This window comes from Pseudomonas sp. 273 (assembly GCF_029201425.1).
In the GTDB taxonomy this organism is placed as follows: domain Bacteria; phylum Pseudomonadota; class Gammaproteobacteria; order Pseudomonadales; family Pseudomonadaceae; genus Pseudomonas; species Pseudomonas delhiensis.
Window position 1 is genome coordinate 7,222,383 of the sequence record NZ_CP116775.1, and the last position, 57,454, is coordinate 7,279,836.

Below are 57,454 nucleotides of genomic sequence, written 5' to 3' on the forward strand. Positions count from 1 at the left end.
GCGGGTGGAGAAGATCGAGGACTCCGGCCGCGAGGCCCGCGTCACCCTGGTCGGCGACGACGGCCGGCAGCAGGTGCTGAACGTGGCCGGCGACAGCCTGCAGTTCTCCGAGAACGACGACGTCGACGAAGGCGACGTGGTCGGCGTGCAGCGCCACTGGGCCGCCGGCCCGCTGGCCTGGGGCCTGTGGACCACGCTGTGGATCTCCTTCGTGTCCGGCGCGATCGGCCTTGCCATCGGCCTGTTCACCGGCCTCTGCCGGCTGTCGAAGAACCCCACGCTGCACGACCTGTCGACGCTCTATGTCGAGCTGGTGCGCGGGACGCCGCTGCTGGTGCAGATCTTCATCTTCTACTTCTTCATCGGCACCGTGCTCAACCTGTCCCGCGAGTTCGCCGGGGTGGCGGCGCTGGCGCTGTTCACCGGCGCCTACGTGGCCGAGATCGTCCGCGCCGGCGTGCAGTCCATCGCCCGCGGGCAGAACGAGGCGGCGCGTTCCCTGGGCCTGAACGCGGCGCAGTCGATGCGCCACGTGATCCTGCCGCAGGCCTTCAAGCGCGTGCTGCCACCGCTGGCCGGGCAGTTCATCAGCCTGGTCAAGGACACCTCGCTGGTCTCGGTGATCGCCATCACCGAACTGACCAAGAGCGGCCGCGAGGCCATCACCACCTCGTTCTCCACCTTCGAGATCTGGTTCTGCGTGGCCGCGCTCTACCTCGTCATCAACCTGCCGCTGTCGCACCTGGCCGGGCGGCTGGAACGGAGGCTCGGGCAAAGTGATTGAAGTCCGCAACCTGACCAAGGTGTTCGACACCCGCGGCCACGTGGTGCGCGCGGTGGACGACGTGACCACCCGCGTGGACAAGGGCGAGGTGGTGGTGGTGATCGGGCCCTCGGGCTCGGGCAAGTCCACCTTCCTGCGCTGCCTCAACGGCCTGGAGGAGTTCGACTCCGGCTCGGTGAGCATCGACGGCCTCGACCTGGCCGACCCGAAGACCGACATCAACGCCTACCGCCGCGAGGTCGGCATGGTGTTCCAGCACTTCAACCTGTTCCCGCACATGACGGTGCTGGAGAACCTGTGCCTGGCGCAGAAGGTGGTGCGCAAGCGCGGCAAGGCCGAGCGCGAGGCGAAGGCCCGGGCGCTGCTGGAGAAGGTCGGCATCGGCCAGAAGGCCAACGAGTACCCCTCGCGCCTGTCCGGCGGCCAGCAGCAGCGCGTGGCCATCGCCCGTGCGCTGTGCATGGACCCCAAGGTGATGCTGTTCGACGAGCCGACCTCGGCGCTGGACCCGGAGATGGTCGGCGAGGTGCTGGACGTGATGAAGGCCCTGGCGGTGGAAGGCATGACCATGGTCTGCGTCACCCACGAGATGGGCTTCGCCCGCGAAGTGGCCGACCGCGTGCTGTTCTTCGACCACGGCAAGCTGCTGGAGGACGCGCCGCCCGCGCAGTTCTTCGAACAGCCGGCCGACCCGCGGGCGCAGAGCTTTTTGCGGCAGGTGCTTTGAGCGTTTGGTGAATGAAGAAGCCGCCCCTTGGGGCGGCTTTTTTATTGCCTGCAGGAGCGAGCTTGCTCGCGAACCGTGTTTCCCTTTGGCCACTGAGTGTCGGTTGAACGCCGCTCCCTCTCCCTAACCCTCTCCCTGAAGGGAGAGGGGACTGTTCGGCGTGAAGTGGTTCTTCAGTACTCGCCGGAAACAGCGGGCTTGCAGGATGACGCTGGACTTTTAAGCAACGCCAGACGGCTCCCTCTCCCTTCAGGGAGAGGGCTGGGGAGAGGGCGCTCTTCGCGAATGCCTGCCGCGAACCAATTCGCGAGCAAGCTCGCTCCTACAGGTCCTGCGCACGGGCAAGTTCCGTAGGATGGGTGGAGCGAAGCGATACCCATCACCATGACCGCATGGGTTTCGCTCAAGCTCAACCCATCCTACGAAAGCATCCCGGCGCCACCTTTCCCGCCCACAAGAAAAAACCGCCCCAAGGGGCGGTTTCTTCAACGGCTGGCTATCAGCGGTTGCGCGTCAGCAGAGCCGGGCGTTCGCCCTTGTCGCGGCGCGGTTCCAGTTCTTCCAGCTGCTCGGCGGTGGGGAAGCGGTCGCCGCGGACCAGGTCGCGCTTGTTGATCACCACCGGCTGGCGGGTCGGCTTGGCGGCGCCGTACTCGCTCGGCTCGCGCAGCGGTGCATCGCTCATCAGCGAAGGTTGGCCCTTGCCGCCGCGCTTGCGGGCGGCGCGCTGCTTGCCCTGGGCGTTGCCACCCTGGCCGCCACGGGCCTGGCCGTTGGCGTTCTTGCCGCGGCCGGCCTGGCCACCCTGGCCGGTGCCTTTCTGGCCCTGCTTGCCCTGCTGCTTCTGGCCTTGGCCCTGACCTTGACCCTGGCCCTGGCCGCGGGCGCGCTGGCCTTGCGGGGCCTGCTGGCCCTGGCCCTGGCCGCCACGGCGGCGCTGGCCACGGACCACGTCCTTGTCCGGGAAGGGACTGACGTAGTCGGCGCGGTTGCCGAAGTTGTCGTAGTCGTCGTCGAGGAACTCCTCGGGGTCGCGGTCCGTGCCCTGGGCCTGCGGCTTGGGTTGCCTGGCTGGCTTGGGCTGGCTGTCGCCGCGCGGGGCCTGCTGGCCCTGCTGCTCGCCCTGGGCCTGGACGTCGCCCTTCTTCTTGCCGCGGCCGCCACGGCGGCGGCGCTTGCCAGCGGACTTCTCGCCCGGCTCGGCGCCGTCTTCGGCCTGGGCGGCCTCGGCGGCAGGTTGCGCCTGCTGCGGCTCCCTGTCCTTGGGCTTGCGCTCGCGCTTGGCCTTGTCCTTGCGCGGCTGGCGCTGGGGCTGTTCCCTGGGTTCGGGCAGGGCCACTTCCGGCAGCGTCGCCTCGGGGTCGAAGCCCTGGGTGTCGCCGGCGGGAATCTGCTGCCTGGTCAGGCGCTCGATGGCCTTGAGCAGCTTCTCTTCCTCGGGGGCCACCAGCGAGATGGCCTCGCCGCTGCGCCCGGCACGGCCGGTGCGGCCGATACGGTGGACGTAGTCTTCCTCGACGTTGGGCAGCTCGTAGTTGACCACGTGGGGCAACTGGTCGATGTCCAGGCCGCGGGCGGCGATGTCGGTGGCCACCAGGATGCGCACGTCGTTGGCCTTGAAGTCGGCCAGGGCCTTGGTGCGCGCGTTCTGGCTCTTGTTGCCGTGGATCGCGGCGGCCGGTAGGCCGTGCTTGCTCAGGTATTCGGCGAGGCGGTTGGCGCCGTGCTTGGTGCGGGTGAACACCAGCACCTGCTCCCAGGCGCCGAGGGTCACCAGGTGGGCCAGCAGGGCGCGCTTCTGCGCCGAGGGGATGCGGAACACGCGCTGCTCGATGCGCTCGACGGTGGTGTTCGGCGGGGTGACCTCGATGCGCTCGGGGTTGTGCAGCAGCTTGTTGGCGAGGTCGGTGATGTCTTTCGAGAAGGTCGCCGAGAACAGCAGGTTCTGGCGCTTGGGCGGCAGCTTGGCGAGGACCTTCTTGACGTCGTGGATGAAGCCCATGTCGAGCATGCGGTCGGCTTCGTCGAGGACCAGGATCTCCACGTGGGAGAGGTCGACGCTGCCCTGGCCGATGAGGTCGAGCAGGCGGCCGGGGCAGGCCACCAGCACGTCGACGCCCTTGGCCATGGCCTGGACCTGCGGGTTCATGCCGACGCCGCCGAAGATGCAGGCGCTCTTGAGCGGCAGGTCGCGGGCATACACCTTGAAGCTGTCGTGCACCTGGGCGGCCAGCTCGCGGGTCGGCGTCAGCACCAGCACGCGCGCCTGGCGCGGGCCGTGGCGGTGTTCGCGGTCGGGGTGGCCTTCGGGGAACAGGCGCTCGAGCACCGGAAGGGCGAAGCCACCGGTCTTGCCGGTGCCGGTCTGGGCCGCGACCATCAGGTCGCGACCTTGCAATACGGCGGGAATCGCCCGCTCCTGGACAGGGGTGGGCTGGCTGTAGCCCGCCGCCTCTACTGCGCGGGCCAGCGCCTCGGAGAGACCGAGGGAGGAAAAGGACATGCGGGGTATTCCTATATGGGCCGGCGGCTGGCCGGCGAAAGTGAAGTCACCAAGTTCTTCGAACTCCTCTGTGCCCTCGTCCCCTGGCGGGGATGAGGGGCGGCGCGGGGCGCTGCGTATGCACCCAGGGCCGAGCTACTGGCAGGGGCCCTCGCGGGCTCCTCCGGGGGCCGACGGCGAAGGCCGCCGGCCTGGGTTTGCGCCCGGCCCCGGAAGGCGAGAGGCGCTGCCAGCGCTGGCCTGCCGTTCAGAGCAGGTCCTGCTGGCGTAGGTGCCGGCGTATCGCCTCGAGCCTTGGGCCGAGGAGATGACGCAACACCTTGTGGTTCAGCCATTCACCGAGCTGCTCTTCCACCGGCTGGTCGGGATGGCGCTCGATGACGTTGGTCGCGGCCTTTTCCCACCAGACGGGGCCGCAGGCCCGGTCGAACTCGTTGTCGTAGTCATGGCACCCGTAGAACAGCTCCAGGCTGAACTGGCGCATCGGGGCCGGCAACGGCAGTGTTCTCAGCTTGTACAGCAGGCGCGCGGCCCGTGGTGGACGCGGCAGGCGGTCGGTCACCAGTTGGGTGTCGTCGAGAGCCGGGGTGCTGAGAAGGGACGTTCGGTGCTTGTGCAGCCAGGCCTGGACTTTCGCCCGGAACAACTGCTTGCGGCTCCAGTAATGGTGGATGAGGTCGGTACAACCGACAGGTTCCAGTTGTCTGTAGGCCGCAATCGCCAGAACGAACTCTTCAAGATTATAGGCTGCGCGGGCAATTGGGTAGAGGTCATCCATCAATTCCAACGAACGGTCGAGTACGCCGGCGTCTTCGCGGGCCAGCCCGATCACCCCGGAATTGATCAGCGGCGTCCGTTCGCCGGCCAGCCCGCGGGCCTTCAGGGGCTCGATCAACTGCCGGTAGACGGGGGCCGGCGAGTCGCCCAGCAGGTGGCTGACGGCGTTGCACAGCAGGGCGCCGCGCCGCACGCGGGCGAACAGCCGGGCGGGCGATGCGTGGAAGAAGGTGTCGGTATCGATCAGTACGGCGGCGGGCTTTTCGTCGAGCACTTGGCGCAGGGCCACGTGCTTGGCGCGGAAGTGGTAGTGGTGCGGCCCATACCAGCTGGCCAGGGTGCGCTCGTCGAGGCGGCGCACCCGCACCGGCAGCCCGGCATAGGGGGTGCCATCGTCGGTGATGACCTGGATGTCCAGGCACAGCTGCGGCGTTGCCCGTGCACGGGCGATGGCGCTGGCGATGCTGAACAGGGCTTCCTGGTGGTAGGTCTGGCGACCGTACACCAGGTAGATCAGGGACGGGGCATGTGCCATGCCGTGTGGAACCTCTAGCGTCCTGGCCGGTGAACCGCCGCCCGCTGCGGGCGGCGGAGCGCCGCTGCGCTAGCGGGGCAGCTTCAGGTTTTTCCACAGTGCCAGGCTGGGGTCGGCCTGGTTCAGCGTATAGAAATGCAGACCAGGGGCGCCGCCGTCCAGCAGGCGTTCGCACATTTCGGTGATCACCTGCTCGCCGAAGGACTGGATGCTGGCGATGTCGTCGCCATAGGCTTCCAGCTGCTTGCGGATCCAGCGGGGAATCTCGGCGCCACAGGCATCCGAGAAACGCGCCAGCTTGGAGTAGTTGGTGATCGGCATGATGCCCGGGACGATCGGGATGTCGACGCCCAACTTCTGTGCACGCTCGACGAAGTGGAAATAGCTGTCGGCGTTGAAGAAATACTGCGTGATTGCACTGTCGGCCCCGGCCTTGACCTTGCGTACGAAATTGGCCAGATCGTGCTCGGAATTGCGAGCCTGCGGATGAACTTCCGGGTAGGCAGCGACTTCGATGTGGAAGTGGTCGCCGCTCTCGGCGCGGATGAACTCCACCAGCTCGTTGGCGTAGCGCAGCTCGCCGCTGGCCATGCCCATGCCCGAGGGCAGGTCGCCGCGCAGGGCGACGATGCGCTGGATGCCGGCGTCCTTGTAGTGGGCCAGCAGGGCGCGCAGCTCGGCCTTGGTGTCGCCGACGCAGGACAGGTGCGGCGCGGTGGGGATGCCCACCTCGCCGTCCAGCTGCAGGACGGTGACCAGGGTACGGTCGCGGGTGGAGCCACCGGCGCCGTAGGTGCAGGAGAAGAAGTCCGGCTTGTAGCCGGCCAGCTGGCGCGCGGTGGCCAGCAGTTTTTCATGCCCGGCTTCGGTCTTGGCGGGGAAGAACTCGAAGCTGAAGCGGCGTTCTTGAGAAGACATAGGAGAATCCTTCGGGCTGCAGGCTACAGGCCGCAGGCTGCAGGCGGGATGTGCCTGCGACCTGCAGCCTGAAGCCTGCCGCCTGTGGCCTTAGTAGCGATAGGTATCCGGCTTGAACGGACCTTCGACGGTCACGCCGATGTACTCGGCCTGTTTCGGCGTCAGCTGGGTGACCACGCCGCCGAAGCCCTTGACCATCTCCAGGGCGACTTCCTCGTCGAGTTTCTTCGGCAGCACCTCGACGCTCAGGCGCTTGGCCTTTTCGCTGGCCGGCAGGTCGGCGAACTTGCGCTCGAACAGGTGGATCTGCGCCAGCACCTGGTTGGCGAAGGAGCCGTCCATGATCCGCGACGGGTGGCCGGTGGCGTTGCCCAGGTTCACCAGGCGGCCTTCGGCGAGCAGGATCAGGTAGTCGTCGTTGTGCGGGTCGAAGCCGTCCTTGCCGGTGCGGTGGATCTTGTGCACCTGCGGCTTGACCTCTTCCCAGGCCCAGGTCTTGCGCATGAAGGCGGTATCGATCTCGTTGTCGAAGTGGCCGATGTTGCAGACCACGGCGCGCTTCTTCAGGGCCTTGAGCATGCCGGCGTCGCAGACGTTGACGTTGCCGGTGGTGGTGACGATCAGGTCGATCTTGCCCAGCAGGGCGGCGTCGACGCTGGCCTCTGTGCCGTCGTTCACGCCGTTCTTGTACGGGGAAACCACTTCGAAGCCGTCCATGCAGGCCTGCATGGCGCAGATCGGGTCGACTTCCGCGACCTTGACGATCATGCCTTCCTGGCGCAGCGACTGGGCCGAGCCCTTGCCCACGTCGCCGTAGCCGATCACCAGCGCCTGCTTGCCCGACAGCAGGTGGTCGGTGCCGCGCTTGATGGCGTCGTTGAGGCTGTGGCGGCAGCCGTACTTGTTGTCGTTCTTGCTCTTGGTCACCGAGTCGTTGACGTTGATCGCCGGGACTTTCAGGGTGCCGGCCTTGAGCATGTCGAGCAGGCGGTGCACGCCGGTGGTGGTTTCTTCGGTGATGCCGTGGATCTTCTCCAGCATCTGCGGGTATTTCTTGTGCAGGATTTCGGTCAGGTCACCGCCGTCGTCCAGCACCATGTTGGCGTCCCACGGCTGACCGTCCTTGAGGATGGTCTGCTCGATGCACCATTCGTATTCCTGCTCGGTCTCGCCCTTCCAGGCGAATACCGGGATGCCGGCGGCGGCGATGGCGGCGGCGGCCTGGTCCTGGGTGGAGAAGATGTTGCAGGAGGACCAGCGCACTTCGGCGCCCAGGGCGACCAGGGTCTCGATGAGCACGCCGGTCTGGATGGTCATGTGGATGCAGCCGAGGATCCTGGCGCCTTTCAGCGGCTGGCTGGCGGCGTACTTGCGGCGCAGGCCCATCAGTGCCGGCATCTCGGACTCGGCGATGATCAGCTCGCGGCGGCCCCAGGCGGCCAGGGAAATGTCGGCGACCTTGTAGTCGGTGAAACCGGCAGGCGTCATGACAGCGCTCATGCGTAACTCTCCATTCGTTGTCTGCGAATGGGCGCCGTTGATGCGTTAACGGCCGGCGGACGCCGACCGGGACGCGCCCCGTCCGAGCCTGACAGGCTGAACCCGGTGCGGGTCCGGCCTGCTGCAGCGCCCCTCGGAACGGGTGGCGGGAACGGCCGGAGCGGAGCCGGCCGGTGAAGCCTGCGGATTATAGCGATGCCGGGCGGCAAGCCAAAGGTTTTCCGTCGTCCGCCGGGCCCGCCCGCGCCGCGCCAGGGGCCGTGAATACCCTGGCGCGGCGGCGCGCGGGTTCAGATCACGCCCTGCTCGCGCAGCTTGCCGATGGCGGCGGCGTCCAGGCCGAGCACGTCCTCGAGTATCTGCTCGGTGTGCTGGCCGAGGGTCGGCGGGGCGTTGCGGTACTCGACGGGGGTCTGCGACAGGCGGATCGGGCTGGCCACCTGCGGCACGGTCCCGGCCAGCGGGTGCGGCAGGTCCACGCGCAGGCCGCGGGCGATCACCTGCGGGTCGGCGAACACCTGGGCCAGGTCGTTGATCGGCCCGCAGGGCACGCCGGCCTGCTCCAGCGCGGCGATCCACTGCGCGGTGGTGCGCATCACCGTGGCCTGGCGGATCAGCGGGATGAGCACGTCGCGGTGGGCGACGCGGGCCTTGTTGCTGGCGAAACGTTCGTCGTCGGCCCATTCCGGGTGCCCGGCCAGTTCGCAGAACTTGCGGAACTGCCCGTCGTTGCCGACGGTGAGGATCATGTCGCCGTCGGCGGTGGGGAAGTCCTGGTAGGGCACGATGTTCGGGTGGGCATTGCCCAGCCGGCGCGGCGGGATGCCGGTGGTCAGGTAGTTCAGCGTCTGGTTGGCCAGGCAGGCCACCTGCACGTCGAGCAGGGCCATGTCGATGTGCTGGCCGATGCCGCTGACGTCGCGGTGGGCGAGGGCGGCGAGGATCGCGGTGGAGGAGTACAGGCCGGTGAGGATGTCGGTCAGCGCCACGCCGACCTTCACCGGGCCTGCGCCTTCCTCGGCGTCGGAGCGCCCGGTGATGCTCATCAGCCCGCCCAGGCCCTGGATCATGAAGTCGTAGCCGGCGCGCTTGGCGTAGGGGCCGGTCTGGCCGAAGCCGGTGATGGAGCAGTAGATCAGCCGGGGGTTGAGCTGCTTCAGCGACGCGTAGTCCAGGCCATAGGCCTTGAGGCCGCCGACCTTGAAGTTCTCCAGCACGATGTCGGCCTTGGCCGCCAGCTCGCGCACCAGGCGCTGGCCCTCGGGCTGGGTGAAGTCGATGGTGAGGGATTTCTTGTTGCGGTTGGCCGACAGGTAGTAGGCCGCCTCGCTGGTGTCGCGGCCCTCGGCGTCCTTGAGGAACGGCGGGCCCCAGGCGCGGGTGTCGTCGCCGCTGCCGGGCCGTTCGATCTTGATCACTTCGGCGCCGAGGTCGGCGAGTATCTGCCCGGCCCAGGGGCCGGCCAGGACGCGGGAAAGGTCGAGAACGCGGATATGGGACAGAGCAGACATACGTCAGCCTCAAGCGGTAAGCCACAAGCTGCAAGCAAAGCGGCTTTCGCTTATGGCTTGCAGCTTGCGGCTTGTAGCTGCCTTAGAAGAAGGCCTGGATTCCGGTCTGGGCGCGGCCGAGGATCAGCGCGTGGACGTCGTGGGTACCCTCGTAGGTGTTCACCACTTCCAGGTTGACCAGGTGGCGGGCCACGCCGAACTCGTCGGAGATGCCGTTGCCGCCGAGCATGTCGCGGGCCATGCGGGCGATGTCCAGGGCCTTGCCGCAGCTGTTGCGCTTCATGATCGAGGTGATTTCCACCGCGGCGGTGCCTTCGTCCTTCATCCGGCCCAGGCGCAGGCAGCCCTGCAGGGCGAGGGTGATCTCGGTCTGCATGTCGGCCAGCTTCTTCTGGATCAGCTGGTTGGCGGCCAGCGGGCGGCCGAACTGCTTGCGGTCCAGGGTGTACTGGCGGGCGGTGTGCCAGCAGGCCTCGGCGGCGCCCAGGGCGCCCCAGGAGATGCCGTAGCGCGCCGAGTTCAGGCAGGTGAACGGGCCGCGCAGGCCGCGCACCTCGGGGAAGGCGTTCTCTTCGGGGACGAACACGTTGTCCATCACGATCTCGCCGGTGATCGAGGCGCGCAGGCCGACCTTGCCGTGGATGGCCGGGGCGGACAGGCCTTCCCAGCCTTTCTCCAGGACGAAGCCGCGGATCTGGCCTTCGTCATCCTTGGCCCAGACCACGAAGACGTCGGCGATCGGGCTGTTGGTGATCCACATCTTGGCGCCGGACAGGCGGTAGCCGCCGTCGACCTTCCTGGCGCGGGTGATCATCGAGCCCGGGTCGGAGCCGTGGTTCGGCTCGGTCAGGCCGAAGCAGCCGATCCACTCGCCGCTGGCCAGCTTGGGCAGGTATTTCTGGCGGGTGGCCTCGTTGCCGAACTCGTAGATCGGCACCATGACCAGGGACGACTGCACGCTCATCATCGAGCGGTAGCCGGAGTCGACGCGCTCGACCTCGCGGGCGATCAGGCCGTAGCACACGTAGTTCAGACCGCTGCCACCGTACTCGGCGGGGATGGTCGCGCCGAGCAGGCCGGTCTCGCCCATCTCGCGGAAGATCGCCGGGTCGGTCTGCTCGTGGCGGAAGGCCTCCAGCACGCGCGGGGCCAGCTTGTCCTGGGCGAACTGCTGGGCGCTGTCGCGCACCATGCGCTCTTCTTCGGTGAGTTGCTGATCCAGCAGCAGCGGGTCTTCCCAGTTGAAGCTTGCTTTGGTGGCCATCGGGTTACCTCGGGGCAGTGACAGGGTGTCCAACCAGTTTAGGCGGACGCAGTGCGGTCGATCCTAGTCAGCCGCCGACCGGTGCGGCAACCGACTAATTCGCACGCTGTTGTGCTATTTTCTCACTCCGTGATTGCCAGGGCCCCATGAAACGAATGTTTGAATGGCCTGTTTCCCAGGCTTCGCGGATCACGAGATTCCCAAGAGGCATTCGATGCGGCGCAAGATCCCCACCACCGCGGCGCTGGTCAGCTTCGAGTCGGCGGCGCGCCATGAAAGCTTCACCAAGGCCGCCGAGGAACTGTCGCTGACGCAGAGCGCCATCTGCCGGCAGATCGCCGGGCTCGAGGCGTTCCTCGGCGTCGAGCTGTTCCGCCGTTCGCGGCGCGGCGTCAAGCTCACCGAGGCGGGGCTGGGCTACAGCCGGCGCATCGCCGCGCGGCTCGACGCGGTGGAGCGCGACACCCTGGCGGTGATGGGCCAGCAGGGCGGCGGCAGCATCGAGCTGGCCGTGGTGCCGACCTTCGCCACCCAGTGGCTGCTGCCGCGGCTGAAGGCCTTCAAGGGCCTGTACCCGGAGGTCACGGTCAACCTGACCAACCGCACCCGGCCCTTCCTCTTCGCCGACACCGACTTCGACTGCGCGCTGTACTTCGGCGACGGCGCCTGGTCCGGCACCGTGAAGCACTTCCTCATGCGCGAGAACCCGGTGCCGGTGTGCAGCCCCGAGCTGCTCGAAGGCCGCGCCAGCCTCGGCGCCGAAGAAATCGCCGCGCTGCCGCTGATGCAGCAGACCACCCGGCCCTACGCCTGGCGCCAGTGGTTCGGCTCCCTGGGCATGAGCGTCGCCCACGACATGAGCGGCACCCGCTACGAGCTGTTCTCCATGCTCGCCCAGGCGGCCATGCTGGGCATGGGCGTGGCGCTGATCCCGCCCATGCTGATCCAGCGCGAGCTGGCCGAGGGCCGGCTGATCGTGGCGATGCAACATGCCTATTTGAGCGAAAACGCCTATTACCTGATGATCCCCGAGCGCAAGGTGGAGTCCGCCATCGTCCGGGCCTTCCGCGACTGGCTGGTGGAACAGGCGCGCATCTACCGCGAAGAGGCCGGCCTGGGCTGACCCGGGCCGGGCGAGAAGCGGCGATCCGCGCGATAATCGCGCAGCCGGCGGGGCTCGACCCGTCATCTTGCCTACGAAGGCATCGCGCTCACGAGGCGCAACCAGCAAGGAGTCACCATGAATTTCCACACCCGCAAATGGGTCAAACCCGAAGACCTCAACCCCAACGGCTCGCTGTTCGGCGGCAGCCTGCTGAAGTGGATAGACGAGGAGGCGGCCATCTACGCCATCGTCCAGCTGGGCAACCAGCGCGTGGTCACCAAGTTCATCTCCGAGATCAACTTCGTCAGCTCGGCGCGCACCGGCGACATCATCGAGATGGGCATCACCGCCACCGACTTCGGCCGCACCTCGATCACCCTGACCTGCCACGTGCGCAACAAGATCACCCGCAAGAGCATCCTCACCATCGACAAGATGGTCTTCGTCAACATGGGCCCGGACGGCCTGCCGGCGCCCCACGGCAAGACCGAGATCACCTACATCAAGGACCAGTTCAAGGACGACGACATCGACGAGGCCTGAACCGGACCCCGGCCTGGCGCCTGCCTCCGGGCCCGCAGCGACGCCGGAGGCTTTGCATCCGCGCGGTTTCGTGTGAGCCTGTGCCCGCCCACGGCGGGTGCGGGCCAACGCGCTCCCCTGCCGTACCACCACAGAAGAAGACCGGGGAGACACCATGCAAGCGCCCATCGCATCCACGCTGCGCCGCCTCGTCGCGGCCACCTGCTGCGCCGTCCTGCTGGGCGGCGCCGCCCAGGCCGCCGAGCCCAAGGCCGACCTCAAGCCCGAGGCCGGCACCTTCAAGATGGGCATGCAGCCCTGGCTGGGCTACGGCCAGTGGTACGTCGCCGAACAGGCCGGGGCCTTCAAGGCCAACGGCCTGGACCAGGTCGAACTGGTCAACTTCACCGAAGACAAGGACATGAACGCCGCCCTGGCCAGCGGCCAGATCGACGGCGGCAACCTCGCCACCCACACCGCCATGGCCATGGTCGCCGCCGGCCTGCCGGTGAAGATCGTCCTGCTGCTGGACCAGAGCACCAGCGCCGACGCGCTCATCGTCGACCCCTCGATCAAGACGCTGAAGGACCTCAAGGGCAAGCAGGTCGCCTTCGAGGAGGGCACCACCAGCGACATCCTCCTGCACAGCGCGCTGCGCAAGGCCGGCCTGAGCCTCGCCGACGTGCAGCCGGTGCCGATGCCGGCGGCCAACGCCGGTTCCGCGCTGATCGCAGGCCAAGTGCCGGCGGCGGTGACCTACGAGCCCTACCTGAGCGCGGCCAGGCAGCAGAACCCGAAAGTGAACCTGCTGTACAAGGGCTCCGACGACCCGGGCATCATCAGCGACGTGTTCGTGGTCCGCGACGAGGTGCTCAAGCAGCGTCCCGGCCAGGTGCTGGCCCTGCTCAAGAGCTGGGAGGCCGGCCTGAAGCACTACCAGGCCCACACCGCCGAAGGCCGCGCGGCCATCGCCAAGGGCGTCGGCGCCGAGCCGGCGGAGCTGCAGAGCGCCTTCGACGGCGTGCGCTTCTATTCCCTGGGCGAGAACAAGGCCGAGCTCAAGGGCGCCTTCGTCAAGGAGTCCTTCGGGCACATCCAGAAGGCCGCCACCGAGGCCGGCATCATCGAGCAGCCGGTGACCCCGGAGCAGGCCGTCGACGCGCGCTTCGCCGAGGCGCTCTGACGCACCCCGCGCGCCGGCCGCAGGGCCGGCGCGCGCTACCCCCGTTACCCCGAGCCTTGCATGAACGCCCGTAAACCTTCCCCGCTGTTCGTCATCGGCAAGCCGCTGGCGCGCCGCCACCTGCTGCTGATCGGCGGCGGCGTGTTCGTCCTGCTGGCCCTGGCCTGGTGGGCGGCCGGCGCCAGCGGCGCGGTGCCGAAGATCTTCCTGCCGGCCCCCGGCGACGTCTGGGCGCGCATGCTCAGGCTGGCCGCCGATGGCACCCTGTGGGCCGACCTGAAGGTCAGCGTCTACCGCATCCTGGTGGCCTTCGCGATTTCCTCGGCGATGTCCATCGTCATCGGCGTGTTCGCCGGCTGCTACGGCTTCTGGAAGGCCGCCACCGAGCCGCTGGTGGACTTCGTGCGCTACATGCCGGTGGTGGCCTTCGTGCCGCTGAGCATCCTCTGGGCCGGCACCAGCGACTTGCAGAAATTCCTCATCATCTGGATCGGCACCTTCTTCCAGCAGGTGCTGATGGTGATGGACGCCATCAAGCGCGTGCCGCCGGACTTCGTCGGCCTCGGCCGGACCCTGGGCATGCCGGACCGGCGCATCCTCCTGAAGATCGTCCTGCCCAGCGCCCTGCCGGGCATCTGGGACGCCCTGCGGATCAGCCTGGGCTGGGCCTGGACCTGGCTGGTGCTGGCCGAGCTGGTGGCCGCCACCTCGGGCCTGGGCTACCGCATCGTGGTGTCGCAGCGCTTCTTCCAGACCGACACCATCATCGGCTACATCCTGCTGCTCGGCCTGCTGGGGCTGGTCACCGACCAGGCCATGCGCGCCGCCGAGCGCGTCCTGTTCCGCTACAACCGGAGGCGCGGCTGATGGCGACCCTGGAGATTTCCGGCCTGAACAAGAGCTTCCAGGTTGGCAAGCAGCGCCGCGAGGTGCTGCGCAACATCGACCTGACCCTGGCGGACAACGAGTTCGTCTCCATCGTCGGCACCTCCGGCTGCGGCAAGAGCACCCTGCTGTCCATCGCCGCAGGGCTCGAGGACTTCGACAGCGGCAGCGTCAAGGTCGACGGCGTACCCATCGCCGGCCCCGGCCTGGACCGCGGCGTGGTGTTCCAGGCCTACACCCTGCTGCCCTGGCTGACCGCGCGGCAGAACGTGGAGTTCGCCCTCAAGGCCGCCGGCCGCTCGCGCGCCGAGTGCCGCGAGATCGCCGCCGAGCACCTGCAGCTGGTGAAGCTGGAGAAGTTCGCCGACGCCTACCCCACGGAGCTTTCCGGCGGCATGAAGCAGCGCGTGGCGATCGCCCGGGCGCTGTCCTACCGGCCGAAGATCCTGCTGATGGACGAGCCCTTCGGCGCGCTGGACGCCATGACCCGCCACCAGATGCAGGAGCTGCTCACGCGCATCTGGGAGACGCACCGGCTGACGGTGATGTTCGTCACCCACGACGTCGAGGAGGCGGTCTACCTGTCCGACCGCATCGTGGTCATGGGCCTGGGCCCGGGGCGGATCAAGACCACCTTCGACGTGGGCCTGCCCCGCCCGCGCCGCGAGGAGATGGCCGGCAGCGCCGAATTCATCGAGCTGCAGCGCCAGGTGCTGCGCTCGATCCGCGAGGAAGAGGCCGGCGTCGCCGTGCTCTGAGGCTCACCAGCGGCCGGAGGCCCCGCCGCCGCCGCTGGAACCGCCGCCACCGCCGAAGCCGCCACCACCCCGGCCACCGAAGCCGCCGCCGCCGAAACCGCCGCCGCGCCCGCCACGGAAGAAGCCGGCCGGCAGCAGGAAGAAGGGGTAGGCGATGAGGGCGAAGACGAAGGCGCTGACGCCGTTGTTGACCAGCGCGGCGAAGCTGAAGGTCAGTACCAGGCTGAGCAGCCCGGCCAGCATGCCGACCGCGACGCTGCACGCCACGTAGCGGCCGAAGCTGCGCTGGCGCATGAACGGCAGCGGCAGCAGGCGCCCCAGCAGCGGCACGCCGGCCAGCAGGGCGAACAGGGGCAGCAGGCTGCCGGCCGGCAGGCCCAGATCGTCGCCCTGGGTGGCCTGCTGCGGTTCGGGCAGCGCCTCGCCGTCGATCAGCTTTTCCAGGCTGTCCACCCCGGCCTGCACGCCGCCGGCGAAGTCGCCTTCGCGAAAGCGCGGCACCATCTGTTCACGGATGATGCGCCCGGCCAGGGCATCGGTGATGGCGCCCTCCAGGCCATAGCCGACCTCGATGCGCAGGGAGCGGTCGTCCTTGGCCACCACCAGCAGCACGCCGTCGTCCACGCCCTTGCGGCCCAGCTTCCACTGTTCGAAGGCGCGCACCGCGTACTGCTCGATGCTCTCCTCGCCGGTGCTGGGGATCATCAGCACCGCCAGCTGCGCGCCCTTGCGCTGCTCCAGGGCCGCCAGCCGCTGTTCCAGCCGGTCGCGCTGCTGGGCGTCGAGGGTGGCGGTGAGGTCGGTGACCCGCGCGCTCAGCGGCGGCACGGCCACCTCGGCCTGCGCCAGGCCCGCGCCGCACAGCAGGGCCAGCGCCAGCAGCCAGGCGCGCATGCTCATTGCGCCGGTTGTGGCTGCGGCGTGCCGAAGTCGACCTTGGGCGCGGTGGAGATGGCCGCCTCGTTCTCCACGCTGAAGTTGGCCTTGGGCTGGTAGCCGAAGAGCTTCGCGGTGATCACCTGCGGGAACTGGCGGATCAGCACGTTGTAGTCCTGCACCGCCTTGACGTAGCGGCCGCGGGCCACGGTGATGCGGTTCTCGGTGCCTTCCAGCTGCGTCAGCAGGTCCTTGAACAGGCCGTCGGCCTTGAGCTGTGGATAATTCTCGGTGACCACCAGCAGCCGCGAGAGCGCCGAGCTGAGTTCGCCCTGGGCCTGCTGGAAGCGCTGCATGGCCGCGGCATCGCCGAGCTGGTCGGCATTGAGGGTGGTGCTGCCGACCCTGGCCCGGGCCTCGGTGACCTGGGTGAGCACGGCGGCCTCATGGGCGGCGTAGCCTTTCACCGTGTTGACCAGGTTGGGCACCAGGTCGGCGCGGCGCTGGTACTGGTTGAGCACCTCGGACCAGGCCGCCTTGACCTGTTCGTCGCCGGCCTGCATGGCGTTGTAGCCGCAGCCGGTGAGCAGGGAGACGAGGACGTAGCAGCACAGGAACTTGAGCATTCGGGGCATGGCAGGGGACTCTGGCGATCGCGAAACCCCCAGTCTAGACCAGTCACGCGCCCCGGTGCGGGGTCGCCTGCACGGTTCAGGCCTTTCCGAGGCTTGCCGGGCATGGGGGGCGAAGCGCTAGAATCGCAACTGGTCTATACCAGGAAGCCCCGCCTTGTTCGCCACCGCCCTGGTGCTGCTCGCCGCCGTGCTCCACGCGGCCTGGAACACCCTCGTCAAGTTCAGCGCCGACCGCCTGCTGGTGGTGGCCTGCATGGATGTCGTCGGCCTGCTCGTGGCCCTCGCCCTGCTGCCCTGGATCAGCTTGCCGCCGGCCGACGTCTGGCCTTGGCTGGGCACCGCCGTGGCCCTGCAGCTGGTCTACCGGGTGCTGCTGATCCAGGCCTACAAGGTCGGCGACCTCGGCCTGGTGTACCCGCTGATGCGCGGCCTGTCGCCGCTGGTGGTGCTGGCCCTGACCCTGGTGGTGGGCGGCGAGCAGCTCAGCGACCGGCAGGTCCTCGGCATCCTGCTGATCCCCGTGGGCATGCTGTTCCTGCTCAAGGGTGGCGGCGGCTCGCGGCTGCCCTGGGTGGCCTTTCCCATCGTGCTGCTGATGGGCCTGTGCATCGGTAGCTACACCTGGACCGACGGCCATGCCCTCAAGCGCTGGCCGCAGCCGCTGGACTACCTGGTGTGGCTGACGCTGCTCTCCGGCGTGCCTTTCCCGCTGATAGCCGTCGCCGCGCGCACCCGCGCCTTCGCGCGCTTCTGGCAGACGCAGTGGAAGCTCGGCCTGAGCGTCGGCCTCTGCGTGATGGCCAGCTACGGCCTGGTGCTCTGGGCCATGCAGCTGGGCTCGGTGGCCGAGGCCGCGGCGCTGCGCGAGACCAGCGTGGTGCTGGTGGTGCTGTTCGGCATGCGCTTCCTCAAGGAACCCTTCGGCCTGCCGCGTCTGCTGGCCTGCAGCCTGGTGCTGGCGGGGATGCTGGTGATGAAGTTGTGAGATTGGCCGCAATGGCGGGCATATCCGCCTGGCGGCCACTGACGCTCGCCTATGCTTGGCAGCAACCTGCCATCTTCCCAGCCGACGAGACCTCCGTTCATGCCCATCGCCTTCTGGTGCATCCTCATCGCCCTGTTCCTGCCCTACCTGGGCACCAGCATCGCCAAGTTCACCGGCGGCGGCTTCGGCCCCCGGCAGAACCACGACCCGCGCACCTTCCTGGCCAGCCTGGAGGGCTACCGCAAGCGCGCCAACGCCTTCCAGCTGAACAGCTTCGAGGTCACCCCGGCCTTCGCCATCGCCGTGCTGGTGGCCTACGTGGTGGGCAATGCGGAACCGGCGACCCTCGACACCCTGGCCATCGCCTGGCTCACCAGCCGCCTGCTCTACCTGATCTTCTACCTCGCCGACCTGGCGCTGCTGCGCTCGCTGGTGTGGTTCGTCGGCATGGCGCTGATCGCCGCCTTCTTCGTGGTCTCTGCATGAGCCGCGCCTGAACCGCGGCTGAACGGTTCGCGCATCGCTGCGGCGCATCGCCGCAGACGGGCGAGCGGGCTCTGGATCAATGCCGGGCAGCGGCGGATAATCCGCCGCTCCCGTGTCTGGCCCGTTCCTACAAGAGTCCGCTCATGAAGCTGAAGACCCTGCTCGTCCTGCTGTTGGCCGGTGCCGCCCTGGCCGGCTGCCACCGCCTCGACCCGAATTCCCCGCTGGCCAAGCGCCAGGCGATCTTCAAGCAGATGCTGCACGCCAGCGAGGACATGGGCGGCATGCTGCGCGGCCGCGTCGTCTTCGATGCCGAGAAGTTCCGCGCCAACTCGGTGAAGCTCAATGAACTGGCCAGCCAGCCCTGGCAGTACTTCCCCACCAGCAAACCGGCCGACGAGGGCGGCGACAGCCGCGCCAAGGATGACCTGTGGCAGCGCCAGCTGGAGTTCCAGGCCGACGCCAAGACCCTGCAGCAGGCCGCCGCCGCGCTGGAGACCAACACCCGCCAGGCCACCCCGACCGCCGACGGCGTGCGCAAGGATCTGGCCGCGGTGGAAGACGCCTGCGAGGCCTGCCACAAGAAATTCCGCGCGCTCTGACGGGCGCTTGGCTTTCGTGGGAGCGAGCTTGCTTGCGAATGGAGTTTTCCTGCCGCACTGTCGCTTCAGGTCGACTCCGCCCCTCTCCCCAGCCCTCTCCCTGAAGGGAGAGGGGGCTTGTCCGTGCCGAGAGAGGTGATGGTGTCAGCCGGAAACCGCTGGCGCTGCCGGTTGACTCAGGAATACCTGAGCACTCCGAACGGTCCCCTCTCCCTTCAGGGAGAGGGTTAGGAGAGGGGCGGACTTATCCCTGGCGCCATTGCCGCCGGGAGGCACCGTTCGCGAGCAAGCTCGCTCCTACAGGTAGCCGCTACTCCTCCAGCTCCCGCTTGGCCTGCTCCAGCTCGGCGCGGGCCTCGGCCAGCTTGTCCTTGCGCTTCTCGATCTTCTCCGCGTCGCCCTTGGCCATGGCCTTGCGCAGGTCGTTCTCGCGCTGGCTGACCTCGCGCTCGGCGTCCAGCACACGCTGGGTGCGCTTCTGCGCCAGGCTGCCGTCGGTGCAGTAGGTCCTCGCCTGCTCGAGGGCCGTCTCCAGGCCGGCGATGGCGCCCTTGTCGCCGCGTGCGCGGGCTTCCTCCAGCTTGCCGGCGATGGCCGCCTGCTTGGCGGCGCAGCCGGTCGGGGGTTGCGCGGACTCTGCGGCGAAGGCGCTGGCGGCGAACAGTGCGGCGAGGGTCAGGGTAATGGTTCGGAACATTCTCGGGTCCTGCGTTACCAAAAGGGATATCGATGCTGGCGAACGTCTAGAGTTTGCCATTAAGTGCGCGCGTGGGGGTTGCCCCACGGCAGTCCGCGGCCTGGTCGATCCGTTGAGCACGCTCCGTCGGGCGGAGCGGGGGAGGCTGGATGCGTATCGCGATTCGCCTGGTTCAGGCGCTGATCCTGCTGTTGCTGGCGGCCTTGCTGGTGGGCGCCTGGTACCTGCTGCCCGGCGAGCAGCTGCGCCCGCCGATGCTCACCGGGGTGAGCGAGGACAGCTCCTTGCGCGCCGGCGGCATGCGCCGTGGCTACGTGCTCTACGTGCCGCCCAACCTGGCGCCGAACCCGGCGCTGCTGGTGGTGCTGCACGCTTCGCGCAGCAATGGCCAGCTGATGCGCCGCGACAGCGGCTTCGGCTTCGACGCCCTGGCCGACCGCGACGGCTTCCTGGTGCTCTACCCGGACGGTTTCGAGGGCCACTGGAACGACTGCCGCAAGGCCGCCAGCTACAGCGCGCGGACCCGCGACATCGACGACGTGGCCTTCCTCACCCGGCTGGTGCGCCGGGTGCAGCGCGAGCGCCAGGTGGACCCGCAGCGGGTGTTCTTCGCCGGCTACTCCAACGGCGGGCAGATGGCCCTGCGCATGGCCGCGGAATCCAAACTGCCCCTGGCCGGCATCGCCCTGGTGGCGGCCAGCCTGCCGAGCGTGGAAAACGACGCCTGCGCGGCGCAGCAGCGGGCCGTGGCGGCGTTGCTGATGAACGGCACGCGCGACCCGATCAACCCCTACGACGGCGGGCGGGTGAAGCTGTTCGGCTTCGGCGACCGCGGCGAGGTGCTCTCCAGCGAGGCCTCGGCCGGTGAGCTGGCGCGGCGCAACGGCATCGGCGCGGCGGCGCAGCGCGAGCCGCTGACGCGCCCCGGCCCGGTCTGGTCGGAGCGCTGGCTGTGGCAGGGCGAAGGGCTGCCGCCGGTGGAACTGGTGAGCGTGCACGGCGGCGGCCACCTGTTGTCGCAGCCGGGCTATCGGCCGCCGCGCCTGCTCGGCATCGCCGACCCCGAGCTGGACGGGCCGGCGGAGATCTGGCGCTTCTTCAACCAGTTGCCGGTGGTTCAGACGTCCACGGTGCCGTAGGGGTCGAAGCCGCCCCTTTCGCCCGGGTAGCCGCCCGGGTTGGCCACCACCCGGGCACGGCCGATGCGGTAGTCCAGGGCATCGTGCACGTGGCCGTGCAGCCACAGGTCGCACTGCTGCACCAGCTGTTCCAGGTCCGAGGCGAAGGCCGGCGACAGGCTGTCGCCGACGTATTGCGGCGGGATGGAGCGGGCGCTGGGCGCGTGGTGGGTGACCACCACGCTCGGCCCGGCGAAGGGCTCGGCCAACTGTGCCGCCAGCCAGTCCCGCGAGGCCTGGAACAGCTGCTGGCTGAGCGCCGGGGTGAAGGGCGCGGTGAACCAGTCGATGCAGCTGAAGTCGGGCATCAGGCGCAGCGCGCGCTGCAGCGTCAGGGGCAGGGTTTCCTCGCCGTAGAGCAGGAAGTCCGTCCACAGGGTGGCGCCGAGGATGCGTACGCCATCGATGACCACCGCGTCGTTCTCCAGGAAGTGGATGTCCAGGGCGCGGGCCAGGTTGCGCATGGCCTGGGTCAGTTCGGGCAGGTCCGAGTCGTAGAACTCGTGGTTGCCGGCGACGTAGACCACCGGGGTGTCGGGAAAGGCCTCGCGGGCCCAGTGCAGGCCCTGCAGGTGCTCGTGGATGTCGCCGGCCAGCACCACCAGGTCGGCGTCCACCGCGGGCAGCTCGCGGCGGCCGCCGAAGTGTTCGTGGTGCAGGTCGGAGAGGACGCGGATACGCATGGCGGGGGCTCCTGGCTCGATCCGGCATTGTGCGGCAGGCCCGCGGACTTGCCCAGCGCTTGACCTGGGTCATGGCAAGCCCGATCGACGGATAATTCCCACACTTTATTCAGGGATGATTAAGGCCTCGCCGCCAGCTTCGAGCCAGCAAGGTAATCCACGGGAGGCCCCATGAAATTCGTCTGGATCGTCCTCGCCGCCGTGCTGGCGGCGTTCGGGCTGGCGCTGGTGCTCGATCCGCCCGCCACCTTCGATGTCTGGGTACTGCGCAAGCAGGCCATCCTGCTGAGCGGCGTCGCCGCCTTCGCGCTGATGTCGGCGATCATGCTCCTGGCGGTGCGCCCGGCCTGGCTGGAACGGCCGCTGGGCGGGCTCGACCGCATGTACCGCGCGCACAGGTGGGCGGGCATCCTGGCCATCGTCCTGGGCCTGCTGCACTACCTGATGGAACTGGGCGGGCCGCTGCTGGCGGCGTTCGTCGCCAAGCCGGCGAAGGGGCCGCGGGTGGAGACCTTCCTCGACGTCTTCCGTGGCTCGGCCAAGGAACTGGGCGAGTGGTCGGCCTGGCTGCTCGCCGCCATGCTGGTGCTGACGCTCTGGCAGCGTTTCCCGTATCACCTGTGGCGCTACGTGCACAAGGTGCTGGCGCTGGTGTACCTGGTGCTGGCCTTCCATGGCGTGGTGCTGGCGCCGGCCGGCTACTGGACGCAGCCGCTCGGCTGGCTGCTGGCGCTGTGCGCGGCGCTGGGCTCGGTGTGCGCGCTGATCGCCCTGAGCGGGCGCATTGGCCGGCGGCGCACGCACCAGGGCGTGGTGGTGGCGGTGGAGCGGCCCGGCGAGCGCATGCTGGAGGTCACCTGCCGGCTCGGCCGCGACTGGCGGCACAAGGCCGGGCAGTTCGCCTTCCTCACCTGCGACCGCCTGGAGGGCCAGCACCCCTTCAGCATTTCCAGCGCCGACCGCGGCAACGGCGAGGTGCGCTTCAGCATCAAGGCCCTGGGCGACTACACCCGGCGCCTGCAGGACGCCCTGGCGGTGGGTGATGCGGTGAAGGTCGAGGGACCCTACGGCTGCTTCGACTTCCGCCGTGGCGGCGAGCGCCAGGTGTGGATCGCCGGCGGCATCGGCATCACGCCCTTCCTGGCCTGGCTGGAGGCGCTGCAGCAGCACCCGGCCGATGCGCCGGAGGTGGAACTGCACTACTGCGTGCGCAGCCCCGCCGACGCCATCTACGCCGGGCGCCTGCGCGAGCTGTGCGACGGCCTGCCCAGCGTCGCGCTGAAGGTCCACTACAGCGCCGAGGAGGGCTACCTGCGCGGCGACGACCTGGCCATGGCGCCGGATGCCGACGGCCGCTGGCCGAGCCTGTGGTTCTGCGGCCCCCAGGGCCTGGCCGACCTGCTGCGCCGCGACCTCGGCCGGCGCGGCATGCCGGCGCGCAATTTCCACCAGGAAGCCTTCCGCATGCGCTGAGGGCTCAGAAGCCTTCCACCCCGGCGGCGGCGAGCTGCTCGCCCAGGCGTCGCACCTCGCCGTCGGCGAAAAAAGCCTGCAGCTGCCGGGCGCGGACCGCTCCGATGCCCGGCAGCTGGCGCCAGTCGCCCGCCTGCCGGGCGGCCAGTTCGGCCCAGCGCTCGTTCGCCGGCAGCTCGTCGGCCTGGGGCGCGCCGAGGGCCCGCAGCCAGCGCGCGAAGGGACGCTGCCTTGCGGCACGGAACTGGCGGTGGAGGGCCTCGCCGCCGGGGACCTGCCGCAGGCTCTGCGCGGAGAGTTCCAGCCAGTCCAGCAGCCCTTCCAGGTGGCCCGCCTGCAGCAAGGTTCGCCAGGTTCCAGGGCCGACGCCTTCCAGGGCCAGCCCCTGCTCGCCGCCCAGCCAGGCGAGGCGGGCGAGGAACTGTTCCTCGCAGCCGGGCGTCGCCCGCCAGCAGCTGAGCGCATGGTAGCGCCCGGGCTTCGGCGGCTCCACCGCAAGGCGCCGGGGCGAGCGCCAGACCACGCTTTCCAGACGCGGGATGGTCAGGCCGGCCAGGGCGATGGCCACCTGGTCGCCGGGGCGGATGTCCAGGGCCTGCCAGCGCCGCGTCGAGCCGAGGCTGACCTGGGCGATGCGGCGGTCGTCCAGCATCACCGGCTGCAGTTCCAGCAGCGGCGTCACCCGCCCGGTGCGGCCGATGCGGAAATGCACCCGGCGCACCTCGGCCAGGGCCTGGCGGTAAGGGTATTTCCAGGCCAGCGCCCAACTGGCGCCCCCGGCCTGCCAGGCATTCGCGGCGGGGCGCGAGCCCTGGCGGACGACGATGCCGTCGCTGGCGAAGGGCAGGGGGCTGCGGTACCAGTGTTCGCGCTGGCGGCGGATCGTCTCGAAGTCCGGTGCCGGCAGGGTGAGGGCGGCGCTCTCGGCGAAGCCCAGTTTTCGCATCAGCGCCAGGCGGGCCGGCATGTCCGTCGGGCCGAACGGCAGTTCCCAGACGAACAGCCCGACCTGCGCGACTTCCGCGCCCGGCTCGCTGCGCGCCATCAGCCCGGCCACCTTGCCGCGGGCGCCCAGGCCGCCCCGTTGCGCCTGCACGTGGCCCGGCAGGCGCCAGTAGAGTTCGCCCTGCAGCACCCGCCGGCCCGCGCCGGGCAGGCGCTGCGGCACGGCCGGCAGGCGGCGGGCATTGGCGGTCCAGTCCTGGCCGCGCAGGCCGTCGCCGCGGCTGATGGCCTGGCGCAGTTCGCCGTCCTGGTAGACCAGTGTCACGGCCACGCCGTCGACCTTGGGCTGCACCCAGAGGTCCTCGCGCCCCGCCACCCAGCGGCGGACGCCAGTGGCGTCGGCGGCCTTGTCCAGGCCGGTATGGGCCGCGGGGTGGCGCAGCTTGCCGCGGCTGGCCGAAAGCGGCGGGGGCGGCTCGATGGCGAGTTGTGGATAACAGCCGCGCCAAAGGCTGAAGCGTTGCCGGGCCTGGTCGTAGAGTTCATCAGCGATCGGGCTTGCGCCGCGCTGGTGGTAGGCCTGGTCCCAGGCTTCCAGTTGCTGGCGCAGGCCCAGCAGTTCTTCGCGGGCGCGCTGTTCGGGCCAGTCGGGGCAGGCCATGGAGAGGGTAGGGACGAGCAGCAGGGCTGAGGCGAGCAGGGCTTTCATCGGCGGGCTTTCTTGCGCCTGGAGGGGGTTCCAGGCTAGGCGCGCCGCTGCCGCGAAGGGGCCGGGTGGGACGTGGGAGGTTTCCGGGATGCGGCGTCATCGCGACCAGCGCTTTGTGGATGGATTCAGGGAGCGTCGTGATTCCACTTCACGCCGAACGGTCCCCTCTCCCGCTTGCGGGGGAGGGTTAGGGTGGGGGAGCGGAGTACAGGATTGGCAATGGAGTGTCGGCGAAGTCCATTGCCCTCACCCCAGCCCTCTCCCAGAGGGAGAGGGGGCCGTTCGGAGTGGGTGGATAACGCAGCGTTAGCCGGCAGGTTCGTAGGGCGTATAACCGTTCGCGGTTATACGCCGTTGGCCGGTGCGCCGATGCCCTTCATGGAACTGTAGGAGCGAGCTTGCTCGCGAACGGGGTTTGCCGGGGGTGTAGGTGGGGTTGAGAGCGCCCTCTCCCCAGCCCTCTCCCTGAAGGGAGAGGGGGCTGTTCGGAGTGGCCGGAGAATTCGAAGTCATCCTGAAGCGCCTAACCCCACCCCATACGAAAAATGCCGTTTCCCCTAACCAGAGAAACGGCACTCTTCCTTACAGCGAACAGCCCGCCGGAGCAGGCTGTTCTGTCGGGCAGACCTTACAGACCGGCCGCGTCACGCAGGGCGGCGGCCTTGTCGGTGCGCTCCCAGGTGAAGGCGGTGAAGGTGTCGTCGCCGTAGGTCAGCTCGTACGGGTTGCGGCCGAAGTGACCGTAGGCCGCGGTGGGCTGGTACATCGGGTGCAGCAGGTCGAGCATCTTGGTGATGGCGTACGGGCGCAGGTCGAAGTGCTCGCGGACCAGTTGGACGATCTTGTCGTCGCTGATCTTGCCGGTGCCGAAGGTGTTCACCGAGATGGAGGTCGGCTGGGCCACGCCGATGGCGTAGGACACCTGGATTTCGCAGCGCTCGGCCAGGCCCGCGGCGACGATGTTCTTGGCCACGTAGCGGCCGGCGTAGGCGGCGCTGCGGTCGACCTTGGACGGGTCCTTGCCGGAGAAGGCGCCGCCGCCGTGGCGGGCCATGCCGCCGTAGGAGTCGACGATGATCTTGCGCCCGGTCAGGCCGCAGTCGCCCACCGGGCCGCCGATGACGAAGTTGCCGGTCGGGTTGATGTGGAACTGGGTGTCCTTGTGCAGCAGCTCGGCCGGCAGCACGTGCTTGATGATCAGTTCCATCACGCCTTCGCGCAGGTCGGCGTAGGAGACGTCCGGGTTGTGCTGGGTGGACAGCACGATGGCGTCGATGCCTACCACCTTGCCACCTTCGTAGCGGCAGGTGACCTGGCTCTTGGCGTCCGGGCGCAGCCACGGCAGCAGGCCGGACTTGCGCGCCTCGGCCTGGCGCTCGACCAGGCGGTGGGAGAAGCAGATCGGCGCCGGCATCAGCACGTCGGTCTCGTTGCTGGCGTAGCCGAACATCAGGCCCTGGTCACCCGCGCCCTGGTCTTCCGGCTTGGCGCGGTCGACGCCCTGGTTGATGTCCACGGACTGCTTGCCGATGATGTTCAGCACGCCGCAGGTGGCGCCGTCGAAGCCGACGTCGGAGCTGTTGTAGCCGATGTCGATGATGACCTTGCGCACCAGGTCTTCGAGGTCGACCCAGGCCGAGGTGGTGACTTCGCCGGCGATGATGGCGACACCGGTCTTCACCAGGGTCTCGCAGGCCACGCGGGCGTACTTGTCCTTGGCGATGATGGCGTCGAGCACCGCGTCGGAGATCTGGTCGGCGATCTTGTCCGGATGGCCTTCGGATACGGATTCGGAGGTGAAAATCGAGTATTCGCTCATCTAACGGTTCCTGTCTTTACCGGTGGGTGAGGACGCTTCGCGAATCCGGCTTGGCGAAATGCCGCACCTGGATCTGAAAGCCATTACGTAAACCAATGTACAAGCTCTCGCCGGGGGCGAGCCCCGCGGCATCGGCCCAAAGGGCCAGGTCTTCCTGTTCGAACCCCAGCCAGAGGTCCCCGCAGGCTTCGCGGGCCCAGCTCTGGTCGTGGCTGCACAGTTCGGTCACCAGCAGGCTGCCGCCCGGCTTCACCAGGCGCGCCAGCTGGCGCAGGGCCTCGGCGGGCGCCGCGAAATGGTGCAGCACCATGTTCAGCACCACGCAGTCGGCCGGTTCGGCGGCGTCGCGCAGGGCGTCGGCCAGGTCCAGCCGCACGTTCGTCAGCCCTGCCTCCAGGCAGCGCCGGCGGGCCAGGTCGAGCATGGCCACGCTGTTGTCCAGCGCGGTCACCCGCGCGAAGCGCCGGGCCAGCTCGGGGAGGAACCCGCCGTCGCCGGGGCCGACTTCCAGCGCCGTGGCGCCGGGGGCGAAGCTCAGTGCGTCGAGCAGCGCCAGAACGCTTTCGCGGTATTGCGGCAGCCCCGCGATCAGGTCCTGCGTGGCCTGGAACTTCTCCGCGCTGCGGGCGAAGTAGTCGCGGCTGACCGCCGCACGCTGGGCATGCACCGCGGCGACGCGGGCGTCCACCTCGGCCGGCAGCGCCAGCTCGTCCACTTCCGCCAGCAGCGCCCCGTGCAGCTTGCCGCCGAGGCTGTCGGCCTGGGGCAGGGCGCGGCGGTAGAAGATCGCGTTGCCTTCGCGGCGCGTCGCCACCAGGCCGGCCTGGGCCAGCACCTTGAGGTGGTGGCTCATGCCCGACTGGCGGATGGCGAAGATCTGCGCCAGCTCCAGCACGCCGAACGAATCGTTGGCCAGCACCCGCAGCACGTTCAGCCGCAGCGGGTCGCCGCCGGCCTTGCACAGCGCGGCCAGCTCGTCGCAGGCATCGTGGCGGATCAGGGGCATGCGCAGGCTCATAGGGGGCGGAGTCTAGAGGCCCGCGGCGATGGTGGCAACGGCTGTATCAAAAAGTTTTGATATTGGAGACGGAAGGTAGCGGCAAGCTGCAGGCCACAAGCTGCAGGCAGGAGCTGGACGGGCCCGCCGCCTGCCGCCTGTAGCCTGCGGCCCGATTGTCATTGCCCCGCGATGGCCGGCTGGGCGAAAATGGCCGCCTTTTTTCATCCCTTCGATCAATCGAAGCAGCCCCCGCAGGAGATTCAGCGATGCCCAGCCGTCGTGAGCGAGCCAATGCCATCCGCGCACTGAGCATGGATGCCGTGCAGAAAGCCAACAGCGGCCACCCCGGTGCCCCCATGGGCATGGCGGACATCGCCGAAGTGCTCTGGCGCGACTACCTCAAGCACAACCCGGTGAACCCGCAGTGGGCCGACCGCGACCGCTTCGTGCTGTCCAACGGCCACGGCTCGATGCTGATCTACTCGCTGCTGCACCTGACCGGCTACGACCTGGGCATCGAGGACCTGAAGAACTTCCGCCAGCTCAACTCGCGCACCCCGGGCCACCCGGAGTACGGCTACACCGCGGGCGTGGAGACCACCACCGGCCCGCTCGGCCAGGGCATCGCCAACGCCGTGGGCATGGCCCTGGCGGAGAAGGTGCTGGCCGCGCAGTTCAACCGCGAAGGCCACGCCATCGTCGACCACTACACCTACGCCTTCCTCGGCGACGGCTGCATGATGGAAGGCATTTCCCATGAAGTCGCCTCCCTGGCCGGCACCCTGCGCCTGAACAAGCTGGTCGCCTTCTACGACGACAACGGCATCTCCATCGACGGCGAGGTCCACGGCTGGTTCACCGACGACACCCCGAAGCGCTTCGAGGCCTACGGCTGGCAGGTGATCCGCAACGTCGACGGCCACGACGCCGACGAGATCAAGACCGCCATCGAGACCGCGCGCAAGAGCGACGCGCCGACGCTGATCTGCTGCAAGACCGTGATCGGCTTCGGCTCGCCGAACAAGCAGGGCAAGGAAGAGTGCCACGGCGCGCCGCTGGGCAACGACGAGATCGCCGCCACCCGCGCCGCCCTGGGCTGGAACCACGGCCCGTTCGAAGTCCCCGCCGAGATCTACGCCGAGTGGAACGCCAAGGAAGCCGGCGCCGCCCGCGAAGCCGAGTGGAACCAGCGCTTCGCCGCCTACCAGGCCGCCCACCCGGAACTGGCCGCCGAGTTCCAGCGCCGCATCAAGGGTGAACTGCCGGCCGACTTCGCCGAGCAGGCCGCCGCCTACGTCGCCGAGGTCGCCGCCAAGGGCGAGACCATCGCCAGCCGCAAGGCCAGCCAGAACGCGCTGAACGCCTTCGGCCCGCTGCTGCCGGAACTGCTGGGCGGCTCCGCCGACCTGGCCGGCTCCAACCTGACCCTGTGGAAGGGCTGCAAGGGCGTGACCCCGGCCGACGCTTCCGGCAACTACGTGTTCTACGGCGTGCGCGAGTTCGGCATGAGCGCCATCATGAACGGCGTGGCCCTGCACGGTGGCTTCATCCCCTACGGCGCGACCTTCCTGATCTTCATGGAATACGCCCGCAACGCGGTGCGCATGTCCGCGCTGATGAAGCAGCGCGTGCTCTACGTGTTCACCCACGATTCCATCGGCCTGGGCGAGGACGGCCCGACCCACCAGCCCATCGAGCAGCTGGCCAGCCTGCGCCTGACGCCGAACCTGGACACCTGGCGCCCGGCCGACGCGGTCGAGTCCGCGGTGGCCTGGAAGTACGCCATCGAGCGCAACGACGGTCCCTCGGCGCTGATCTTCAGCCGCCAGAACCTGCCGCACCAGGCGCGCGACGCCGAGCAACTGGCCAACGTCGCCCGCGGCGGCTACGTGCTCAAGGATTGCGCCGGCGAGCCGGAACTGATCCTGATCGCCACCGGTTCGGAAATCGGCCTGGCCGTGCAGGCCTACGACAAGCTCAGCGCCGAAGGCCGCAAGGTGCGCGTGGTATCCATGCCCTCCACCAGCGTCTTCGAGCAGCAGGATGCCGGCTACAAGCAGGCCGTGCTGCCGGTGCAGGTCGGTGCGCGCATCGCCATCGAGGCCGCCCATGCCGACTACTGGTACAAGTACGTGGGCCTGGAAGGCCGGGTGATCGGCATGACCACCTTCGGCGAGTCGGCCCCGGCCCCGGCGCTGTTCGAGCACTTCGGCTTCACCGTCGACAACGTGCTGGAAGTGGCCGCCGAGCTGCTCGACGCCTGATGCCGTGAACGCCGGGGCGCCACGCGCGCCCCGGCGAACCAAGGGATAACAATGTCCAAGCGCCCTTACCGTGTCGCCCTCAATGGCTACGGCCGCATCGGCCGTTGCGTGTTCCGCGCCCTCCACGAGCGCGGCGCGAAGGCCGGCTTCTCCGTGGTCGCGCTGAACGACCTGGCCGACCTGGCGAGCCTGGAATACCTGACCCGCTTCGACTCCACCCACGGCCGCTTCCCCGGCGAGGTGAGCGTGGCCGACGGCTGCCTGCACGTCGGCGGCGACTGCGTGAAGGTGCTGCGCCAGGCCGAGCCCGAGGCCATCGACTGGGCCGCGCTGGACGTCGACCTGGTGCTGGAGTGCTCCGGCGTCTACCACAGCCGCGCCGATGGCGAGCGCTTCCTCGCCGCCGGCGCGCCGCGGGTGCTGTTCTCCCAGCCCATGGCCAGCGAGGCCGACGTCGACGCCACCGTGGTCTTCGGCATCAACCAGCAGCAGCTGTCCGGCGCCGAGAGGCTGGTGTCCAACGCCTCCTGCACCACCAACTGCAGCGTGCCGCTGCTCAAGCTGCTGAACGAGGCGGTGGGCATCGAGTACGTGTCGATCACCACCATCCACTCGGCGATGAACGACCAGCCGGTGATCGACGCCTACCACCACGAGGACCTGCGCCGCACGCGCTCGGCGTTCCAGTCGGTGATTCCCGTTTCGACGGGGCTCGCGCGGGGCATCGAGCGCCTGCTCCCGGAACTTGCCGGGCGTATCCAGGCCAAAGCCATCCGGGTGCCGACGGTGAACGTCTCGGCGCTGGACATCACCCTGCAGGTTTCCCGCGACACCAGTGCCGCGGAGATCAACCGGGTGCTGCGCGAGGCCGCCAGCAGCGGGCCGCTCAAGGGCCTGCTGGATTACACCGAACTGCCCCACGCCAGTTGCGACTTCAACCACGACCCGCACTCGGCGATCGTCGACGGCAGCCAGACCCGCGTCTCCGGGCCGCGCCTGGTGAACCTGCTGGCCTGGTTCGACAACGAGTGGGGCTTCGCCAACCGCATGCTCGACACCGCGGGGCACTTCCTGCGGGTCGCCGCCAGTGAACGTTAAACACACAGCCCATACAGGACTGACGTCATGACCGTTTTGAAGATGACCGACCTCGACCTCCAAGGTAAGCGCGTGCTGATCCGCGAGGACCTCAACGTGCCGGTGAAGGACGGCGTGGTGAAGAGCGACGCCCGCATCCTGGCCGCGCTGCCCACCCTCAAGCTGGCCCTGGAGAAGGGCGCGGCGGTGATGGTCTGCTCGCACCTGGGCCGCCCCACCGAGGGCGAGTTCTCCGAGGAGAACAGCCTCAAGCCGGTCGCTGATTACCTGAGCAAGGCCCTGGGCCGCGACGTGCCGCTGGTGCGTGACTACCTCGACGGCGTCGAGGTCAAGCCGGGCGAGCTGGTGCTGTTCGAGAACGTGCGCTTCAACAAGGGCGAGAAGAAGAACGCCGACGAGCTGGCGCAGAAGTACGCCGCGCTGTGCGACGTCTTCGTCATGGACGCCTTCGGCACCGCCCACCGCGCCGAGGGCTCGACCCACGGCGTGGCCAAGTTCGCCAAGGTCGCCGCGGCCGGCCCGCTGCTGGCTGCCGAGCTGGACGCCCTGGGCAAGGCCCTGGGCAACCCGGCCCGGCCGATGGCCGCCATCGTCGCCGGCTCCAAGGTGTCCACCAAGCTCGACGTGCTCAACAGCCTGGCGCAGATCTGCGACCAGCTGATCGTCGGCGGCGGCATCGCCAACACCTTCCTCGCCGCGGCCGGCTACAAGGTCGGCAAGTCGCTGTACGAAGCCGACCTGGTCGACACCGCCAAGGCCATCGCGGCCAAGGTCAGCGTGCCGCTGCCGGTGGACGTGGTGGTGGCCAAGGAATTCGCCGAAAGCGCCGTTGCGACCGTCAAGGCCATCGCCGACGTCGCCGACGACGACATGATCCTCGACATCGGCCCGCAGACCGCCGCGCAATTCGCCGAGCTGCTGAAGTCGTCGAAGACCATCCTGTGGAACGGCCCGGTGGGCGTCTTCGAGTTCGACCAGTTCGGCGAGGGCACCAAGACCCTGGCCCTGGCCATCGCCGAGAGCCCGGCCTTCTCCATCGCCGGTGGCGGCGACACCCTGGCGGCCATCGACAAGTATGGCGTGGCCGAGCGGATCTCCTACATTTCCACTGGCGGCGGCGCCTTCCTCGAGTTCGTCGAGGGCAAGGTCCTGCCGGCCGTGGAGGTGCTGGAGCAGCGCGCCAAGCCGTAAGCGCACGAGCGATTCGGGGCAACCTTGCGGCGTCCTCGGGGGTCACAACCTTCGAGGACGGGACAAAGGAGAGCAATCATGCCCCACGTCGCCCTTGGCTTCGCGTTTTGCCTGATACTGGCCGGCTGCAGCGGTGCTGGCGGCAAGCCCGCCACCTGCGAGCTGGTCAGCCCGCCCGAGGTGATGGTCCCCAGCGACCAGAACCGCGAGCGGGTGGAGAGCCTGAGTACCGGCGATCCGACCCCGGCCGGGAAACCGGTGAACTGCCCCTGAACGGGGGCGCCGGTGCGGCGCGGGGCTGAATGGACATACGGCATCGCCGTGAGAGGGAGAATTGCCCGATGAAGCGTTACCTCGCCGCCCTGGCCCTGGGCGCCCTGCTGGCCGGTTGCTCCAGCCACCCCGCGGGGAGCGGCGCCGGCGCCGCCAAGGGGGCGGGTGGAACCACTGGACCTGCGACAGCGGCGCCGTGGTGATCTGGCGCTACGTCGAGGGTACCCGCTCGTCGGTGGTGGACCTGCGCCTGGGTGAGGACGACGTCGTCCATCACCTGGAGGAGGAACCCGGCGGCTCCGGTGCTTTCTATAGCGACGGACTGGTCGGTTTCAGCGTTACCGGCGACCAGGGGCTGATCTACTGGGTGGAGAGCAACGACCTGATCGGCCGCGGCTGCCACGCACGCTAGCTCCGGTATGGCGCCGTGCGGCGCAACAGACTTGAATGCAGCCTGCCCCTGCGGCAGGCTGTCGAACCATAGAACGAGCCCAACTTCCTGGGAGAAGTGAAAACATGGCACTCATCAGCATGCGCCAAATGCTGGACCACGCCGCCGAGTTCGGCTACGGCGTCCCGGCTTTCAACGTCAACAACCTCGAGCAGATGCGCGCCATCATGGAAGCGGCCGACAAGACCGATTCCCCGGTGATCGTGCAGGCCTCGGCCGGCGCCCGCAAATACGCCGGCGCGCCCTTCCTGCGCCACCTGATCCTGGCGGCCATCGAGGAATTCCCGCACATCCCGGTGTGCATGCACCAGGACCACGGCACCAGCCCGGACGTCTGCCAGCGTTCGATCCAGCTGGGCTTTTCCTCGGTGATGATGGACGGCTCGCTGAAGGAAGACGGCAAGACCCCGGCCGACTACGACTACAACGTCCGCGTAACCCAGCAGACCGTGGCCTTCGCCCATGCCTGCGGCGTGTCCGTGGAAGGTGAGCTGGGCTGCCTGGGCTCCCTGGAAACCGGCATGGCCGGCGAGGAAGACGGCGTCGGCGCCGAAGGCGTGCTGGACCACAGCCAACTGCTGACCGACCCGGAAGAAGCCGCCGACTTCGTCAAGAAAACCAAGGTCGACGCCCTGGCCATCGCCATCGGCACCAGCCACGGCGCCTACAAGTTCACCAAGCCGCCGACCGGCGACATCCTCGCCATCGACCGCATCAAGGCGATCCACGCGCGCATCCCCGGCACCCACCTGGTGATGCACGGCTCCTCCTCGGTGCCGCAGGACTGGCTGGCGATCATCAACGAGTTCGGCGGCGAAATCCCGGAAACCTACGGCGTTCCGGTCGAGGAAATCGTCGAAGGCATCAAGTACGGCGTCCGCAAGGTGAACATCGACACCGACCTGCGCCTGGCTTCCACCGGCGCCATCCGTCGCTTCCTGGCGAAGAACCCGAGCGAATTCGACCCGCGCAAGTACTTCGCCAAGACCATCGAAGCCATGCGCGATGTCTGCATCGCCCGCTACGAAGCCTTCGGCACCGCCGGCCACGCCTCCAAGATCAAGCCGATCTCCCTGGAAGGCATGTTCCAGCGCTACGCCAAGGGCGAGCTGGAGCCGAAGATCAACTGATCCGGCCCCGCCCCCGAAGAGCCCCGCCCCGGCGGGGCTCTTTCGTATCCACGCCCCCGGAGGCCGCCATGCGTTGGCTCGTTCCCCTGCTGATGCTCCTGCTCGCCGGTTGCGCTGCGCAGCCGCCCGGCCCGCCTGCGCCCGCCGAAGCCCCCGCGCCGCGAGCGCCCACGCTCGATTTGCCGGCGGATGCGCAGAACTGCCTGAGCCATACCGAGTGCACGCTGAAGACCTCGCGCTCGCTGCTGTTCGTCTTCGACTACGCCGCGGCCGGCGCGCCGCTGGTGGTCAGCGAAGGGCGCCTGCTGAGCACTCCGGAGAAGGTGCCGAACCGGGGCTGGCCGGCGCTGCGCATCCAGCTCGCCGAGCCCGATGGCGGGCGCTTCGAGTTCCACAGCCAGTGCCGGCAGAAGCGCTGCCGGATCAGCGAGGCCAGGCTGCTCGCCTGCTACCGCGACTACCTCGAAGGCCAGGCCTGCCGGCTGCGCTGAGTGTGCTATACCGGAGGGCGATCCCCTACAGGAGAGCCGTTCCATGGACAGCGTTCACGCCAGCGCCCAGCAGGGCTTCGGCCAGGAGGCCGAGACCTACGCCCACGGGCGCCCCGAATACCCCGACGAACTGCTCGGCTGGCTCGACGGCAGCCTCGGCATCCATGCCGCCAGCAAGGTGGCCGACCTGGGGGCCGGCACCGGCAAGTTCACCCGCCTGCTGCTGCGCACCGGCGCCGAAGTGACCGCCATCGAGCCGATGGCGGCCATGCGCGAGCGCCTGCACCAGGAGCTGCCCGACGTGCGCGTGCTGGAAGGCACCGCCCAGGGCATGCCGCTGGCCGACGCCAGCCTGGACGCGGTGCTCTGCGCCCAGGCCTTCCACTGGTTCGCCAAGCCCGAGGCGCTGCGCGAGATCCATCGCGTGCTGCGCCCGCGCGGCCACCTGGGCCTGGTGTGGAACGTGCGCGACGAGCGGGTGGACTGGGTCGCCGAACTGGCCCACATAGTCGCGCCCTACGAGGGCAGCACCCCGCGCTTCCACACCGGCGAATGGCGCCGCGCCTTCGCCGGCGCGCCCTTCGGCCCGCTGCAGCTGCGCGAGTTCAGCTACCGCCACGTCGGCCCGCCGGAGCAGGTGATAGTGGCGCGGACCCTGTCGATCAGCTTCATCGCCGCGCTGCCGGCGGAGCAGAAGGCGCGGGTCGAGCAGCGCCTGCGCGAGCTGATCGCCAGCCACCCGGCGCTCAAGGACCAGGCCGAGGTGGCCTTCCCCTACCGTACCGAAGCCTATTCGGCGGTGGTGCTGGACTGAGACTGCGAAGGGGCGCGCGGATCGGCTAGACTGCGCGCCCGTCACCACGACCCGACCTCCATGCAACCGCTCCGCTACCTCCAGGCCTACCCGCAACAGCTGCAGGACCAGGTCCGCCAGCTAATCGCCGAGGACCGCCTGGGCGAGTACCTGCAGCGCCGCTATCCCGCTCGCCACGAGGTGCAGAGCGACAAGGCGCTGTACGCCTACGCCATGCAGCTCAAGCAGGAGCACATGCGCAACGCGCCGGCGGTGGACAAGGTGCTCTACGACAGCAAGCTGGACGTGGTGCAGCGCGCCCTGGGGCTGAACACCGCGATCTCGCGGGTGCAGGGCGGCAAGCTGAAGGCGAAGAAGGAGATCCGCGTGGCCTCGCTGTTCAAGGACGCGGCGCCGGAGTTCCTGAAGATGATCCTGGTGCACGAGCTGGCGCACCTGCGCGAGCGCGACCACAACAAGGCCTTCTACCAGCTCTGCGAATACATGCTGCCGGGCTACCACCAGCTGGAATTCGACCTGCGCGTCTACCTGACTTGGCGCGAGCTGGGCTGAGGCCCCGGCGCCTGGCGCGCCAGGATGCCGCGGGAAGCTCCCGGCGATCGGATGGGGGTCGACCGCACAGGAGCCTTCCCCCGCCGCACCCGGAGAGTAATCAAAACGCTTGGCACATTGCCATCAGTCTTTTCGGAATTTTTTCCCATTCGGGGCAAAAAACGTTTCCGTGCCCCCGGGGCGGCCGGCGTGGCCGGTGAGCCCAATCGCGGACGGAGTCCGCTCCTACACCGGTGCTTCCTGGAACTGTAGGAGCGGACCTTGTCCGCGATAGCCGGATGTATCGGCGCGTTTCGCGGATGAGATCCGCTCCTACGCCGCCCCACCCGCACCATTCCCTGTAGGAGCGCGCCCTGCGCGCGAATCGCGGGCAGGGCCCGCTCCTACAGGCTAGCGGGAGGCATGATATTCCTCCTGTAGGAGCGGACCTTGTCCGCGATAGCCGGATGTATCGGCGCGGTTCGCGGATGAGATCCGCTCCTACGCCGCCCCACTCGCGCCATTCCGATGTAGGAGCGCGCCCTGCGCGCGAATCGCGGGCAGGGCCCGCTCCTACAGGCTAGCGGGAGGCATGATATTCCTCCTGTAGGAGCGGACCTTGTCCGCGATAGCCGGATGTATCGGCGCGGTTCGCGGATGAGATCCGCTCCTACGCCGCCCCACCCGCGCCATTCCGATGTAGGAGCGCGCCCTGCGCGCGAATCGCGGGCAGGGCCCGCTCCTACAGGCTAGCGGGAGGCATGATATTCCTCCTGTAGGAGCGGACCTTGTCCGCGATAGCCGGATGTATCGGCGCGTTTCGCGGATGAGATCCGCTCCTACGCCGCCCCACCCGCGCCATTCCGATGTAGGAGCGCGCCCTGCGCGCGAATGGCGGGCAAGGCCCGCTCCTACAGGCTGCCGGGAGGCATGATATTCCTCCTGTAGGAGCGGACCTTGTCCGCGATAGCCGGATGTATCGGCGCGGTTCGCGGATGAGATCCGCTCCTACGCCGCCCCACCTGCGCCATTCCGATGTAGGAGCGCGCCCTGCGCGCGAATCGCGGGCAGCGTCCGCCGAACGTCAGCCCACAAAAAACGCCGTTCCCCTCGTCAGGAGAACGGCGTTCTCGCAAAGCCAGCGTGCGCGATCAGAACAGGTCCATCGGCGCGCCTTCGTCGGCCGGCAGCGGCGTGCCCGGCGCACCGCTGCCCAGTTCGCTCATGGGCGGCGGGGTGTCTTCGCTCTTGAACAGCTCGAAGTAGGCGCCCGGTGTGCCCGGCGGCGCGGCGCGGCCGCTGAGCGGGTCGATGCGCAGGCTGACCAGGCCGGAGGGCTCGGGCAGCGTGTGCGAGGGCTTGTCCTTGAGCGCCGCGCCCATGTAGCGCATCCAGATCGGCAGCGCCACGTTGCCGCCGAACTCGCGGCGGCCGAGGCTTTCCGGCTGGTCGAAGCCGACCCATACGGTGGTCATGTAGTCGGCGTTGAAGCCGGAGAACCAGGCATCCTTGGAGTCGTTGGTGGTGCCGGTCTTGCCGGCCAGGTCGTCGCGCTTGAGCGCCAGGGCACGGCGGCCGGTACCGCGCTTGATCACGTCCTGCAGCATGCTGGTCATGATGTAGGCGGTGCGGGCGTCGATGATGCGCTCGGCCGGGGCCGGTTCGAGGGTGGTTTTCGCATGGGCCGGGTCATCGTCCTGCGCCGGCGCGGCGACGGGCTGCGCGGCCTCCTTGTCGGCGACCTGCGGGTTGTCCTCCACCGGCACGCTGGGCGGGTTGGCCTGGTACAGCACCTGGCCGTCGCGGCTTTCGATGCGTTCGACCACGTAGGGGCTGATCTTGTAGCCGCCGTTGGCGAAGGTGCTCCAGGCGCCGGCGATCTCCAGGGGCGTCAGGGTCGCGGTGCCCAGCGCCATGGACAGGTTCGGCGGCAGTTCCTGGGCGTCGAAGCCGAAGCGGCTGATGTACTGGCGCGCGCGCGCCACGCCCAGGGCCTGCAGGGTGCGGATCGAGACCATGTTGCGCGACTTGTACAGTGCCTCGCGCAGGGGGATGGGGCCGAGGAAGGTGTTGGTGTCGTTCTTCGGCCGCCAGACCTTGTCCAGGTACTCGTCGACGAACACGATGGGCGCATCGTTGACCAGGCTGGCGGCGGTGAAGCCATTGTCCAGCGCGCAGCTGTAGATGAACGGCTTGAAGCTGGAGCCGGGCTGGCGCTTGGCCTGGACGGCGCGGTTGTAGCTGCTCTGCTCGAAGGAGAAGCCGCCGACCAGGGCCATGATGGCGCCGTTGTCCGGGTTCAGCGAGACCAGCGCGCTCTGCGCCGCCGGCACCTGGGTCAGGCGCAGGGCGCCGTCGTCCTTGCGCTGCACGCGGATCACGTCGCCGGGCTGCAGCACGTCGCCGGGCTGGCGCGGCGCCGGGCCCATGCTGTTGCTGCTGAGGAAGGGGCGGGCCCACTTCATGTTGTCCCAGCTGATGGTGTCGTCCTTGCCGTCGCGGGTGACGACCATCACGCCGCTCTTCTCCACGCGGGTGACGATGGCCGGCTCCAGGCCGCCGATCGGGCGCTGCTGGGCCACGGCCAGGCGCCAGGCGTCCAGCGACTTGCCCGGCAGGCGCGCCTCGGGGCCGCGGTAGCCGTGGCGCTGGTCGTATTCCTGCAGGCCTTCGCGCAGGGCGTCGTTGGCGTATTGCTGCAGGTCGCTGTGCACCGTGGTGTAGACCCGGTAGCCCTCGGTATAGGCGTTGCCGCCGTAGCGGCCGACCATCTCGGCGCGGGCCATCTCGGCGATGTAGGGGGCCGCCAGCTCCGGGCTCGCCACGTGGTAGGAGGCGCCCACCGGCTCGGCGACGGCCTCCTGGTAGCGGGCCTGGTCGATGAAGCCGAGCTTGTTCATCCGCTCGAGGATCCAGTTGCGCCGCTCGAGGCTGCGGCTGGCGTTGGCCAGCGGGTTGTAGCGCGAAGGCGCCTTGGGCAGGCCGGCGATCATCGCCATCTGCGCCAGGCTCAACTCCTTGATCGACTTGCCGTAGTACACCTGGGCGGCGGCCTCGATGCCGTAGGCGCGGTTGCCGAGGTAGATCTTGTTGACGTACAGCTCGAGGATCTCGTCCTTGGTCAGTTCGCGCTCGATCTGCAGGGCCAGGAGGATTTCGGTGATCTTGCGCGAGAAGCTGCGCTCGTTGGTGAGGAAGTAGTTCTTCGCCACCTGCATGGTGATGGTGCTACCGCCGGTCTGGATGTGACCGGTCGACAATAATTGCGCGGCAGCGCGCATCAGGCTCTTCACGTCCACGCCATAATGGTTGGCGAAATTGTCGTCCTCTGCCGACAGAAGGGCATGGATGAAATCCGGGGGATGTCAGCGAAACGGATAGGCGTGCGGCGCATCTCGCCGAACTCTGCTATCAATTTGTTATCACTGCTGTAAACCCGCAGCGGAATCTGCAGCTGCACGTTGCGCAGGGCGTCGACCGAAGGCAGGCTGGGGCTCAGGTACAGGTAGGCGCCACTTAAACCGAGCAGCACTCCACAAAAAAGGGTGACGCAAGTCCACCACAGAAACTTCAGCAGGCGCATTGGCAGGTCTTGGATTTCCAGGGAAAAGAGAGAGTTAAGCGAAAGGCGCGGCGAAAAGGGAAAAGCTGATCACATTATAAGCAGTTTTTTTGCCGGCGAGCTATTTGCGCGGGTGTCAAGTCTGGTATCTAATGTCAAAAAACATAAATCGTCCGTAAGTCTCGGATGCTGATAGGAAATCAGTCGTGCTAGGGCTCTTCACTAAGAAAGCGAACACACTGCTGGGGATCGACATCAGTTCGACTTCGGTCAAACTCCTCGAGTTGAGCCGTTCGGGCGGGCGCTACAAGGTAGAGGCCTACGCCGTCGAGCCGCTTCCGCCGAACTCGGTGGTCGAGAAAAACATCGCCGAACTGGAGGGGTCGGCCAGGCGCTGTCGCGGGTGGTCGCCAAGGCGCGCACCGGCGTGAAGACGGCTGCCGTGGCGGTCGCCGGCTCGGCGGTCATCACCAAGACCATCGAGATGGACGGCGGGCTTTCCGAGGACGAGCTGGAGAACCAGCTCAAGATCGAGGCCGACCAGTACATTCCCTACCCCCTGGAGGAGGTCGCCATCGACTTCGAGGTCCAGGGCGTCTCCGCGCGCAATGCCGAACGCGTCGACGTGCTGCTGGCGGCCTGCCGCAAGGAGAACGTCGAGGTGCGCGAGGCCGCGCTGGCCCTGGCCGGGCTCACCGCCAAGGTGGTGGACGTCGAGGCCTATGCGCTGGAGCGCGCCTTCGGCCTGCTCGGCGACCAGCTGGGCGGCAACGCCGACGAGCTGACCGTCGCGGTGGTCGACATCGGCGCCACCATGACCACCCTCAGCGTCCTGCACCACGGCCGCACCATCTATACCCGCGAGCAGCTGTTCGGTGGCCGCCAGCTCACCGAGGAGATCCAGCGCCGCTACGGCCTGTCGGTGGAGGAAGCCGGCCTGGCCAAGAAGCAGGGTGGTCTTCCGGATGACTACGACAGCGAAGTGCTGCAACCGTTCAAGGATGCGGTGGTGCAGCAGGTCTCGCGCTCCCTGCAGTTCTTCTTCGCCGCGGGCCAATTCAACGACGTCGACTACATCCTGCTCGCCGGCGGCACGGCCTCGATTCCCGACCTGGACCGGCTCATCCAGCAGAAGATCGGCACCCCGACGCTGGTGGCCAACCCCTTCGCCGACATGGTGCTGAGCGGCAAGGTGAATGCCGGGGCGCTGGCCAGTGACGCGCCGGCGCTGATGATTGCCTGCGGTCTGGCGATGAGGAGTTTCGACTGATGGCGCGCATCAACCTACTGCCATGGCGGGAGCAGCTGCGCGAGGAGCGCAAGCAGCGCTTCCTGATCGCCCTGGGCGGCGTGCTGCTGCTGTCCGGCGGCCTGGTCTTCCTCGGTGACCAGTACTTCAGCTCGGCGATCGAGAACCAGAGTGCGCGCAACGACTTCCTGCGCAAGGAAATCGCCGTGCTGGACGCGCGCATCAAGGAGATCAGCGAGCTGAAGACGCGTCGCCAGCAACTGCTGGAACGGATGAAGATCATCCAGGACCTGCAGGGCAACCGGCCGATCATCGGGCGCGTCTTCGACCAGTTGGTGCGGACCCTGCCCGATGGCGTGTACTACACCGGCCTGAAGATGAACGGCCACACCATCGCCATCGCCGGCGCCGCCGAGTCCAACAATCGCGTGTCCAACCTGATGCGCAACCTGGACGCCTCCGACTGGCTGACCTCGCCCAACCTCACCGAGGTCAAGGCGATCACCCAGGGCGCCGTCGACCAGGCCAACACCTTCCAGCTCACCGTGCAGCAGACGCAGCCCGGCGAGAAGGTCAAGGAGCAGGAGAAGAAGACAGTCGCGCAAGGAGCCAAGAAATGAGTCTGGCCGATTCCCTGCAAAGCCTGCGCAAGATCGACATCAACGAGCTGGACTTCAACAACGTCGGTTCCTGGCCCGCCGCGGTCAAGGTGATCGCCGGCGCGCTGCTGATGGTGCTGGTGCTGGTGCTCGGCTACCAGTTCCACCTCAAGGACCTGCAAGGCGAGCTGGACCAGCGCCGGGCCGAGGAAGAGACGCTCAAGCAGCAGTTCGGCACCAAGGCCTTCCAGGCGGCCAACCTGGAAGCCTACAAGAACCAGATGAAGGAGATGGAAGAGTCCTTCGGCGCCCTGCTGCGCCAGCTGCCCAGCGACACCGAGGTGCCCGGGCTGCTCGAGGACATCACCCGTACCGGCCTGGGTAGCGGCCTGGAGTTCGAAGAGATCAAGCTGCTGCCGGAAGTCACCCAGCAGTTCTACATCGAGCTGCCGATACAGATCAGCGTGGTCGGCGGCTACCACGACCTGGCGACCTTCGTCAGCGGCGTGGCCAGCCTGCCGCGGATCGTCACCCTGCACGACTTCGAGATCAAACCCGTGAGTGCGGACAGTACCACCAAGCTGCGCATGACCATCGTGGCCAAGACCTACCGCTACAACGACAAGGGCGTGCAGGCCAAGCCGGCGGCCAACAAGGCGGGGGCGAAGAAATGAACAAGCGCCTGATGCTCTGTGGTCTGTTGCTGCTCAGCCTGAACGGCTGCGGTGCGGGCGGCGATTTCGCCGACCTGCAGGCGTACATGGACGAGGTCCGTGCGCGGCCCAAGGGCGCCATCGAGCCCCTGCCCAAGTTCCAGCCCTACGAGGCCTTCACCTACAACGCCTCGTCCCTGCGCAGTCCGTTCCAGCCGCCGGTGAAGATCGACCTGGCGATCAAGCAGAAGGGCTCCAAGGTGGTCAAGCCCGACGAAACGCGGGTCAAGCAGTTCCTCGAGGGTTTCAACATCGAGACCTTCGAGATGGTGGGCACGCTGTCCAATCAGGAGGGTACGTTCGCCCTGGTCCGCGGTGCAGGAGGGGTGCACCGGGTCAAGGTCGGCGATTACCTGGGGCGCAACGATGGAAAGATCGTTTCCATCAGCGAAGGCAAGATCGATGTAGTCGAGATCGTTCCTGACGGTGAGGGTGGCTGGCTCGAACGTCCGCGCAGCCTGACTCTCAAGGAGCGCTCCTAAGGGCGGGGATGACCATGGATAACAAACTGCTGTCTGCACGACGGATACAGACGACGATGAACAGAACTATGACCCGCCTGGGCCTCGCCCTGTTGGCCGGCCTTTTCGCGCCGAGCCTGCTCGCCGCCAACCTGCAGAGCGTCGACGTGGCGTCGCTGCCGGGGGATCGCGTGGAGCTCAAGCTGGGCTTCGACGAGCCGGTGACCGCGCCGCGTGGCTACACCATCGAGCAGCCGGCGCGCATCGCGCTGGACCTGCCGGGCGTGCAGAACAAGCTGGGCAGCAAGAACCGCGAGCTGGGCGTGGGCAACGCGCGCAGCCTGACCGTGGTCGAGGCCAAGGACCGCACCCGCCTGATCATCAACCTGACCAGCCTAGTGCCGTACTCCACCCGTACCCAGGGCAACAACCTGATCATCCTGGTCGGCCAGGGCGGCGGTGCGCCGGTCGCGGCGGCCAGCTCCGCGCCAGCCGCGGCCCCGGCCTATGCCGCGGCGCCCCGCCCGGTGCAGCCCAAGCCCTATGTGCCGGTGGGCAAGGCGATCCGCAACATCGACTTCCAGCGCGGCGAGCAGGGCGAGGGCAACGTGGTCATCGACCTGTCCGACCCGAGCGTCAGCCCCGACATCCAGGAGCAGGGCGGCAAGATCCGCCTGGACTTCCCGCGCACCCAGCTGCCCGACAGCCTGCGCGTGCGCCTGGACGTGAAGGACTTCGCCACCCCGGTGCAGTTCGTCAACGCCTCGGCGGCCGGCGACAAGGCCAGCATCGTCATCGAGCCCAGCGGCCTGTACGACTACCTGGTGTTCCAGACCGACAACCGCATGACCGTCAGCATCAAGCCGATGACCGCCGGCGATGCCGAGAAGCGCAAGAAGGACAGCTTCGCCTACACCGGCGAGAAACTGTCGCTGAACTTCCAGGACATCGACGTGCGCTCGGTGCTGCAGCTGATCGCCGACTTCACCGACCTCAACCTGGTGGCCTCGGACACCGTGCAGGGCAACATCACCCTGCGCCTGCAGAACGTGCCCTGGGACCAGGCACTGGACCTGGTGCTCAAGACCAAGGGCCTGGACAAGCGCAAGGTCGGCAACGTGCTGCTGGTGGCGCCGGCCGACGAGATCGCCGCGCGCGAGCGCCAGGAGCTGGAAGCGCAGAAGCAGATCGCTGAACTTGCGCCCCTGCGCCGCGAACTGATCCAGGTGAACTACGCCAAGGCCTCCGACATCGCCAAGCTGTTCCAGTCCGTCACCGGCACCAGCTCCGGTCCGGGCGCCCAGCCTGCCGCCGGTAGCGACAACCGTGGCTCCATCACCGTCGACGACCGCACCAACGCGATCATCGCCTACCAGACCCAGGACCGCCTGGACGAGCTGCGCCGCATCGTCTCGCAGCTGGACATCCCGGTACGCCAGGTGATGATCGAGGCGCGCATCGTCGAGGCCAGCGTCGACTACACCAAGGAGCTGGGGGTGCAGTGGGGCGGTTCGCTGAACAACCGCGGCAACTTCAACATCAGCGGCGGCACCAACAGCGCGACCAACACCTTCGTCGACCTGGGCGTGACCACTGCGACGCCGACCTCCGGCATCGGCATCGGCTTCGTCACCGACAACACCACCCTGGACCTGCAGCTCAACGCCATGGAGAAGACCGGCAACGGCGAAGTGGTGTCGCAGCCCAAGGTGGTCACCTCGGACAAGGAAACCGCGAAGATCCTCAAGGGCTCGGAGATTCCCTACCAGGAAGCCAGCTCCAGCGGCGCCACCTCGGTGTCGTTCAAGGAGGCCGCGCTGTCCCTGGAGGTTACCCCGCAGATCACCCCGGACAACCGCATCATCATGCAGGTCAAGGTGAACAAGGACGAGCCCGACTACCAGAACGCGCTGCTCGGCGTACCGCCGATCAAGAAGAACGAGGTCAACGCCAAGGTGCTGGTCAACGACGGTGAAACCATCGTCATCGGCGGGGTGTTCTCCAACACCCAGACCAAGACCACCTCCAAGGTACCGTTCCTCGGCGACGTACCGGTCGTCGGCCGCCTGTTCAAGAACGACTACGTGCAGGACACCAAGAACGAGCTTCTGGTTTTCCTCACTCCCCGGATCATGAATAATCAGGCCATTGCCATCGATCGTTGATCAATGCCGTGCCCAATTTGATTCTGGTAGGCCCGATGGGTGCTGGAAAGAGCACCATCGGGCGTCTTCTTGCCAAAGAGCTGCACCTCGACTTCAAGGACTCCGACAAGGAGATCGAACAGCGCTGCGGAGCCAACATCCCCTGGATCTTCGACGTCGAGGGGGAGGCCGGCTTCCGTGAGCGGGAAACCGCCATGCTCGCCGAGCTCTGCGACGGCGATGGCGTGGTGATCGCCACCGGCGGCGGCGCCGTGCTGCGCGAGGCCAACCGCGCCGCGCTCAAGGCCGGCGGCAAGGTGGTCTACCTGCACGCCTCGGTCGACCAGCAGATCGCCCGCACCGCCCGCGACAAGAACCGGCCGCTGCTGCAGAAGCCCAACCCGGGGCAGATCCTGCGCGACCTCATGGCCCTGCGCGATCCGCTCTACCGGGAAGTCGCCGACGTGGTGGTGGAAACCGACGAGCGGCCGCCGCGCCTGGTGGTGCTGGAGATACTCGATCGCCTGCGCAGGCTGGAGCGCCATTAAAGGGCGCCCGGTTCTGCGTTATCCTAGTGCCCTTTCCTGTCTGGGGGCTTCATGCGCACACTCACTGTCGATCTCGGCGACCGCAGCTACCCGATCCACATCGGCGAAGGGCTGCTGGACGACCCGCGCCATTTCGCGCCCTACATCCGTGGGCGGCAGGTCGCCATCGTCACCAACGAGACCATCGCCCCGCTGTACCTGGCGCGCCTGCAGAAGACGCTGGCCGACTACGCGCAGATCGCCGTGGTCCTGCCCGATGGCGAGGCCTACAAGCAGTGGGAAACCCTGCAGTTGATCTTCGATGCCCTGCTGCAGGCGCGGCATGACCGCAAGACCACCCTGATCGCCCTCGGCGGCGGCGTGGTCGGCGACATGACCGGCTTCGCCGCCGCCTGCTACCAGCGCGGCGTCGACTTCATCCAGGTGCCGACCACCCTGTTGTCCCAGGTGGACTCCTCGGTGGGCGGCAAGACCGGCATCAACCACCCGCTGGGCAAGAACATGATCGGCGCCTTCTACCAGCCGCAGGCGGTGGTCATCGACGCCGCCTCGCTGCGTACGCTGCCGGCCCGCGAGCTGTCCGCCGGCCTGGCGGAAGTCATCAAGTACGGCCTGATCTGCGACGAGCCCTTCCTCGCCTGGCTGGAAGACAACGTCGATGCGCTGCTGGCGCTCGACTCCGCCGCCCTGGCCGAAGCCATCGAGCGTTCCTGCGCGGCCAAGGCACGCGTGGTGGGCGCCGACGAACGGGAGTCCGGGGTGCGCGCTACCCTGAACCTGGGCCACACCTTCGGCCACGCCATCGAGACCCACATGGGCTATGGCGTCTGGCTGCACGGCGAAGCCGTGGGCGCGGGAACCGTGATGGCACTGCAGATGTCGCATCTGTTGGGCTGGCTGACCGCCGCCGAGCGCGATCGTGGCGTGCGCCTGCTGCAGCGGGCGAAACTGCCGGTAGTGCCGCCGAAGGAAATGAGCGCCGGGGACTTCCTCGAGCACATGGCGGTGGACAAGAAGGTGCTCGACGGCCGTCTGCGCCTCGTATTGCTGAAAGGGCTGGGGGATGCGGTGGTCACTGCGGACTTCCCTCGTGAGATTCTGGAAGAAACCCTGCGTGCTGATTACCAGGCCCTGGTCGATCAGTTAGGAGAACATTGAGGTCCCATGTCCAGCTTGCATGCCGATGAGGCCTTCCTGGCCCACTACCAGTTCAGCCACGACCCCTTCGCTCCGCGGGTTCCTGGCTTCAAGTTCTTCCCGGCACAGCGCAAGCCGGTGCTGGGCCAACTGCACCACCTGGCGCGCTACAGCCACCTGCTGCTGGCGGTGACCGGTCCCCTGGGCAGCGGCAAGACCCTGCTGCGCCAGGCCCTGGTGGCCAGCACCAACAAGGACGCGGTGTCCAGCGTGGTGATCTCCGGCCGCTCGGCGGCCGACGAGGCCACCCTGATGCGCCAGCTGGCCCAGGGCCTGGGCATCACTCAGGTGAGCATCGAGGCCATCCTGGCCAAGGTCGCCCAGCTGGCGATCACCGGGCAGGACGTCTACCTGCTGGTGGACGATGCCGAGCAATTGCGCGACGGCGCCCTCGAAGTGCTGCTGTTGCTGGCCGCCGGCAACAGCGAGGCGCGCCTGCACGTGTTCCTGTTCGGCGAGCCCGAGCTGCTGTCGCGGCTGGAGGCGCTGTCCGAGGGCGAGGAACGCTTCCACGCCATCGAGTTGCAGCCCTACAGCGAGGAAGAGACCCGCGAATACCTGGCGCAGCGCCTGGAAGGCGCCGGCCAGGGCGCGGAGCTGATTTCCGACGACCTGCTGGCCGACATCCACGAGCAATCCGGCGGCTGGCCGGGCTCGATCAACCAGGTGGCCCGCGATGCCCTGATCGAGGCGATGCTGGCCGACCGTGGTGGTGCCCGCAAGGCTGCCCCCGGCGCCGGCCTGCGCCTGCCGAAGAAGCATCTGCTGATCCTCGGCGTGGTCGCCATCGGCGTGGTCGCCGCCTGGTTCATGCAGGGCCGCACCAGCAAGCCGGATAGCGCCGCCACCCAGGCTTCCGCGCAACTGCCGATGGGCTCCGCCGCGCAACCGGGCGCCGCCCAGGCGCCGGCCTCGGGTTCCGGCCCCTCGGTGGAATTCGCCGGCTCCAACCAGCCGGTGCCGCTGCCGCTGGTGGGCGAGGCCCAGCCGGTGATCCGCGAGCCCATGGCCCAGGCCGGTGGCCAGGAAGATGCCGACGAGGGCGCCATGCCCGCGCCAGGCGTGCCGCCGACCGTGACCACCTCCGCACCGCCGCTCGCGCCGCTGGCCGGCAAGAGCGCGGCGCAACCGCTGAACCCGGTGCCGCCGGCGCCGAGCGTGGCGAGCGCTCCGGCGCAGCCGGTGGTTTCGGCGCCGGCTCCCGTGCCGGCGCCGGCCAGCAAGCCGGTGGCCAAGGCCGAGCCGGTCAAGCCGGTCGCCAAGCCCGCGGCCAAGCCGGCCGAGCCCAAGGCCGTGGCCAAGGCGGCGCCGAGCAAGCCTGCCGCCGCCCCGGCCAAGGCCAGCGCCGCCGCCGGTGGTGCCGGCAGCCAGTGGTATCGCTCGCAGCCCGCGGGGAATTATGCTGTGCAGGTACTGGGCACCGGCTCCGAGGCCAGCGCCAAGGCCTACATCAGCAAGCAGGGTGGCGGCGAGTACCGCTACTTCCGCAAGACCCTGCAGGGCAAGCCGTTCTACGTGGTGACCTACGGCAGCTTCCCCAGCCGCGCCGCCGCCCAGGCCGCGGTGAAGAGCCTGTCGGCCAAGGCCCAGGGCGGCAAACCCTGGCCGCGCACCTTCGCCAGCATCCAGCAGGAAATCGCCGGCGCCCACTGACGGCACTGTCGCAAAAATGAAAACCCGCCAGTCACAAGCACGACTGGCGGGTTTTTTCTTTCAGGAATGCGACATTCAGTTTCAGCCCCTCGCCAAAAATTTGTGACGCGCCTTTTACCTATGTACAATGGCCTCCCTTTGCCTGTCGGAAACTTGCCGCTTGAGCGAGAAGACAGGCGAAGTCGCTGAATTAAAAAAGTTTTGCCGGTGAGAGTTCCCTATGAAAGCAGGTCTGTACCATCCTGAGACGTTCAAGGATAACTGCGGATTCGGCCTGATCGCCCATATGCAGGGCGAGCCAAGCCATGAACTTCTGCAAACCGCCATCGAAGCACTGACCTGCATGACCCACCGAGGTGGGATCAACGCGGACGGGAAGACCGGGGACGGCTGTGGGCTGCTGATCCAGAAGCCCGACGAGTTCCTGCGTGCGGTGGCCAAGGCCGAATTCGCGACCGACCTGCCCGCCCAGTATGCGGTGGGCATGGTCTTCTTCAACCAGGACCCGGTGAAGGCCGAGGCCGCTCGCGCGAACATGAACCGCGAGATCGAGGCCGAAGGCCTGCAACTGGTCGGCTGGCGCAAGGTGCCGATCGACACCAGCGTGCTCGGCCGCCTGGCCCTGGAGCGCCTGCCGCAGATCGAGCAGGTGTTCGTCGGCGGCGAAGGCCTGTCCGACCAGGACTTCGCCGTGAAGCTGTTCTGCGCCCGCCGCCGTTCCTCGGTGGCCAACGCCGCGGATGCCGACCACTACGTCTGCAGCTTCTCGCACAAGACCATCATCTATAAGGGCCTGATGATGCCGGCGGACCTCGCCGCCTTCTATCCGGACCTCTCGGACGAGCGCCTGAAGACCGCCATCTGCGTCTTCCACCAGCGCTTCTCCACCAACACCCTGCCGAAGTGGCCGCTGGCCCAGCCGTTCCGCCTGCTGGCGCACAACGGCGAGATCAACACCATCACCGGCAACCGCAACTGGGCCCAGGCCCGGCGCAGCAAGTTCACCAACGAGTTCATGCCGAACCTCGACGAGCTGGGCCCGCTGGTCAATCGCGTGGGTTCGGACTCCTCCAGCATGGACAACATGCTCGAGCTGATGGTCACCGGCGGCATGGACATGTTCCGCGGCCTGCGCATGATCATTCCGCCGGCCTGGCAGAACGTCGAGACCATGGACGCCGACCTGCGCGCGTTCTATGAATTCAACTCGCTGCACATGGAGCCGTGGGACGGCCCCGCCGGCGTGGTGCTGACCGACGGCCGCTATGCCGTGTGCCTGCTCGACCGCAACGGCCTGCGCCCGGCGCGCTGGGTCACCACCAGGAACGGCTACATCACCCTGGCCTCGGAAATCGGCGTGTGGGACTACAAGGCCGAGGACGTGCTGGCCAAGGGCCGCGTCGGCCCGGGGCAGATCCTCGCGGTGGACACCGAGACCGGCCAGCTGCTGCAGACCGAGGACATAGACAACCGCCTGAAGTCGCGCCACCCCTACAAGCAGTGGTTGCGCCAGAGCGCGCTGCGCATCCAGGCGACCCTGGAGGACGACCAGGGCGTGGCCAGCTACGACAGCGACCAGCTCAAGCAGTACATGAAGATGTTCCAGGTCACCTTCGAGGAGCGTGACCAGGTGCTGCGCCCGCTCGCCGAGCAGGGCCAGGAAGCGGTCGGCTCGATGGGCGACGACACCCCGATGGCGGTGCTGTCCAAGCGCATCCGCTCGCCCTACGACTACTTCCGCCAGGTCTTCGCCCAGGTCACCAACCCGCCGATCGACCCGCTGCGCGAGGCGATCGTGATGTCCCTGGAAACCTGCCTGGGCGTCGAGCAGAACATCTTCGAAGAGTCGCCGCACCACGCCAACCAGGCCATCCTGACCACCCCGGTGATCTCCCCGGCGAAGTGGCGCAGCCTGATGAACCTGGAGCGCCCGGGCTTCGACCGTCACCACATCGACCTGAACTACGACGAGACCGTCGGCCTGGAAGCGGCCGTGCGCAACATCGCCGACCAGGCCGAGGAAGCCGTGCGCGCCGGCAAGGTGCTGCTGGTGCTGTCCGACCGCCACATCGCCCCCGGCAAGCTGCCGGTGCACGCGGCCCTGGCCGTGGGCGCCGTGCACCATCGCCTGGTGCAGACCGGCCTGCGCTGCGACTCCAACATCCTGGTGGAGACCGCCACCGCCCGTGACCCGCACCACTTCGCGGTGCTGGTGGGCTTCGGCGCCTCCGCGGTCTACCCGTTCCTCGCCTACGAGGTGCTGGCCGACCTGATCCGCACCGGTGAAGTGCTGGGCGACCTCTACGAGGTGTTCAAGTACTACCGCAAGGGCATCTCCAAGGGCCTGATGAAGATCCTCTCGAAGATGGGCATCTCCACCGTGGCTTCGTACCGCGGCGCCCAGCTGTTCGAGGCGATCGGCCTGTCCGACGAGGTCACCGGCCTGTGCTTCCCGGGCGTGCCCAGCCGCATCCAGGGCGCGCGCTTCCTCGACATCGAGAACGAGCAGAAACTGCTGGCCGGCGAGGCCTGGAACAACCGCAAGGCGATCCAGCAGGGCGGCCTGCTGAAGTTCGTCTACGGCGGCGAGTACCACGCCTACAACCCGGACGTGGTCAACACCCTGCAGGCCGCCGTGCAACAGGGCGACTACGAGAAGTTCAAGGAATACACCGCGCTGGTGGACAAGCGCCCGGTGTCGATGCTCCGCGACCTGCTGCAGGTGAAGCCCGTCGAGCAGCCGCTGAGCCTCGACGAGATCGAGCCGCTGGAGTCGATCTTCAAGCGCTTCGACGCCGCCGGCATCTCCCTCGGCGCGCTGTCGCCGGAGGCCCACGAGGCCCTGGCCGAGGCGATGAACCGCCTTGGCGGGCGTTCCAACTCCGGTGAGGGCGGCGAGGACCCGGCGCGCTACGGCACGCTGAAGAGCTCGAAGATCAAGCAGGTGGCCACCGGCCGCTTCGGCGTGACCCCGGAATACCTGGTCAACGCCGAGGTCCTGCAGATCAAGGTGGCCCAGGGCGCCAAGCCCGGCGAGGGCGGCCAGCTGCCCGGCGGCAAGGTCAACGGCCTGATCGCCCGCCTGCGCTATGCGGTGCCCGGCGTGACCCTGATCTCTCCGCCGCCGCACCACGACATCTACTCCATCGAGGACCTGGCGCAACTGATCTTCGACCTCAAGCAGGTCAACCCGCAGGCGCTGGTGTCGGTGAAGCTGGTCTCCGAGCCGGGCGTGGGCACCATCGCCGCCGGCGTGGCCAAGGCCTATGCCGACCTGATCACCATCTCCGGCTACGACGGTGGTACCGGCGCCTCGCCCATCACCTCCATCAAGTACGCCGGTAGCCCGTGGGAGCTCGGCCTGGCCGAGGCGCACCAGACCCTGCGCGGCAACGACCTGCGCGGCAAGGTCCGCGTGCAGACCGACGGTGGCCTGAAGACCGGCCTGGACGTGATCAAGGCGGCCATCCTCGGCGCCGAGAGCTTCGGCTTCGGCACCGCGCCGATGATCGCCCTGGGCTGCAAGTACCTGCGCATCTGCCACCTGAACAACTGCGCCACCGGCGTGGCCACCCAGAACGACAAGCTGCGCAAGGACCACTTCATCGGCACCGTCGAGATGGTGACGAACTTCTTCACCTTCATCGCCAGCGAGACCCGCGAGTGGCTGGCCAGGCTGGGCGTGCGCAGCCTCGCCGAGCTGATCGGGCGCACCGACCTGCTGGAAATCCTGCCCGGCGAGACCGCCAAGCAGGGCAACCTCGACCTCACGCCGCTGCTGGGCAGCGACCTGATCCCGGCCGAGAAGCCGCAGTTCTGCGAAGTGGAGAAGAACCCGCCGTTCGACCAGGGCCTGCTGGCCGAGAAGATGGTCGAGCTGGCCCGCGGCGCCATCGAAGGCGCCAAGGGTGGCGAGTACGCGCTGGACATCTGCAACTGCGACCGTTCCATCGGCGCGCGCGTGTCCGGCGAGATCGCCAAGGTCCACGGCAACCAGGGCATGGCCAAGGCGCCGATCACCTTCCGCTTCAAGGGCACCGCGGGGCAGAGCTTCGGCGTGTGGAACGCCGGCGGCCTGCACCTGTACCTGGAAGGCGACGCCAACGACTACGTGGGCAAGGGCATGACCGGCGGCAAGCTGGTGGTCACCCCGCCCAAGGGCAGCCCGTTCAAGACCCAGGAGTCGGCCATCCTCGGCAACACCTGCCTGTACGGCGCCACCGGCGGCAAGCTGTTCGCCGCCGGCACCGCGGGCGAGCGCTTCGGCGTGCGCAACTCCGGCGCCCACGCGGTGGTGGAAGGCACTGGCGACCACTGCTGCGAATACATGACCGGCGGTTTCGTCTGCGTACTGGGCAAGACCGGCTACAACTTCGGCTCCGGCATGACCGGGGGCTTCGCCTATGTCCTGGACATGGACAACACCTTCGTCGACCGTGTGAACCATGAGCTGGTGGAAATCCAGCGGATCAGCGGCGAGTCGATGGAGGCCCAGCGCAGCCACCTGCGCAAGGTCCTGGTGGAATATGTCGAGGAAACGGCGAGCGAGTGGGGTGCGAACCTGCTGGAGAACCTCGACGACTACCTGCGTCGGTTCTGGCTGGTGAAACCGAAGGCCGCCAGCCTCGGTTCCCTGCTGACCAGCACCCGTGCCAACCCGCAGTGAAGCCGCTATAGGCGCCAGGCCACAGGCTGCAGGCCGGCCTGGCCCTTACCGTGTAGTTTGCCTGCGGCCCGCAGCCTGAAGCCTGCGGCCGCTGTAAATGAGGTCTTGAAATGTCTGAACGTCTCAACAATGACTTCCAGTTCATCGAAGTCGGGCGCAAGGATCCGAAGAAGAAACTGCTGCGCCAGCGCAAGCGCGAGTTCGTGGAAATCTACGACCTGTTCAAGCCGCAGCAGGCGGCCGACCAGGCTCACCGCTGCCTCGGCTGCGGCAACCCGTACTGCGAGTGGAAGTGCCCGGTACACAACTTCATCCCCAACTGGCTGAAGCTGGTTTCCGAAGGCAACATCCTGGCCGCCGCCGAGCTGTCGCACCAGACCAACACCCTGCCGGAAGTCTGCGGCCGGGTGTGCCCGCAGGACCGCCTCTGCGAGGGGGCCTGCACCCTCAACGACGGCTTCGGCGCGGTGACCATCGGTTCGGTGGAGAAGTACATCACCGACACCGCCTTCGCCATGGGCTGGCGCCCGGACATGTCCAAGGTCAAGCCCACCGGCAAGCGCGTCGCGGTGATCGGCGCGGGCCCGGCCGGCCTGGGCTGCGCCGACGTGCTGGTGCGCAACGGCGTGACCCCGGTGGTGTTCGACAAGAACCCGGAGATCGGCGGCCTGCTGACCTTCGGCATCCCCGAGTTCAAGCTGGAAAAGACCGTGCTCAGCCGCCGTCGTGAAGTCTTCACCGGCATGGGCATCGAGTTCCGCCTGAACACCGAGATCGGCAAGGACGTGACCATGCAGCAACTGCTCGACGAGTTCGACGCGGTGTTCATGGGCATGGGTACCTACACCTACATGAAAGGCGGCTTCCCCGGCGAGGACCTGCCCGGCGTGCACGACGCGCTGGACTTCCTGATCGCCAACGTGAACCGCAACCTGGGCTTCGAGAAGTCCCCCGAGGACTTCGTCGACATGAAGGGCAAGCGCGTGGTGGTCCTGGGTGGTGGCGACACCGCGATGGACTGCAACCGCACCTCGATCCGCCAGGGCGCCAAGGCCGTGACCTGCGCCTACCGCCGCGACGAGGCGAACATGCCCGGCTCGCGCAAAGAGGTGAAGAACGCCAAGGAAGAGGGCGTGAAGTTCCTCTTCAACCGCCAGCCCATCGCCATCGTCGGCGAGGACAAGGTGGAAGGCGTGAAGGTGGTCGAGACCCGTCTGGGCGAACCGGACGCCCGCGGCCGCCGCAGCCCCGAGCCGATCCCGGGCTCCGAGGAGATCATCCCGGCCGAAGCCGTGCTGATCGCCTTCGGCTTCCGCCCGAGCCCGGCTCCCTGGTTCGACGAGCACCAGGTCGAGATCGACAACCAGGGCCGCGTCATCGCCCCGGCCGCCGCGCAGTTCAAGCACCAGACCAGCAACCCGAAGATCTTCGCCGGCGGCGACATGGTCCGCGGTTCCGACCTGGTGGTGACGGCGATCTTCGAAGGGCGCACTGCGGCGGAAGGCATCCTCGATTACCTCGGCGTCTGACACCTGCTTTTGTAGGAGCGAGCTTGCTCGCGAACAAACCCCGCAGCGGGGCCAGGGTTCGCGAGCAAGCTCGCTCCTACGAAAAGCAAAGGCACATGGCGCTGCGGCAGAATGCCGCGATGGACAAAAGGCACGGCCCCCGCCGTGCCTTTTGCTTTGGGCTTTGCGAAAATGCCCGCACTTTTTTGCCGGATGCCGCCATGACTGCCCTGAAGAACGATCGCTTCCTCCGTGCCCTGCTCAAGCAGCCCGTCGACGTCACCCCCGTGTGGATGATGCGCCAGGCCGGCCGCTATCTCCCGGAATACCGCGCCACCCGCGCCAAGGCCGGGGACTTCATGAGCCTGTGCATGAACCCGCAGCTGGCCTGCGAGGTGACCCTGCAGCCGCTGGACCGCTACCCGCAGCTGGACGCGGCGATCCTCTTCTCCGACATCCTCACCATCCCCGACGCCATGGGCCAGGGCCTGTACTTCGAGACCGGCGAAGGTCCGCGCTTCAGGAAGGTGGTCTCCAGCCTGGCGGACATCGAGGCGCTGCCTATCCCCGACCCGGAGAAGGACCTGGGCTACGTCATGGACGCAGTGCGCACCATCCGCCGCGAGCTGAACGGCCGGGTGCCGCTGATCGGTTTCTCCGGCAGCCCCTGGACCCTGGCCACCTACATGGTCGAGGGCGGCTCCAGCAAGGACTTCCGCAAGTCCAAGGCGATGCTCTACGACAACCCGCAGGCCATGCACGCGCTGCTCGACAAGCTGGCGCAGTCGGTGACCAGCTACCTCAACGGGCAGATCCGCGCCGGCGCCCAGGCCGTGCAGATCTTCGACTCCTGGGGCGGCAGCCTGTCGTCGGCGGCCTACCAGGAGTTCTCCCTGGCCTACATGAAGAAGATCGTCGACGGCTTGGTCCGCGAGCACGACGGCCGCCAGGTGCCGGTGATCCTCTTCACCAAGGGCGGCGGCCTGTGGCTGGAGTCCATGGCCGAGGTCGGCGCCGAGGCCCTGGGCCTGGACTGGACCTGCGACATCGGCAGTGCCCGCGCCCGTGTCGGCGACAAGGTGGCACTGCAGGGCAACATGGACCCGTCGGTGCTCTATGCCAACCCGGAAGCCATCCGCCGCGAGGTGGCGCGCATCCTCGGCGCCTACGGCCAGGGCAGCGGCCACGTGTTCAACCTCGGCCACGGCATCACCCCGGAAGTCGACCCGGCCCATGCCGGCGCCTTCTTCGAGGCAGTGCACGAACTGTCGGCGCAGTATCACTGACGCGTAGGGCGAATAACCGTTCGCGGTTATCCGCCGCCGGCCGGAGCATCGGTGCCCGGGGATGGCGGCGGATAACGCCGTAGGCGTTATGCGCCCTACGGGCCGGGCGGGAAATTCGCTGCCAATCTGTAGGAGCGGGCCCTGCCCGCGATTCGCGCGCAGGGCGCGCTCCTACGAAACATGCACCCAACGAAAAGGCCCCGCCATCGGCGGGGCTTTTTCATGGGCGCGATGGCTCAGGCGGCGTCGGCGACGATACCGGCGGCGCGCTGGGCCTTGCGGCGGTTCGACACCAGCAGGCCGGAGCACACCACCACTATGGTCAGCAGGGCGGTGGCGACCACCTCCATGCGGTGGTCCGGGCGGATCATCATGATCACCAGCGCGGCGCCGATGAACAGGATCACCGCCCAGGTCAGCCAGGGGAACAGCCACATCTTCAGCGTCAGCTGGTGGCCCTGGGCGAGCAGCTTCTTGCGCATGTTTAGCTGCGAGATGGCGATCACCAGGTACACCAGCAGGGCGATGGCGCCGGAGCTGGCCAGCAGGAAGTTGAACACTTCGGCCGGGGCCAGGTAGTTGGCGAAGGTGCACAGGAAGGCCATGGCGGTGGACAGCAGTACCGCGTACACCGGGGTGCGGCTGGCGCTGGTCACCTGGGCGATGCGCGGGGCGTCGCCGCGCTTGCTCAGCGAGTACATCATCCGCGAGGCGGTGTAGAGCGCCGAGTTCAGGCAGCTGGTCACCGAGACCAGGACGATGATGTCGACGATCAGCTTGGCGTAGGGCACGTGCAGCTGGTCCAGCACGGTCTGGTAGGAGCCCATGCTCACCAGGCGCGGGTCGTTCCACGGCACCAGGCAGACCACGATCAGGATCGACAGCAGGTAGAACAGGGCAATACGCCAGATCACCGAGTTGGTGGCGCGGGTGATCTGCTGCGCCGGGTCCTTGGACTCGGTGGCGGCGATGGTGACGATCTCCGAGCCCATGAACGAGAACATGGTGGTCAGCAGGGCGGCCAGCACGGCGCCCCAACCCTTGGGAATGAAGCCGCCCTCGGCGTACAGGTGGCTGATGCCGCTGACCTCGGTGTTCAGCGAGAAGCCGAAGATGGCCGCGCAGCCCAGGACCAGGAAGGCGATGATCGAGCCGACCTTGATCAGCGCCAGCCAGAACTCGAACTCGCCGTAGTTCTTCACGCTGAACAGGTTGGTCACGGTCAGTGCCGAGGTGATCACGAAGGCCAGCACCCAGACCGGCGCGCCGGGGAACCAGGCGTGGATGATGGCCGCGGCGGCGTTGGCCTCCAGCGGGATCACCAGCACCCAGAACCACCAGTACAGCCAGCCGATGGTGAAACCGGCCCAGTGGCCGATGGCGCGGTCGGCGTAGGTGGAGAAGGAGCCGCTGTCCGGCTGCGCGACGGCCATTTCGGCCAGCATGCGCATGACCAGGACCACCAGCAGGCCGGCGACCAGGTAGGAGACCATGACGCCCGGGCCGGCTTCGGCGATGGCGTGGCCGGAGCCGACGAAGAGGCCGGCGCCGATGGCCCCGGCGATGGACAGCATGGTGACGTGGCGGTTCTTCAGGCCCTGGGCCAGACCGGCGGATGGGGTACTGCTCATGCGTTACCTACAGCGAGAAAAGGAAGGAAATGCGTCCTGCGCAGCCGAAGCCGTTTTGATAATCCAACGAGGTGTTCCTTTTCCTGAACGCAAGATGTGCGCCATATTTTGTTACGACCTTGGTCGTAGGCGCGAAATTTCTGGGTAGAAGCGCCACAACGCCCCAGGCTAGAGGCGTTGCGTTCACAGGTATGTCATATCTGGAGGCGACACTGGCATATCCGTCGCCGACATGACTTCAATTGAGTGTGTAGAAAATACTCAATTGTGCGAGGCGCTCAAAGCGGGAAGGGTGCGCGGTAACATTGCCAGGCGCGCCAGGTGCAGGGCCACCAGCACGGCGACCGCCAGCAGCGCGGCGATGAACAGGCCCACGCCGGTCCAGCCGAAGTGGTGCCAGAACACCCCGCCGGTGGTACCGGCCACGCTGGAGCCCAGGTAGTAGCTGAACAGGTACAGCGACGAGGCCTGGCCCTTGGCCTTCAGCGCGCGGCGGCCGATCCAGCTGCTGGCCACCGAGTGCGCGGCGAAGAAGCCGAAGGTGAACAGCAGCATGCCCGCGACTATCAGCGGCAGCGTCGGCAGCAGGGTCAGCAGCAGGCCGCTGAGCATCAGCACTATCACCGCCCAGAGCACCTTGCGCCGGCCCAGGCGGTCGGCCAGCGAGCCGACCCAGGCGGAGCTGTAGATGCCCACCAGGTACACCAGCGAGAGTACGCCGACCACGGCCTGGCTCAGGTGGTAGGGGTCGGCCAGCAGGCGGTAGCCGATGTAGTTGAACAGGGTGACGAAGGCGCCCATCAGCAGGAAGCCCTCGAGGAACAGCCAGGGCAGGCCGGCATCGCGCAGGTGCGAGGCGAAGCCGTCGGCCAGTTGCCGGAGGTTCAGCGGCGTGGGGCGGAAGTTGCGCGATTCCGGGAGGATGCGCCAGAAC

At 67.9% G+C, this 57,454-nt stretch carries 44 protein-coding genes, 4 pseudogenes and 1 riboswitch (2 of these 49 only partly in view); of the genes and pseudogenes, 32 read left to right on the plus strand and 16 right to left on the minus strand.

The window, feature by feature from the left end; translation table 11 throughout:
• Both PKO50_RS33025 and PKO50_RS33030 read left to right on the plus strand, forming a co-directional pair.
• Nucleotides 1–784, plus strand: the 3' portion of a protein-coding gene (locus PKO50_RS33025) for an amino acid ABC transporter permease (protein ID WP_109937230.1). It extends 179 nt beyond the left edge of the window; the window shows 784 of its 963 coding nt (coding positions 180–963); its start codon lies off the left edge, out of view; the stop codon is at nt 782–784.
• The gene (locus tag PKO50_RS33030) at nt 777–1,511 is read left to right on the plus strand and encodes an amino acid ABC transporter ATP-binding protein (RefSeq protein WP_109937231.1); all 735 of its coding nucleotides are present in this window, start codon (nt 777–779) and stop codon (nt 1,509–1,511) included. Before PKO50_RS33025 ends, PKO50_RS33030 begins: the two co-directional genes overlap by 8 nt.
• A 499-nt stretch (nt 1,512–2,010) precedes the next feature.
• Here the strand turns inward: PKO50_RS33030 and PKO50_RS33035 are convergent, their stop codons facing one another.
• The 6 genes from PKO50_RS33035 to PKO50_RS33060 all read right to left on the minus strand — a co-directional run bounded on the left by PKO50_RS33035 (nt 2,011) and on the right by PKO50_RS33060 (nt 10,519).
• Nucleotides 2,011–4,014 carry a DEAD/DEAH box helicase gene (locus PKO50_RS33035; protein ID WP_275628356.1) on the minus strand — a complete coding sequence of 668 codons (2,004 nt, stop codon included), beginning with the start codon at nt 4,012–4,014 and terminating at the stop codon, nt 2,011–2,013.
• 247 nt (nt 4,015–4,261) lie between these two features.
• The gene (locus PKO50_RS33040) at nt 4,262–5,326 is read right to left on the minus strand and encodes a hypothetical protein (protein WP_275628357.1); all 1,065 of its coding nucleotides are present in this window, start codon (nt 5,324–5,326) and stop codon (nt 4,262–4,264) included.
• 69 nt (nt 5,327–5,395) lie between these two features.
• Complete coding sequence (metF, locus tag PKO50_RS33045) at nt 5,396–6,244, minus strand: methylenetetrahydrofolate reductase [NAD(P)H] (protein WP_109937234.1); 849 nt, start codon at nt 6,242–6,244, stop codon at nt 5,396–5,398.
• A gap of 90 nt (nt 6,245–6,334) precedes the next feature.
• Nucleotides 6,335–7,744 carry an adenosylhomocysteinase gene (gene ahcY, locus PKO50_RS33050; RefSeq protein WP_109937235.1) on the minus strand — a complete coding sequence of 470 codons (1,410 nt, stop codon included), beginning with the start codon at nt 7,742–7,744 and terminating at the stop codon, nt 6,335–6,337.
• Between the two features lie 22 nt (nt 7,745–7,766).
• Nucleotides 7,767–7,885: riboswitch (S-adenosyl-L-homocysteine riboswitch) on the minus strand.
• Nucleotides 7,886–8,034: 149 nt separating this feature from the next.
• On the minus strand, nt 8,035–9,255 hold the full coding sequence (locus tag PKO50_RS33055) for a CaiB/BaiF CoA-transferase family protein (RefSeq protein ID WP_275628358.1): 1,221 nt from the start codon (nt 9,253–9,255) through the stop codon (nt 8,035–8,037).
• A gap of 82 nt (nt 9,256–9,337) precedes the next feature.
• A complete protein-coding gene (locus PKO50_RS33060; RefSeq protein WP_275628359.1) occupies nt 9,338–10,519 on the minus strand; it encodes an acyl-CoA dehydrogenase in 1,182 nt (393 codons plus the stop codon).
• A gap of 214 nt (nt 10,520–10,733) precedes the next feature.
• Between PKO50_RS33060 and PKO50_RS33065 the strand changes: the two genes are divergently transcribed.
• From PKO50_RS33065 to PKO50_RS33085, 5 genes are all read left to right on the plus strand, one after another.
• Nucleotides 10,734–11,642: a LysR substrate-binding domain-containing protein gene (locus tag PKO50_RS33065; RefSeq protein ID WP_109937238.1), complete on the plus strand. Its 909-nt coding sequence runs from the start codon at nt 10,734–10,736 to the stop codon at nt 11,640–11,642.
• Between the two features lie 117 nt (nt 11,643–11,759).
• A complete protein-coding gene (locus PKO50_RS33070) occupies nt 11,760–12,167 on the plus strand; it encodes a hotdog domain-containing protein (RefSeq protein WP_089389882.1) in 408 nt (135 codons plus the stop codon).
• 154 nt (nt 12,168–12,321) lie between these two features.
• The gene (locus tag PKO50_RS33075) at nt 12,322–13,329 is read left to right on the plus strand and encodes an ABC transporter substrate-binding protein (protein WP_089389883.1); all 1,008 of its coding nucleotides are present in this window, start codon (nt 12,322–12,324) and stop codon (nt 13,327–13,329) included.
• Nucleotides 13,330–13,389: 60 nt separating this feature from the next.
• Nucleotides 13,390–14,196 (plus strand): ABC transporter permease, encoded by an 807-nt coding sequence (locus PKO50_RS33080; RefSeq protein ID WP_089389884.1) that lies wholly within the window; start codon nt 13,390–13,392, stop codon nt 14,194–14,196.
• Entirely contained in the window at nt 14,196–14,972 is a 777-nt protein-coding gene (locus PKO50_RS33085; protein ID WP_275628360.1) for an ABC transporter ATP-binding protein, read from the plus strand. The genes PKO50_RS33080 and PKO50_RS33085 overlap by 1 nt, the downstream gene beginning before the upstream one ends.
• Before the next feature lie 3 nt (nt 14,973–14,975).
• On the opposite strand, the gene PKO50_RS33090 is transcribed toward PKO50_RS33085, so the two are convergent.
• Both PKO50_RS33090 and PKO50_RS33095 read right to left on the minus strand, forming a co-directional pair.
• The gene (locus tag PKO50_RS33090) at nt 14,976–15,866 is read right to left on the minus strand and encodes a YgcG family protein (RefSeq protein WP_275628361.1); all 891 of its coding nucleotides are present in this window, start codon (nt 15,864–15,866) and stop codon (nt 14,976–14,978) included.
• 2 nt (nt 15,867–15,868) lie between these two features.
• On the minus strand, nt 15,869–16,483 hold the full coding sequence (locus tag PKO50_RS33095; RefSeq protein ID WP_089389887.1) for a LemA family protein: 615 nt from the start codon (nt 16,481–16,483) through the stop codon (nt 15,869–15,871).
• A 154-nt stretch (nt 16,484–16,637) separates the two neighbouring features.
• Here PKO50_RS33095 and PKO50_RS33100 point away from each other — a divergent pair, with 154 nt between their 5' ends.
• From PKO50_RS33100 to PKO50_RS33110, 3 genes are all read left to right on the plus strand, one after another.
• On the plus strand, nt 16,638–17,468 hold the full coding sequence (locus PKO50_RS33100) for an EamA family transporter (protein ID WP_109937241.1): 831 nt from the start codon (nt 16,638–16,640) through the stop codon (nt 17,466–17,468).
• A gap of 99 nt (nt 17,469–17,567) precedes the next feature.
• Nucleotides 17,568–17,954 (plus strand): MAPEG family protein, encoded by a 387-nt coding sequence (locus PKO50_RS33105; protein WP_089389889.1) that lies wholly within the window; start codon nt 17,568–17,570, stop codon nt 17,952–17,954.
• 143 nt (nt 17,955–18,097) lie between these two features.
• Entirely contained in the window at nt 18,098–18,556 is a 459-nt protein-coding gene (locus PKO50_RS33110; protein WP_275628362.1) for a cytochrome c, read from the plus strand.
• A 310-nt stretch (nt 18,557–18,866) separates the two neighbouring features.
• Here PKO50_RS33110 and PKO50_RS33115 read toward each other — a convergent pair whose 3' ends face one another.
• A complete protein-coding gene (locus PKO50_RS33115) occupies nt 18,867–19,253 on the minus strand; it encodes a DUF1090 domain-containing protein (RefSeq protein WP_275628363.1) in 387 nt (128 codons plus the stop codon).
• A gap of 149 nt (nt 19,254–19,402) precedes the next feature.
• Between PKO50_RS33115 and PKO50_RS33120 the strand changes: the two genes are divergently transcribed.
• Nucleotides 19,403–20,392, plus strand: a complete 990-nt coding sequence (locus tag PKO50_RS33120; RefSeq protein ID WP_275628364.1) for a PHB depolymerase family esterase — start codon at nt 19,403–19,405, stop codon at nt 20,390–20,392.
• On the opposite strand, the gene PKO50_RS33125 is transcribed toward PKO50_RS33120, so the two are convergent.
• Nucleotides 20,371–21,114, minus strand: a complete 744-nt coding sequence (locus PKO50_RS33125; protein WP_275628365.1) for a metallophosphoesterase — start codon at nt 21,112–21,114, stop codon at nt 20,371–20,373. The two genes, PKO50_RS33120 and PKO50_RS33125, sit on opposite strands and share 22 nt — an antisense overlap.
• 171 nt (nt 21,115–21,285) lie before the next feature.
• On the opposite strand from PKO50_RS33125, the gene PKO50_RS33130 reads away from it, so the two are divergent.
• Complete coding sequence (locus tag PKO50_RS33130) at nt 21,286–22,587, plus strand: ferric reductase-like transmembrane domain-containing protein (protein WP_109937246.1); 1,302 nt, start codon at nt 21,286–21,288, stop codon at nt 22,585–22,587.
• Nucleotides 22,588–22,591: 4 nt separating this feature from the next.
• Here PKO50_RS33130 and ligB read toward each other — a convergent pair whose 3' ends face one another.
• The 3 genes from ligB to PKO50_RS33145 all read right to left on the minus strand — a co-directional run bounded on the left by ligB (nt 22,592) and on the right by PKO50_RS33145 (nt 27,078).
• A complete protein-coding gene (ligB, locus tag PKO50_RS33135; RefSeq protein WP_275628366.1) occupies nt 22,592–24,241 on the minus strand; it encodes an NAD-dependent DNA ligase LigB in 1,650 nt (549 codons plus the stop codon).
• Nucleotides 24,242–24,869: 628 nt separating this feature from the next.
• Nucleotides 24,870–26,060, minus strand: coding sequence for a methionine adenosyltransferase (metK, locus tag PKO50_RS33140; protein ID WP_109937002.1), 1,191 nt, complete (start codon nt 26,058–26,060; stop codon nt 24,870–24,872).
• 16 nt (nt 26,061–26,076) lie between these two features.
• Nucleotides 26,077–27,078, minus strand: a complete 1,002-nt coding sequence (locus PKO50_RS33145) for a metalloregulator ArsR/SmtB family transcription factor (protein ID WP_089389897.1) — start codon at nt 27,076–27,078, stop codon at nt 26,077–26,079.
• 248 nt (nt 27,079–27,326) lie between these two features.
• On the opposite strand from PKO50_RS33145, the gene tkt reads away from it, so the two are divergent.
• From tkt to PKO50_RS33190, 9 genes and pseudogenes are all read left to right on the plus strand, one after another.
• A complete protein-coding gene (tkt, locus tag PKO50_RS33150; RefSeq protein ID WP_275628367.1) occupies nt 27,327–29,324 on the plus strand; it encodes a transketolase in 1,998 nt (665 codons plus the stop codon).
• A 51-nt stretch (nt 29,325–29,375) separates the two neighbouring features.
• On the plus strand, nt 29,376–30,422 hold the full coding sequence (epd, locus tag PKO50_RS33155; protein ID WP_109937000.1) for an erythrose-4-phosphate dehydrogenase: 1,047 nt from the start codon (nt 29,376–29,378) through the stop codon (nt 30,420–30,422).
• Between the two features lie 27 nt (nt 30,423–30,449).
• The gene (locus tag PKO50_RS33160; protein WP_275628368.1) at nt 30,450–31,613 is read left to right on the plus strand and encodes a phosphoglycerate kinase; all 1,164 of its coding nucleotides are present in this window, start codon (nt 30,450–30,452) and stop codon (nt 31,611–31,613) included.
• Nucleotides 31,614–31,691: 78 nt separating this feature from the next.
• Nucleotides 31,692–31,886 (plus strand): hypothetical protein, encoded by a 195-nt coding sequence (locus PKO50_RS33165; RefSeq protein WP_275628369.1) that lies wholly within the window; start codon nt 31,692–31,694, stop codon nt 31,884–31,886.
• 68 nt (nt 31,887–31,954) lie between these two features.
• Nucleotides 31,955–32,298: pseudogene (locus PKO50_RS33170) on the plus strand (MliC family protein).
• Between the two features lie 104 nt (nt 32,299–32,402).
• Nucleotides 32,403–33,467 carry a class II fructose-bisphosphate aldolase gene (gene fba, locus PKO50_RS33175; protein WP_089389902.1) on the plus strand — a complete coding sequence of 355 codons (1,065 nt, stop codon included), beginning with the start codon at nt 32,403–32,405 and terminating at the stop codon, nt 33,465–33,467.
• Nucleotides 33,468–33,535: 68 nt separating this feature from the next.
• Nucleotides 33,536–33,981: pseudogene (locus PKO50_RS33180) on the plus strand (hypothetical protein); the annotation flags it as partial.
• A gap of 20 nt (nt 33,982–34,001) precedes the next feature.
• Nucleotides 34,002–34,772 (plus strand): class I SAM-dependent methyltransferase, encoded by a 771-nt coding sequence (locus tag PKO50_RS33185; protein ID WP_109933138.1) that lies wholly within the window; start codon nt 34,002–34,004, stop codon nt 34,770–34,772.
• A gap of 60 nt (nt 34,773–34,832) precedes the next feature.
• Nucleotides 34,833–35,324, plus strand: a complete 492-nt coding sequence (locus PKO50_RS33190; RefSeq protein ID WP_089389905.1) for a M48 family metallopeptidase — start codon at nt 34,833–34,835, stop codon at nt 35,322–35,324.
• Nucleotides 35,325–36,454: 1,130 nt separating this feature from the next.
• Here the strand turns inward: PKO50_RS33190 and PKO50_RS33195 are convergent.
• Nucleotides 36,455–38,886 (minus strand): annotated as a pseudogene (locus PKO50_RS33195) (penicillin-binding protein 1A).
• 185 nt (nt 38,887–39,071) lie between these two features.
• Here PKO50_RS33195 and PKO50_RS33200 point away from each other — a divergent pair.
• The 11 genes and pseudogenes from PKO50_RS33200 to hemE all read left to right on the plus strand — a co-directional run bounded on the left by PKO50_RS33200 (nt 39,072) and on the right by hemE (nt 54,889).
• Nucleotides 39,072–40,135 (plus strand): annotated as a pseudogene (locus PKO50_RS33200) (pilus assembly protein PilM).
• On the plus strand, nt 40,135–40,734 hold the full coding sequence (gene pilN / locus PKO50_RS33205; RefSeq protein WP_275628370.1) for a type 4a pilus biogenesis protein PilN: 600 nt from the start codon (nt 40,135–40,137) through the stop codon (nt 40,732–40,734). Before PKO50_RS33200 ends, pilN begins: the two are co-directional and overlap by 1 nt.
• Complete coding sequence (gene pilO / locus PKO50_RS33210; protein WP_109933142.1) at nt 40,731–41,387, plus strand: type 4a pilus biogenesis protein PilO; 657 nt, start codon at nt 40,731–40,733, stop codon at nt 41,385–41,387. Before pilN ends, pilO begins: the two co-directional genes overlap by 4 nt.
• A complete protein-coding gene (pilP, locus tag PKO50_RS33215) occupies nt 41,384–41,908 on the plus strand; it encodes a type 4a pilus biogenesis lipoprotein PilP (protein ID WP_089389909.1) in 525 nt (174 codons plus the stop codon). Before pilO ends, pilP begins: the two co-directional genes overlap by 4 nt.
• Before the next feature lie 56 nt (nt 41,909–41,964).
• The gene (gene pilQ / locus PKO50_RS33220; protein WP_275628371.1) at nt 41,965–44,052 is read left to right on the plus strand and encodes a type IV pilus secretin PilQ; all 2,088 of its coding nucleotides are present in this window, start codon (nt 41,965–41,967) and stop codon (nt 44,050–44,052) included.
• An 8-nt stretch (nt 44,053–44,060) separates the two neighbouring features.
• Nucleotides 44,061–44,579, plus strand: a complete 519-nt coding sequence (gene aroK / locus PKO50_RS33225; RefSeq protein WP_089390050.1) for a shikimate kinase AroK — start codon at nt 44,061–44,063, stop codon at nt 44,577–44,579.
• Between the two features lie 51 nt (nt 44,580–44,630).
• Complete coding sequence (gene aroB / locus PKO50_RS33230) at nt 44,631–45,737, plus strand: 3-dehydroquinate synthase (protein WP_275628372.1); 1,107 nt, start codon at nt 44,631–44,633, stop codon at nt 45,735–45,737.
• A gap of 6 nt (nt 45,738–45,743) precedes the next feature.
• The gene (locus PKO50_RS33235) at nt 45,744–47,429 is read left to right on the plus strand and encodes an AAA family ATPase (protein WP_275628373.1); all 1,686 of its coding nucleotides are present in this window, start codon (nt 45,744–45,746) and stop codon (nt 47,427–47,429) included.
• A gap of 220 nt (nt 47,430–47,649) precedes the next feature.
• Nucleotides 47,650–52,095 (plus strand): glutamate synthase large subunit, encoded by a 4,446-nt coding sequence (gene gltB, locus PKO50_RS33240; RefSeq protein WP_275628374.1) that lies wholly within the window; start codon nt 47,650–47,652, stop codon nt 52,093–52,095.
• A gap of 110 nt (nt 52,096–52,205) precedes the next feature.
• Complete coding sequence (locus PKO50_RS33245; RefSeq protein ID WP_109933147.1) at nt 52,206–53,624, plus strand: FAD-dependent oxidoreductase; 1,419 nt, start codon at nt 52,206–52,208, stop codon at nt 53,622–53,624.
• A gap of 200 nt (nt 53,625–53,824) precedes the next feature.
• Nucleotides 53,825–54,889 (plus strand): uroporphyrinogen decarboxylase, encoded by a 1,065-nt coding sequence (gene hemE / locus PKO50_RS33250; protein ID WP_109933148.1) that lies wholly within the window; start codon nt 53,825–53,827, stop codon nt 54,887–54,889.
• A gap of 236 nt (nt 54,890–55,125) precedes the next feature.
• Here the strand turns inward: hemE and gabP are convergent, their stop codons facing one another.
• Both gabP and PKO50_RS33260 read right to left on the minus strand, forming a co-directional pair.
• On the minus strand, nt 55,126–56,520 hold the full coding sequence (gabP, locus tag PKO50_RS33255; protein WP_275628375.1) for a GABA permease: 1,395 nt from the start codon (nt 56,518–56,520) through the stop codon (nt 55,126–55,128).
• Between the two features lie 261 nt (nt 56,521–56,781).
• Nucleotides 56,782–57,454, minus strand: the 3' portion of a protein-coding gene (locus PKO50_RS33260; RefSeq protein ID WP_275628376.1) for an MFS transporter. Its footprint extends 650 nt past the window's final position; 673 of the gene's 1,323 nt are visible here — the last part of the coding sequence; its start codon lies off the right edge, out of view; it ends in the stop codon at nt 56,782–56,784.

Bases quoted from the DNA above. Each gene is read 5' to 3' on its own strand.
- hemE (WP_109933148.1), top strand. From the start codon at position 53,825: ATGACTGCCCTGAAGAACGATCGCTTCCTCCGTGCCCTGCTCAAGCAG.
- PKO50_RS33245 (WP_109933147.1), top strand. From the start codon at position 52,206: ATGTCTGAACGTCTCAACAATGACTTCCAGTTCATCGAAGTCGGGCGC.
- aroB (WP_275628372.1), top strand. From the start codon at position 44,631: ATGCGCACACTCACTGTCGATCTCGGCGACCGCAGCTACCCGATCCAC.
- gltB (WP_275628374.1), top strand. From the start codon at position 47,650: ATGAAAGCAGGTCTGTACCATCCTGAGACGTTCAAGGATAACTGCGGA.
- PKO50_RS33115 (WP_275628363.1), bottom strand. From the start codon at position 19,253: ATGTTCCGAACCATTACCCTGACCCTCGCCGCACTGTTCGCCGCCAGC.
- PKO50_RS33080 (WP_089389884.1), top strand. From the start codon at position 13,390: ATGAACGCCCGTAAACCTTCCCCGCTGTTCGTCATCGGCAAGCCGCTG.
- PKO50_RS33060 (WP_275628359.1), bottom strand. From the start codon at position 10,519: ATGGCCACCAAAGCAAGCTTCAACTGGGAAGACCCGCTGCTGCTGGAT.
- PKO50_RS33110 (WP_275628362.1), top strand. From the start codon at position 18,098: ATGAAGCTGAAGACCCTGCTCGTCCTGCTGTTGGCCGGTGCCGCCCTG.
- PKO50_RS33130 (WP_109937246.1), top strand. From the start codon at position 21,286: ATGAAATTCGTCTGGATCGTCCTCGCCGCCGTGCTGGCGGCGTTCGGG.
- PKO50_RS33070 (WP_089389882.1), top strand. From the start codon at position 11,760: ATGAATTTCCACACCCGCAAATGGGTCAAACCCGAAGACCTCAACCCC.
- PKO50_RS33190 (WP_089389905.1), top strand. From the start codon at position 34,833: ATGCAACCGCTCCGCTACCTCCAGGCCTACCCGCAACAGCTGCAGGAC.
- PKO50_RS33075 (WP_089389883.1), top strand. From the start codon at position 12,322: ATGCAAGCGCCCATCGCATCCACGCTGCGCCGCCTCGTCGCGGCCACC.
- PKO50_RS33120 (WP_275628364.1), top strand. From the start codon at position 19,403: ATGCGTATCGCGATTCGCCTGGTTCAGGCGCTGATCCTGCTGTTGCTG.
- tkt (WP_275628367.1), top strand. From the start codon at position 27,327: ATGCCCAGCCGTCGTGAGCGAGCCAATGCCATCCGCGCACTGAGCATG.
- PKO50_RS33185 (WP_109933138.1), top strand. From the start codon at position 34,002: ATGGACAGCGTTCACGCCAGCGCCCAGCAGGGCTTCGGCCAGGAGGCC.
- metK (WP_109937002.1), bottom strand. From the start codon at position 26,060: ATGAGCGAATACTCGATTTTCACCTCCGAATCCGTATCCGAAGGCCAT.
- metF (WP_109937234.1), bottom strand. From the start codon at position 6,244: ATGTCTTCTCAAGAACGCCGCTTCAGCTTCGAGTTCTTCCCCGCCAAG.
- pilP (WP_089389909.1), top strand. From the start codon at position 41,384: ATGAACAAGCGCCTGATGCTCTGTGGTCTGTTGCTGCTCAGCCTGAAC.
- PKO50_RS33105 (WP_089389889.1), top strand. From the start codon at position 17,568: ATGCCCATCGCCTTCTGGTGCATCCTCATCGCCCTGTTCCTGCCCTAC.
- fba (WP_089389902.1), top strand. From the start codon at position 32,403: ATGGCACTCATCAGCATGCGCCAAATGCTGGACCACGCCGCCGAGTTC.
- pilQ (WP_275628371.1), top strand. From the start codon at position 41,965: ATGAACAGAACTATGACCCGCCTGGGCCTCGCCCTGTTGGCCGGCCTT.
- gabP (WP_275628375.1), bottom strand. From the start codon at position 56,520: ATGAGCAGTACCCCATCCGCCGGTCTGGCCCAGGGCCTGAAGAACCGC.
- PKO50_RS33040 (WP_275628357.1), bottom strand. From the start codon at position 5,326: ATGGCACATGCCCCGTCCCTGATCTACCTGGTGTACGGTCGCCAGACC.
- PKO50_RS33065 (WP_109937238.1), top strand. From the start codon at position 10,734: ATGCGGCGCAAGATCCCCACCACCGCGGCGCTGGTCAGCTTCGAGTCG.
- PKO50_RS33165 (WP_275628369.1), top strand. From the start codon at position 31,692: ATGCCCCACGTCGCCCTTGGCTTCGCGTTTTGCCTGATACTGGCCGGC.
- ligB (WP_275628366.1), bottom strand. From the start codon at position 24,241: ATGAAAGCCCTGCTCGCCTCAGCCCTGCTGCTCGTCCCTACCCTCTCC.
- PKO50_RS33085 (WP_275628360.1), top strand. From the start codon at position 14,196: ATGGCGACCCTGGAGATTTCCGGCCTGAACAAGAGCTTCCAGGTTGGC.
- PKO50_RS33235 (WP_275628373.1), top strand. From the start codon at position 45,744: ATGTCCAGCTTGCATGCCGATGAGGCCTTCCTGGCCCACTACCAGTTC.
- PKO50_RS33090 (WP_275628361.1), bottom strand. From the start codon at position 15,866: ATGCGCGCCTGGCTGCTGGCGCTGGCCCTGCTGTGCGGCGCGGGCCTG.
- pilN (WP_275628370.1), top strand. From the start codon at position 40,135: ATGGCGCGCATCAACCTACTGCCATGGCGGGAGCAGCTGCGCGAGGAG.
- epd (WP_109937000.1), top strand. From the start codon at position 29,376: ATGTCCAAGCGCCCTTACCGTGTCGCCCTCAATGGCTACGGCCGCATC.
- pilO (WP_109933142.1), top strand. From the start codon at position 40,731: ATGAGTCTGGCCGATTCCCTGCAAAGCCTGCGCAAGATCGACATCAAC.
- PKO50_RS33160 (WP_275628368.1), top strand. From the start codon at position 30,450: ATGACCGTTTTGAAGATGACCGACCTCGACCTCCAAGGTAAGCGCGTG.
- PKO50_RS33095 (WP_089389887.1), bottom strand. From the start codon at position 16,483: ATGCCCCGAATGCTCAAGTTCCTGTGCTGCTACGTCCTCGTCTCCCTG.
- PKO50_RS33055 (WP_275628358.1), bottom strand. From the start codon at position 9,255: ATGTCTGCTCTGTCCCATATCCGCGTTCTCGACCTTTCCCGCGTCCTG.
- ahcY (WP_109937235.1), bottom strand. From the start codon at position 7,744: ATGAGCGCTGTCATGACGCCTGCCGGTTTCACCGACTACAAGGTCGCC.
- PKO50_RS33145 (WP_089389897.1), bottom strand. From the start codon at position 27,078: ATGAGCCTGCGCATGCCCCTGATCCGCCACGATGCCTGCGACGAGCTG.
- PKO50_RS33125 (WP_275628365.1), bottom strand. From the start codon at position 21,114: ATGCGTATCCGCGTCCTCTCCGACCTGCACCACGAACACTTCGGCGGC.
- PKO50_RS33035 (WP_275628356.1), bottom strand. From the start codon at position 4,014: ATGTCCTTTTCCTCCCTCGGTCTCTCCGAGGCGCTGGCCCGCGCAGTA.